A 57671-nucleotide genomic window follows, 5' to 3' on the forward strand; every position below is an offset into this window, starting at 1 on the left:
CGCCGCCGCCTGCGATCGATCCGATCAAGAACACGGTGTATATTTCGCCGCAGGATGGCATTTACTGGAACAATGAGCCGATGACGCTCAGCCAGTTGCGCGCCAATCTCGATTCCACCCAGAATCGCGACCTGTATGAAATGCCGCCGCAGTTGGTGATGCAGCCGGACCCCAACGCCCGCTATGCGCGCGTCGATCAGGTCTTGGCGGAAACCAAAAAGGCCAAGGTCGAAAATCTCGGTTTCCTCGGTAATGAAACATATATGGGCGAAATTTAAAGGCCCGAAATGCATCGGCTCTGGGGTCGCACCGGAGTATGCCGGGGTCATAAATTGGCCCCGGCATTTTATGGCGATTAGATCGCGGCCATCATCCGTGCCGCTTCCGCCGCCTGGTTTTTACGGGTGAGTTCCATATCGTACACGGCAGTCGCGCCGTAACGATGCGGCGCATGGGGATCGACCCGGCGCTTATCAAAGCTCAGGACACGGGTGCCGAGCTTGAACGCTTCTTTCAGGTCGTGCGTCACCATCATGATCGTCAATTGATGCTGCTGCCACAGGCCGGTGACGAGTTCATGCATATCGGCGCGGATGCCCGGATCGAGAGCGCCAAATGGTTCATCCAGCAGCAGCACGCGCGGATTTTTGACCAAGGCTTGCGCGATGGCGAGGCGTTGCTGCATCCCGCCCGAAAGCGCGGTGGCATATTCATTCATCACATGGCCAAGGCCGACCGCGATCAGCATTTCTTCGGCCTGTTCGACCGCGCGTCGCCGCGCTGCGCCAAAGCTGCGCCCCAAAATGGGCGAACTGGCGCAATCAAGGCCGAAGATCACATTTTCACGGACATTCAGATGCGGAAACACGGAATAACGCTGGAACACGATCCCGCGATCCGGGCCGGGTTCGGGGCGCAGGGGCTTGCCATCAAGGAAGACTTGGCCCTGGCTTGGCGCTTCCTGCCCCAAGGCGAGGCGGAGGAACGTGCTTTTCCCCGCGCCCGATGGCCCGATGATCGAGACGAAACTACCCGCGTTGATGTCGATATTGACGCGTTCCAGCACGACCTTGTCGCCATATTCGACCCAGACGTTGCGAAAGGAGAGGAGGCTCATCAGTTGCTGCTCCGATTGGCCCAAGGGAATGCCTTGCGGGAGATGAATTGCAGCGCCATGTCGATCAGGATCGCCAAGAGCGAGATCCACGCGACATAAGGCAGGATGATGTCCATCGAGAGATAACGACGGACGAGAAAGATGCGATAGCCAAGGCCGACATCGGCGGCGATGGCCTCTGCCGAAATCAGGAATACCCATGCCGGTCCCAGCGACAGCCGCAGCGCCACAATCAGACGGGGCATCATCTGGGGCAATGCGACGCGGATCGTCAGCAGCCAACTGCCTGCGCCCAGTGTCTGGGCCTTGATCATCTGTTCCTGTGGCAATGCGGCGACAAAGGCGGCGACATCGCGGACCATCACCGGGGTGATGCCGATCACGATCAGCATGATTTTCGAAGCCTCGCCAAGGCCAAAGACGATGAACAGCACCGGCAGAATGGCGATTGGCGGGATGACGGAAATGGTGGCGACCAGCGCGCCGAATTGCGCGCGGATCAACGGGATGAGGCCCAGCGCCAGCCCGAGCAGGATCGAAGTGACGGTCGCAATCGCGAGCGCAATGCCAAGCCGTTCAAGGCTGGCGAGCGTATCGGCCCATAACAGGATCTGCCCGGTGATCGGGTCTGCATCAAGCGCGAGATTTTTGAACGCTTTGCCCATCGCCATAAAGGTAGGCAGCAATTTATCCGCCGGATTGGCCGCGTGGCGCACGGCGGAGGCGATCATATAGCCGATCACGATCAGGATCAGCGGGATGGCGGCAAGCCCTGCGGCGGCCTTGCGCCCCGGGCGGATGTTCACGAGCCGCGTCATGACAGTTGTTTTCCGTGGATGAATGTCATGACGCGCCCCGTTTATTGTAGTGGTGGTGGGTTGAGGATCAGAGCTTGCCGTCGGCGGCCATCTGCATCCATGTCGGGTCGAAGCGCAGCTTTACATTGGCTGGATCGCCCAAGGTTTTGTTATTGGCAAAGCCGATCCCGATGGCATCGACCGAAGTCGCGCCCGGGCCATAAAGGCCTTTATCAAAGCTGAAGCTACGCACCCGGTCCATCGTGGTGACGAGCGCCGGATCAAGCGTGGCCTTCAGGGCATCCGCCGCCGTGTAATACATGAACGTGGTCTTCAACTGGGCATCGAAGCCGGGGCCATCGGTGCCGGACAATTGGCCCATGGCGGCGCGCGCTTTGGCACCTTCCGGGGTTTGTGCGTTCATCAGGGCCATGGTTTCATACCAGATTCCGGCCAAGGCCTTGCCAAGGTTCGGATTGGCCTTGAGCGTGGCCGTATCTACCGCCAGCAGATCGAGAATTTCCCCCGGAATATTGGCGGAGCTGAACACTTCGGTCGCGCCTTGGACCTTTTTCACTTCGCCCAATTGCGGATTCCATGTGACGACCGATTTTGCATCCGGCGTGGCGAAGGCGCTGACGATATCGGCATCACCGGTATTGACGGTTTTCACGTCCGACAGCTTGAGATTGGCGCTGTCGAGCGCACGGGCGAGGAGGTAATGCGACACCGACAGTTCGACGAGGTTGATCGTTTGGCCCTTCAACTCGGCGACCGACTTGGCAGTTTTGCTGACGACGCCATCATTACCATTGGAATAATCGCCGATGATGACAGCGGTCGTGTCCTTGCCGCCTGCGGCGGGAATGGTGAGCGCGTCCATATTGGTGACGGTCACGCCATCCAATTTGCCCGCCGTATATTGGTTCACCGATTCAACATAATCATTGATCTGCACGATGTTGATCTTGATGCCGTATTTGTCTTCATATTTCTTCACGATCCCGGCCTGTTGGGCATAGGGCCATGGCATCCAGCCGGCATAGATCGACCAGCCGATGTTGAATTCCTTCTTGGCGGCCGCATCCGTCGCGGCTTCCTTATTGGCAGAGCCGCAGGCGGCGAGCGCGAGGCTGGCCACCATCACGCAGGCGGTGTTTCGCAGTTTCGAGAACAGAGACATAATCGGTCGATCCCCCTTGCAATTTGGCGAGGCCCGCCCCCGCATGAGGTGCGGGCTATCGGTCGCGGACTTCCACTGAAGGATGTTGATGCAGGTATCGTGCCAAATGGGGATTCGCCGGAAATTGCGGCAGGGCAGGGGTGGCGCGGGGGTGATGTGGCGAAACATTGCCTAAACTTTGGGCATCAAAAATAGGCATGCCCAATTTTCAGCCATTTTTGACGATAAAAATAATACTATTGCCGATATTAGTAATATCCAATAAATGCGGGGTATGACCGAAAACACCACCCCGCCACTCGCCCGGCTCAGCATGACCTTGCCAGCCGATTTATTCGATCAGCTTGATGCGATGGTCGCCGCGCGCGGCCTTAATTCGCGCTCTGCGGTGATTGCGGAATTGATCCGTAATTCGGTCGCTGAATATGCCGAGGAACAGCGCCCGGATGCGGTGTTGGCGGGGACGATTACCCTGATCTATCGCGCGGATTACGGCACTATTCGCCATCGGATCGCGCAAAAGCAGCGGGACTATCTGAAGGAGGTGATCTCCGCCCAGCATGTGTTCCTAGAAAACGATCAATCCTTGGAGGTGTTGCTGGTGCAAGGCCCGCCCGCGCGGCTGCATGCATTGTGCGACGATCTGCGGCGGGTGCGCGGGGTGCAACAGGTCCGACTCGTCACCACCACGGCGCTGCTGCCGCAGCTGCACGAGCCGCCGTTGGATGAAATTGGCACGCAACATGCAGGGAGTGAAGCATGATGAAAACAACCGCTGATCCATATGGGGCGCAGGCCCATGCACGGGCAATGGCCGGCACGATTGTCGAAACCATGCCTATCTTGCCACCTTCTGATGGTTTGGTCTGGGAAGAGACCGTGGCCGCGGGGGGCTATACGTCCCGCCGCATATCGCGCGGCACCCGCATTACCCTTGATGATATATATGGCGATGCCTGTGTGTCGTTGTTGCTGTTCAATGCCGAATGTCCGGTGGAGCGATTGAACGTCGCGGATACCGTGAAGGTGCAATGGAATGCCTATCTCGGCGCGGGCAAATTGCTCTTGTCCGATATGGGCCGGGTGATGATGAGCCTCCTATCGGATGAGGCTGGGACGCATGATTGCTTTTGCGGCGCATCCAATGCGGCACTGCATGAGCGCAAATACGGACTGGGCGGCAATTATGGTCCCTATCCCAGCGCGCGGGATCGGTTTTTGATCGCGCTCGCCAAATATGGGCTGGGTCGCAAGGATGTGCATCCGTGCATCAACCTGTTCAAGGGGGTGGCCATTGCCGATGATGGCGCAGCCATATTGAACGCGGGGCCGTTTGCGCCGGGACGGACAGTCATGCTGCGGGCGGAGATGGACCTGATCATCGTTCTCGCCAACACGCCGCATGTGCTGGATAAAAGGGCGGATTACAGCGTCACGCCGGTCAAGGTGACGGCAATGGCCGGGCCGGTGACGGCGCAGGATGATCCGATCCGCACGGCGACGCCCGAGGGCGAACGCGCCTATCTCAACACCGAAGATTATTACCGGCGCTAAGGGAATATATATGACCGATCTCGCTATTGCTGGCCTGTCCGGCCACATTATCCATGATGAAATCGTGCCTGCCCGTGCCCCTTGGCTGCATGAGGTCAAGGCCGGGCAGACGCTGCGTATCGTCGATGTCGAGGGCAATCAGGCCGTCGATTTCCTCGCCTATAATGCCAAGGACGATGCCGAGCGCTACAGCGCGCAGGACACCATCGCTGCGCAGGAAAATATCTACCTCAAAACCGGTGCAGTTTTGCTGTCGAATGAAGGCCGTCCGATGATGACCATCACGGCCACCAATGTCGCCTATCATGACACGATTGGCGGGGCATGTAGCTGCGAATCCAACACCTTGCGTTATGGTCATTTCACCAAGCATCAACATAGCTGCGTTGATAATTTCCTCGATGCCAATGCCCGCGAGGGCCGCAACAAGCGTGATATGGTGTCGAACATCAATTTCTTCATGAACGTCCCGGTCGAAGCCGATGGCGCATTGGGGATTGTCGATGGCATTTCCGCGCCCGGCCTGATGGTCGAACTGCGGGCCGAGATGGATGTGACCGTGGTCGTGTCGAACTGCCCGCAAATCAACAACCCGTGCAACGGGTTCAACCCCACCTCTGTCCGTATGATTGTGACCGCTTGATGTTTTCCAAAGTCCTGATTGCCAATCGCGGCGCGATTGCGTGCCGTATCATCCGCACCCTGAAATCCATGGGCGTTGGGTCTGTGGCGGTGTTCAGCGAGGCCGATGCCGGGTCGCTGCATGTGGCCGAGGCAGATGAGGCCGTGTTGATCGGCTCTGCGCCCGCAGCCCAAAGCTATCTCAACATGGATGCGATTATCGCCGCCGCCAAGGCAACGGGCGCACAGGCGATCCATCCGGGCTATGGCTTTTTGTCGGAAAATACGGTGTTCGCCGAACGTTGCGCGGCGGAGAATATCGTCTTTATCGGCCCGACCGCCGATAATATCCGTGCCTTTGGCCTGAAGCACACGGCGCGCGATCTGGCGGCTGGGCAGGGCGTGCCGCTCGCCCCCGGTACGGATTTGCTGCTCGATCCCGCAAGCGCAATCGAGGCGGCAGAGGAAATCGGCTATCCCATCATCTTGAAGGCGACCGCAGGCGGCGGCGGCATCGGCATGAAGATTTGCGCGACCGCCAATGATATTGCCGAGGGCTTTGCTACTGTGGCGCGGCTGGGCGAGGGCAATTTCGGCGATGGCGGGGTGTTCCTCGAACGTTATGTCGAAACGGCGCGTCATATCGAGGTGCAGGTCTTTGGCGACGGCAAAGGCCGGGTCGTAGCCCTTGGCGAACGCGATTGTTCGCTCCAGCGCCGCAATCAAAAAGTGGTCGAGGAAACCCCCGCGCCATTGCTGCCAGCGGCGACGCGGCAGGCGCTGATCGATTGCGCGGTGCGGCTGACTTCGGCGGCGCACTATCGTTCGGCAGGCACGGTCGAATTTCTTTATGATGCCAAAAGGGATGATTTCTTCTTTCTGGAGGTCAATACCAGACTTCAGGTCGAACATGGCGTGACCGAACAGGTGACGGGTGTAGATCTGGTGGAATGGATGATCCGTGGCGCGGCAGGTGATTTCGCGTTTCTCGATCATGGCGCACCCACACCCAAGGGCGCATCTATTCAGGTCCGGCTTTATGCCGAAGACCCGGCGCAGGACTATCGCCCATCGTCCGGCAAGCTGGTCGAGGTGGCCTATCCGGAAGGTCCACGGGTCGATGGCTGGGTGGTCAGCGGTTCGGAAGTGAGCGCCTATTACGATCCGATGCTCGCCAAGCTGATCGTAACCGCGCCCGACCGGGCACAGGCAGTGGAGGCGATGCAGGCGGCGCTGGATGAGACGCGGCTGGCCGGAATCGAGACCAATCTCGATTGGTTGCGGCAGGTCGTCAGGTCCGATGTATTCACCACGGGCGAAGTCTCGACCCGTGCGTTGGCGGGCATTACCTATCAGCCGCGCACGATCCGGGTGCTGGCGGGCGGGGCATCGACGACCGTGCAGGATTATCCGGGGCGGATCGGCTATTGGAGCGTCGGCGTGCCGCCCTCGGGGCCGATGGATGCGCTGTCGTTCCGGCTGGGTAATCGCTTGCTGGGCAATGAGGAAGGCGCAGCGGGGCTGGAAATCACCGCCGCCGGGCCGACGCTCAGCTTTTCGTGCGAGACACGGTTTGTGCTGACGGGCGCGGCCTTTGATGCGAGCCTCGATGGCGTTGCGATTGCGCCCTATCAACCGATGACGGCCAAGACCGGGCAGGTCTTGAAGATCGGGCGCGTGACGGGGGCCGGGATGCGCGGCTATGTCATGATCGCGGGTGGTCTTGATGCGCCGGATTATCTCGGCAGCAAGGCGGCGTTTACCTTGGGCGAATTCGGCGGCCATGCCGGTCGCGCGGTGATGACGGGCGATACGCTGCATCTTGGCGATGTCGCGACCGGCGTTGAGGCCGTGCCGGTGGCGCGTCCGGAGATCAGCCGCAACTGGACCGTGAGTGTATTGTACGGCCCGCATGGCGCGCCCGATTTCTTCACCCCAGATGATGTGGAGATGATCTCCACCACCGAATGGAAGGTCCATTATAATTCGAACCGCACCGGGGTGCGGCTGATCGGGCCAAAGCCGCATTGGGCGCGCCAGGATGGCGGCGAGGCGGGGCTGCATCCATCCAACATCCATGACAATGCCTATGCCATTGGCGCGGTGGATTTTACCGGCGATATGCCGATCATCCTTGGCCCGGATGGGCCGTCCTTGGGGGGCTTTGTCTGCCCGTTTGTGGTGATTCAGGCCGATCTGTGGAAAATCGGCCAGCTTGCCCCCGGCGATACCGTCCGGTTCCAGCCGGTGAGCGATGCCGATGCGGTGCAGGCCGAACAGGCGCAGGATCAATATGTATCGACGCTGGCGCGTCCGGCGTTGATCAACCCGCATCCCGTGGCGGCAGAGACGGACCCGATTTTACGCTTTCTCCCGATTGAGGGGCATAATCCGGCGGTCACCTATCGTCGTCAGGGTGATCGGCATGTGCTGGTGGAATATGGCGAGATCGTTCTCGATATTGAGCTGCGCTTGCGGGTCCATGCGTTGATGATCGAATTGCAGGCGATGGCGCTGCCCGGTATTATCGATGTGACGCCCGGCATCCGTTCCTTGCAGGTCCAGTTTGATAGCCGCATTTTGCGTCAGCGCGATCTGTTGGATGCGCTGGAGGGAATTGAGCGGCGGCTCGATAAATTGGATGATTTCGAAATTCCGTCGCGGATCGTCTATTTGCCATTGAGCTGGGGCGACCCTGCGATTTGGGAAACGATCGAGAAATATATGGCCAGCGTGCGCGATGATGCGCCGTGGTGTCCGGATAATATCGAATTCATCCGCCGCATCAACGGGCTGGATCATCGCGATGATGTGCAGCGCATCGTGTTCGATGCCAGCTATCTCGTGATGGGGCTGGGCGATGTCTATCTCGGTGCGCCGGTCGCGACCCCGGTTGATCCGCGCCACCGGCTCGTCACCACCAAATATAACCCGGCCCGCACTTGGACACCGCCCAATGTCGTCGGCATCGGCGGGGCCTATATGTGCATTTATGGCATGGAAGGGCCGGGCGGTTATCAATTGTTTGGCCGGACTATTCAGGTCTGGAATAGCTGGCGGCAGACCGATGCTTTTGTCGATGGCAAGCCATGGCTGTTGCGCTTCTTCGATCAGATCCGCTTCTTCCCCGTTTCGGCTGTGGAACTGGAGGAATGGCGGCGCGATTTCCCGCTCGGTCGCAAGTCGATCAAGGTCGAAGAGACCGTGTTCCGCCTGTCCGAATATCGCCAGTTCATGGCCGATAATGCCGAAAGTATTGCCGAATTTGAAACCGCCCGCCGTGCCGCCTTTGATGCCGAACGCGCCGATTGGGCATTGAAGGGCGAATTCGACCGGGTGGCGGCATTGACCGAGGATGATAATGCCGCCGATGTGGCGGATGCGATTGTGCTGCCAGAGGGGTGCGAATTGATCGAAGCGCCTTTTGGCGGGAGCATCTGGAAGGTGTTGGTCAATGAAGGCGACCGGATCGAGGCCGGGGCGACGATTGCGGTGATCGAGGCGATGAAGATGGAATCGCCGGTCACCAGCCCGATTGCAGGCGTGGTGCGCCAAGTGTTCACGGCGGAAAAACAGGCCGTCAATCCGGGCGCGCCCCTATTTGCCGTGGAGGCCGCATGATCCAGCATCTGCATGCAAGCGAGATCGCCGCCAAGGTCAATGCGGGCGCGATCAGCGCGTTGGACATCGCCGAACAGGTACTGGCGCGGCTGGCGGATTATGACCAGATCCAGCCACAGGCGTGGATCAGCCGCTTTGCCCCCGATGACATTCGCGCGGCGGCCAAGGCCGTGGATGCGCGGGTGATGGCGGGGGAGGTGCTGCCGCTCGCCGGGGTGCCATTCGCGGTGAAGGACAATATCGATGTGGCGGGGCTGGATACCACGGCGGCTTGTCCCGAATTCGCCTATCGCCCGGTGGCCAATGCCTTTGTGGTCGAACGATTGCTGGCGGCGGGGGCGATCTGCATCGGCAAGACCAATCTCGATCAATTCGCGACGGGCTTGAATGGCTCGCGCAGCCCATATGGCGCGCCGCGCTGTGTTTTTAATCTCGATTATGTGAGTGGCGGATCGAGTTCCGGCTCGTCGGTGGCGACCGCCGCAGGGCTGGTCGCCTTTGCCCTTGGCACCGATACCGCCGGTTCGGGCCGGGTGCCTGCCGCGTTTAATCACCTGATCGGTTATAAACCCAGCAAGGGCCGGTGGAGCACGACCGGGCTGGTGCCGGCGTGCCGTTCGCTTGATTGCATCACGGTGTTCACCGCGCGGGCGGCGGATGCGGCGCTGGTCGATCAGGTGGTGGCGGGGATGGATGCCGCCGATCCTTATAGCCGGACGATCCCGGCGCGGGCGCTCGGCCAAGCCGGAGAAAAGCTGCGTATTGGCGTGCCATTGCCGCATCAACGCAATTGGTGTGGCGATCTTCAATCCGAGCGGCTCTATGATCTCGCGCTCGAACGGCTGGAGGCGTTGGGCTATGAGATCAGCCTTGTCGACATCGCGCCTTTGTCTGAGGCGGCGGCGCTATTGTATAACGGCCCTTGGGTGGCCGAGCGCACCGCCGCGATGGAAATGATGCTGCGCGATCATCCGGATGCGATTGATCCGGCGGTTAAACAGATTGTCGAGGCGGGGCTGCACATGACGGCGGTCGAGGCATTCAACGGCCAATATCGCCTTCAAGCCTTGGCGCGTCAGGCGGAAAATATGTGGCAGGCGATTGATGTGCTGGCGTTGCCGACTTCGCCGACAATCTATCGATTAAAGGAAATGCAGGCCGCGCCGGTCGCGCTCAATGCCCATTTCGGCCTCTATACCAATTTCGTGAACCTGCTGGATATGGCGGCGATTGCGGTGCCTGCGGGGTTCCGCCGCAATGCCACCGGCTTTGGCATCACCTTTATCGCACCCGCTGGCACGGATGCGGCGCTCTTCGATATGGCTGCCCGTTGGGAAGCGGACAGCCCTTATATGGCCCCTGAACTGGATATGGCGAAAATGGAAAGCAATCGACCGATGGATCGTATCAGGCTGGCGGTAGTGGGCGCACATCTCAAGGATATGCCGCTGCATTGGCAATTAACGTCGCGCGATGCGATTTTCATTGCCGAAACGACCACCGCGCCAAGCTATAAGCTTTATGCCATTGCCAATAGCGTGCCACCCAAGCCCGCCTTGGTGCATGATGCGGCAGGGGCAGCTATCAAGGTTGAAGTCTATGAACTGTCGACCGAGTCCTTTGGCAGCTTCACTGCAGAAGTGCCGCCGCCGCTGGCGATTGGAACGGTGACGCTGGCAGACGGCAGTCAGGTCAAGGGCTTCGTCGCCGAACCTCGGGCGCTGATCGGTGCCGAGGACATTACGACCTTGGGCGGATGGCGCGCCTATCTCGCGGGATAGGGGCCATCCGCATTATTGGCCGCTTTATTTGGATCAGGCCGCGATACGCAGCGAGATGATCAGTCGGCGCAGGCGATGGTTTTCCTGCTCCAGCGCCTGAAGATGACGGGCCATCGCCGGATATGCGGTATCGAACGGCGTGTTCGAGGGCTGTGCATCGTCCGCCATCGGGTCCGACATGTCATCGCCAAAATCGTCAATGTTGCAGGCGAGATCAAGATCAAAGTCAAAGTCGTTCATCATCGTCTGGTTCCTCTTACTTGCGTTCGGTGATCGGGGCGGCAGATGCGAGCTGGATTGCTGGCAACACCGGCTGGCGGGCATAGCCATGGGTCCATGCGCCCTGGCCGTTGAAGGAGAAGATCGGGCGATAATCAGACTGGCCGCGATCGCTGGAGATCTGGTCGTTGCGATTATCGAGGATCTTGATTTGACCATCGACACGCACCGCGAGCACTGCATGATCGGCGCGGACCGCGAGATCGCGCAGGATCACGAGATACATGTCGCTTTCCGGCACGCCGAGCGCCTTCAGGGCGGCGCGCTTTAAAATGGCATAGTCCTCGCAGTCGCCAGCGCTGCGTGACAGGCTTTCTGCCGGAGTGGCCCAATAATCGGCAGTGCCGAAAATGCGGCTATCGTCGCGATAGGTCAGGCGATGGTTGACCGCCTTGTTGACGGCTTCGACTTGCGCCAAGCGGCTGCCAGCCTGACGGGCGTTGGCGACCAGATTTTGGCCGGCGGCGCCCAGCGGCGCGGTTGAGATGCGGCTCCAGTCGCGCTGAAAAGGCGTTTTGGAGATCCGCAGTGCGACACTGCCGAACACCGCAGGGCTGATCGAGCGGATGCTTTGGGCGGAAGCGGTCGGGGTCGTCACGGCGAGCATAAGGGTAGCGCACGCAATTGGTGCGAAGATCTTGCCAGCAACAGCTGAGCTACCAGTACGCAGAATATTCGTGAATGTGTTCGACAACATCCGCTTATCCTTACCGTGATTTGATCTAATTGATGATCAAATTGTTTGCGATAAGGATCTTTTATACTAATTAATAAAGATTAAAATTTGTCGGATGGACAGGTCGAAGAACTGATCTATTTAAATATATATTATTTATTTAATACGGGATATTCTATATATAGACCGAAAGGCATAGGCCGCATGGCCCATCCGGCACCGCAGGCGGTGTTGTTGCTGATGGGTAATAGGGGGGGGGCACACCGGCTAAGTCAGGGGATGTGCCTGAGTCCGAGTGATCGAGCGTGGCAGGTGGTGGCGCGCGTTGGTGCGCGCAACATTAGATATATCGCAGCGCGCTTTATGCGCGGGCGGACATCAGCTTGGAAATGGCTTCGCCGCGGGTGCGGACGCCGAGCGCGCGGTAGATCGCGGCGAGATGGATCTTGACCGTGCCTTCCGCCACATCGAGCTTGCGGGCGATTTCCTTGGAGGTCTGGCCATGCATCAGTTCGTCGAGCACCTCAATCTGCCGGGGGGTCAGATGTTCCAGCCCGGGCAAGTCGCGGCGCAGAGGGCTTTGCGCCACCTCCATTGTAGGGCGGCGGGTCAGATGGCGCGGGATATATGATCCACCTTCGATGATCGATTCAATTGCCGCCACGAATTCAGTCGTGGGCAAGCCTTTGGGCAGATAGCCGTCAACGCCAGCCGAGAGGCAGCCCAGCACATCTTCACGCATTTCAGAGCCTGACATCACCGCAATCTGGGCATCGGGAAAAGCTGCGATGAGGTCGGTAAGGCTTTCCGGACCAGCGGAATCAGGGAGGCGGAGATCGACCACGATCAGGTTGATCACGGCATCACTATTGGCGATTTTCATTGCAGCCGCCAGGCTGTCTGCCTCGTACACATGACCAAGTTTGAGCGTGTCGCGCAACAGACGTCCTACGGCATCGCGGACCAACTCATGGTCTTCGACCAGAAGGGCGCTAAGTTGCTTTCGGTCGGTCATGTTCCAAGTATCCCGAAAATGGTGAAGGCGATGACAAAATTTTTGTTCAACGTGAGCGGTATGTACGGCCTCACGCTCTCGAGTCTAGTGTGCAACTGTATTGTTTTAAACCGATTGTCAGTGTGAAAACCTTGATTCATGCCAATGTGACGATAAATGCCAATCTGTTCCCTCCGCATGTGCCTCGTCAAACTGATTTTTAACGGCACTGTGTGTTTGGAATTTATATTGAATATTATCAATATTTTATATGAAAATTACAGTCTGCCATTATGCAAAATATTATTATTTAACAATAAGCTGTTAAGGTTGAATATTGCCAACATAGGCGTAATTTAATGCAGCCAAAATGATTTAATAATGTTACAGTGTATTCAGATTTGGAATTGGTCCTATTGAGAATTGGCCCTAGGAGTGGCCGCATGGAACGGAAACGATTGAATGGCCTGCTCGCGATCCAGCGGGCTTGCATTGCGTCAAAAGGCGACCTTCAAGCGTCGATGGCCGCGATAGTCAGCGAATATAGCGTCGCGCCGCAATCCAATGGCATTGTCGTCGAGCTTCGCGACGGCGATCAACTTTATTATGCCGCGGCGAGCGGCACCTCTGCATCCATGATTGGCATGCGCCTGCCGTTAAATGGCAGCCTGTCGGGCCTGTCCATCCTGACCGGGGAGCCGTTGATGTGTCAGGATTCGAATTGCGATCCGCGGGTCAACGCGCAGGCTGTGGCCAAAGTGGGCCTGCGGTCGATGATCGTCGTGCCGATCCCGCATCAAGGGCAGGTCGTGGGCGTGCTGAAATATCATTCCGATCAGGTGAATGCCTATAATGATGAAGACATTACGATGGCGCATCTGGTGGTTGGCCCCATTGTCGTGGGCCTCAGCCGCGCAGCAGAAGATGATGCGATCAAGGCAAAGGTCGAATTGGCTGAAATCGTCCGGTTGAAGAATGAACTGGTATCCAATGTCAGCCATGAACTGCGCACGCCTTTGACCTCGATTGCCGGGGCATTGCGCCTGATCGAGGCGGGCGCGGCTGGCGATATAACGCCCCCGATAGAAAAGCTGATCGATATTGCCGTGCGCAATACCGCCCGACTGCGGGCCTTGGTCGATGATTTGCTGACCATGGAAAAGCTTGATTCCCGGATGATGGCATTCGACCCGTCTCGGGTCGAACTGGGCGCGCTTGTGCAGGACATTGTCGAGCAAAATGAAATGTTCGCTAGCGATATGGGTGTACGCTTTTCCTTTCAGCGGCCTGCGTCGCCGATCTTCATCGAAACCGACCCGGCCCGGTTCAATCAGGTGATGACGAACCTGCTGTCCAATGCCGCAAAATTCTCGCCAAATGGGTCGGAAGTGCGGGTGATCGTCGATCATGATGAGGTGAATGCGCGGATCAGGGTGGAGGATGATGGGCCGGGCATTCCACAAAACTTCCGTCGCCGCTTGTTTGATCGCTTTGCGCAGTCCGATCAGACGCGTCAACTCACCAACCTGCCGGGAACGGGGCTTGGCCTTTCCATCTCCAAAAATATGATTGAGCAGCTCGGCGGCACGATCACGCATGATGGCGCGTATGAAGCAGGCGCGGCATTCGAAATTTGTCTGCCGCTTGAGGGCCATTCGACTGCAGCGTCAATTGAAGATGCGCCTAGACGGTTGGCCATATAATGCGTGAGAGGGAGCGAGGATAAACGAGATGGGCTATATTGCCAGAATTCTCTATATCGATGACGATCCGGACATCCGCGACATCGTACAGATGGCGCTTGAACTGTCGGGTGATATCGAGGTCGCCGTTGCGGCAACCGGCGAGGAGGGGCTGGCGCTGGTGCATGGCTGGCATCCGGATTTGGTGATGCTCGATGTCTCGCTACCGGGCGTGGATGGCCCTGCGATTTTTCAACAAATTCGTGCGGATGCGGCGACCGCCAGCGTCCCCATCGCGTTTGTGACGGCACGCACCCAACCGGATGATGTGGCCGCTTTGCATGCGCTTGGTGCTTGTTGCGTTATTGCCAAACCCTTTGACCCCCTGACGCTGGCGCGTCAGGCATGTGGATGTATCGTGCGATGAATATCATTGAGGATCGGCTTTCAGCCATTCGTCTGCGGTTCGAACAAAGCGCCCATATGCGGGCTGTGACGCTGGATGCGTTGATCTCCAAGGCGAATGATGAGCCGGAGGTCGCGCGCCGCGAGATTGGCGAATTTTGCCATAATTTGGCGGGCATTGCGGGCATGCTCGGTTATCGCGATATCGGGGAGGCCGCATCAGCGGTCGATGGCTATGCCCGCGACCCGGTGGGCCAACTCGATCTTTTGCTGGCGATGGCAGAGGTGCTGTCCGGCTTGATCCATGCATCCGCGCCCGATGGTGAGCAGACGGCGGATTGATCAGGCTTTTTTCGCCTGATGGGCCTTGGGCAATGCCCAGATCAGGACCGAGGCAAGCGCTGAAATGGCGAGAATCCACGAGAACAGGTTGACGTAGGAAATGGTGCTGGCCTGCACCTCGACCAGCCGTTCGATCACCAGCCTTGCCTGAGTCATATTCAGGCCATGGGCGGCCAGCGTGTCGAGCGCGGGCTGTTTGTCATCCATCATCGCGACCGTTTCAGAACGGGCCACGCGCCCGCCATGTTCCCAAAAGCTGGTCATGCCCGAAACGAATATGGCCATCGTCAACACCCGAAAGAACGCGAGCAGACCGGCGGCGGAGGCGATTTGATGGGGTTTGACCGCGCCTAGCGCCATCACCGTCAGGCTCAGCGCGATAAATGCGCTGGCCATGCCCTGCATCAATTGGGGCAAGGCGAACCATCCAAGCGTCATATCGGTATTCGTCTGGATCCGGACCCATGCCACCAGTGCCATCCAGAGAAATCCACCTGAAACCAGATAGCGGCTATCCACCTTGTGCGCGAGCCGACCGGCCAGCGGGACGGCGATGATGGAAAACACGCTCATCGGCGCAAGCACATATCCCGCGAGCGTGGCCGTGTAACTCATCGTGGTCTGAAGCCAGAGCGGGACCATCACCGATGTCGCGATGATGACGGCATAGCCGACCGACAAGATCGCCACCGGCATTGTAAAACCGCTGTTGCGCAGGATTCTCAGATCGACGACCGGCTGATCGTCGGTCCATTCCCAGATCAGAAAGGCGATCAACCCAATCAAGGTCACCAGCCCCAATGTCACGATGACCGGTGAATGGAACCAGTCTCGATCACGGCCCATGTCGAGCATCATCTGCAGCGCGCCGACCCAAATCGCGAGCAGGAGAATGCCGACATAATCGATGCGACTTTTGATCTGCGCCGTTTCGAACGGCATCAACAATTTCACGACAAGCGGCACCGAGAATAATACGAATGGAACATTGAGGTAAAACACCCAGCGCCATGAATAATTATCGGTGATCCAACCGCCCACGATCGGTCCCAGAATTGGTCCGATCACGGCGGTCATGACCGACAGGGCGACGGCAGTACCCGCTTTTTCCGGCGGAAAGATCCGGAGCAGCATCGTCTGGCACAAGGGCAGCATCGGCGCACCACATAGGCCCTGAAACACCCGAAATACGATGATGGCTTCAAGCGATCTCGCCATGCCGCACAAAGCAGAGGAGATGGCGAAACCTATCAGGCCGAAAATAAATGTCTGGACCGTGCCGAATCTTTTCGCCAGCCAGCCACTCAATGGCAGGCAAATGGCCTCGGCAATGGCGTAAGAGGTGATGATCAACGTGCCTTGCGTCGTCGATACGCCCAGCGACCCGGCAATATGCGGCACCGCGACATTGGCGACGGTCAAATCGAGCATGACGAGGAAATAGGAGAGCGATACGCTAAGGGCGGCCATGAACAGCCGCAGCCCCTTCAAGGGTGCGGGCAGTGGCAATGCCAATGTCGGGGCATCGCTTGCGCTTGCCATTTAGCGGACCTGCACTTCCGCTTCCATCGACAGGCCGATCCGCAACGGATGGTCGCGCAGTTCCTTGGGGTCAATGGCGATGCGCACCGGCAGGCGCTGGGTGATCTTCACCCAATTGCCGGTGGCATTTTGGGCAGGAATCAACGCGAAGGCATTTCCCGTGCCGCCCGCCAATCCCATGACCTTGCCATGATAGACCACATCATCGCCATAGAGCATGGAGACCAGCGTGACCGACTTGCCGACCCCCACATGCGCCAATTGGCTTTCCTTGAAATTGGCATCGACATACAGGCTGTCGGTCGGCACGATCGTCATGATCGGGGTGCCTGCCGCGATGCGCTGGCCGATTTGGGCCTGACGCTGGCTGATGATCCCGTCAATCGGCGCGCGCAGCACGGTGCGGTTCATGTTGAGCCGCGCCTCTTCCAATTTGCTCTTGGCGATGATGACTGCCGGATTTGTATCGGCAATAGAGCCTTGGGTCAGCGCGAGGCTGGCGGCCATTTCCTCTTCGGCTGAGATGCGATTGGCTTCGCTTTGGCGAACACGTGCCTTGGCCAAGGCAAGCTCGCCCTTTGCCGCCGCCAGCGCATTGGTGGCAAAGGTCAGTTCATCCCCTGATACCGCGCCCGATTTGGCCAGCGCATCGCGCCTGTCATAATCGAGCGTCGCTTTTTTCAGCGCCGCCTCGGCGGTGGCGAGTTGCGCGGCTGCGCTCGTCATATCGGCATCGCGGGCGGTGACAGCGGCGGTCAATGCGGCGCCACCAGCCGACTGTTGCGAGAAAATACGGCGGGCGAGGGCATATTCGGCCTCTGCCCGGTTGAGCGCTATCGCCGCATCCGATGACGACAGGCGCGCGAGAATCTGGCCCTTTTTGACAAATTGGGTATCGGTCACCTCGACTGCCACAAGGGTCGAGGTAATCAGCGGGCTGACCACCGCGACATTGCCGCCGACATAGGCATTGTCGGTGGTCACGGTGCGCGACCCGATCAGCCAGTCATACAGCCCATAGAGCAGGCCTAAGCAAACGATCCCGATAGCCAGCAGCCCAAACAGGCGTTTGCGCTGGGCAAGGCGCAGGTCGCGCTCCACTTCTTGTGGATCGGAATTGTCAGTTGTTTCGGGTGCTGAGGTCACGCGGGGAGCCTTCATTGGAGATGGGCGCAGAGAAAGATGTGCGGTGAGTGGCGACATAACCGCCGCCAAGGCTACGGATCATCTGGATGTCGAGGATAAAGCCGCGTGTCTGCAACAAGGCATCGGCGCGGCTTTGTTCAAGCATCGCATCCTCGGCCATGAGTTCTTCCAGATAGGTCGCAAGCCTGCCCTGATAACGAGCCTTGGCGATGTCGAAGGCGCGTCCCGCGGCATCAAACGCGATGCGCGTTTCGCGCTGTCGATCCGCCAGCGATGAAATCGACGTCGTCGCATCCGCCACTTCGCGCAGCGCGGACAACAGCACGCTGTCATAAGAGGCGACGGCGCGGGCATATTCGGCCTGTGCGCCCTGATAGGCACCGCGCAGCCGTCCGCCGGAAAATAAGGGGAGGGTCAAGGCAGGGCCGACGCGGCCATAATCCGAACCATTGCTGGTCAAATTGCCGATGCCCAAGGATTGCACCCCGATGAAGCCCATGATGTTGATGTTCGGGAAGAAATCGGCGCGGGCGGCGCGGGTCTGCTGGGCGGCGGCCTCGGCACGCAATCGGGCGCTGACGATGTCGGGGCGTCGCCCCAGTAAATCGAGCGACAGGTTTTCCGGTAGGCCAAAGGGGCGCAAGGCTAAAGGAGCGGGGCGGGTGATGGCCATACCACGATCCGGACCAGCGCCAATCAACGCGGCCAATTGGTGGCGCACAAGGTCGATGGCTTCTCCGCTTGCGGCCAGTTCGGCCCGGGCAGTGGCGAGCCTTGCGCGCGCCAATTCCGCCGGGACTTGGGTGTCGAGACCATGCGCGACCCGTGCATTGCTGAGATCGAGCAAATCTGCGCGGATGGCGACCGTCCGCGCGACAATGTCCTGTTGCGCATAAAGGCCAGCGAGCGCGGCATAAGTGGCGGCGATGTCGGTTTGCAGGATCAGCCGTGCCTGTGCGGCATCGACTTCGGCAGCGTCGGCTTCGCTGACGGCGGCGGCAAGGGCTGCGCGGTTGCGGCCCCAAAGATCGAGGTCGATATTGACATCAAGCGTGGCCAAACCGGTGCCGTTCCAGCCCTGTGGCAGAAATTCGCGCGGAAAGCCGTTGTTGTAACTTTGTTTTTCGCTGGCGATCTCGCCATGTCCGGTGATGGACGGGGCAAGTGGTGCGCCTGCTTGTACAGCCAATGCTCGTGCCGATTGCATGCGGGCGATGGCGGTCTTCACATCGGGGGAGTCGGCAAGCGCTGCCGTCATCAGCGTATCGAGCTGTGGATCGCCATAGGCCTGCCACCAATGATCATTTGGCCAATCGCGATGTGGCGCGGTGAAGGCCAATGCAGTTTGATCTGAATGGCGTGTTGCCAGATGTTGCAGTTTTACGGGCGGCGGAGTGGAACATGCCGCCGTTGCCAACAATGCGGTCAACAAGATAGACGCTTGAAATTTCATCCGGCCCGGCTCTCGTCTGTTGCTATTATCATTGGTGAAATGCTCTTTTGACAGGCAGGACAATTCAGCCTGATTAAGTGGCGTCCACGCTTCTGTCGACCTGTGGTTTTGAATGATCGCCATATTATGCGCCTGTGATCGCGATGGTCAACATATGTGTTGATATAAATGAATGGCGGTTATTGGTGTCAATATTGACATTTTAGGCCTTGGCATTCACCCATTTCACGGCCATCAGCCACTATATGAAACCGCAACCTCCTCAGGAACGTTTGACGCCTCGACAGCAAGAGCGACGGGCCCGCATTCTTGATAATGCGCGTGAATTGGTCGCGGAGCATGGATATGATGGCGTGTCCATGCGGACAATCGCGCGCGAAAGCGGTGTCACTGAAAAGACGCTGTACAATATTTTTGGCAGCAAGGACGAGTTGATCGCGATTGCGGCGCGGGAACGTACCGTCAAAATATTCGATGAAGCGGCGGACAAGGCACCTGCTGGTAGTTGGGCAGCCTTGGTGTCTTTGGTCCATACTGTGGCTGAAAAGACTCATGAGCAGCCTAATATGGCCCGTGCCTTGATCCCGATTTTGACCCAGCATCCTGAGTTGGTGGGGCTGGAATATGTATATGCCCGGCATGTGCCAAAGGCGCTGGAAGAGATGCAGGCCGAGGGTTTGTTGGACAAGTCGATCACGATCGAGCGCGAGGTCAGGCTGATCCGGCTAGCGATTATTTCGGCTACAACGTTTTGGAATAGCAGAGAATTGGCGGATGACGAGCTGTTGCCCTATCTCAAAATATGTCTGGCGGAATCACTGTATCCGCTGGCATCCGACAGTTTTCGTCCGACATTGCACGCGTTCATTTTAAGCGCGCGGAACGATCTGCACGATTGATCTGTCGGCGGACTAGTACAAAATACAGCACGCTATAAAAAACATTGACTCTCTCACTCGGTGAAGTGCAACTTTGCTGCACTAATTAAGGGCCGTCAAAAAATGGCGATCCAAGGATGAGGTGAGGGGGGCTAAAAATAATGGGGGCAATGCGCCCGACGTCGCAACAGACGTCCTTCAAACATCAATTCCAAAACTGATCTCGCGGCAATTGTACATCCAATTGTCGCGCTGATGCGTCGCATCCTCATAGATGCGGCGAATGATGCAACGTGAAGTCAATATGAAAAAGGGAGGGGTTAGCTGATGAAGAGAGTCATCAATCCAGCATGGGGGCGGGGCTTAATGCTCGCCGGGGCGTCGGTCATGACGCTGAGCCTTGCGCCTGCAATGGCGCAGGAAGCCGAACAGACGGCAAAGGCCACGCATTCGGGTCTTGAAGAAATCACCGTGACGGCGCGTAAGCGCGTCGAAGACGTGCAAAGCGTGCCGATCGCCGTGACCGGGATCAGCGGTGCCGCGTTGGAAAATCGTTTTGTCGCTGACGTGCGTCAGGTGGCGAAATATATTCCGAACGTGCAGCTTGGTCAGGTGCAGTTTTCCGGCGCGACCTTGTCGGCATCTATCCGTGGTTTGACCTTTGCCGATATCGAACGCTCGTTCGAACCGGCGGTGGCGACCTCGATTGACGGTATTTTCCTCGCGTCCAACACCGGCGCTTTGGTCGATACGTTCGATCTGGAATCGATCGAAGTGCTGCGCGGTCCGCAGGGCACGTTGTTCGGTCGTAACACCATCGGCGGTATCATCAACATCCGTCGTTCGCGTCCGACCGGCGAATTCGGCGCCAAGCTCTCGGCCACGGTCGGCGCTTATGGCCGTAATGATTACAAGGCCGTGATCAACGCACCGATCATGCCGGGCGTATTGGCTGCCAAGCTCGGGATCTTCTCGATCAATGGCGACAGCTTCACCCGTTCGGCCTATACCGGCAAGCGCGATCCGGGTCTGGATCGTCTCGACATCACCGGCACCTTGCTGTTCACGCCGACGTCGGATTTCGAAGCGCTGTTCACCTATGAACATATGAAGGACCGCTCGCACTATCCGCAGCTGGTCAACATGTCGCGTGCGGGTTCACTCGCCTGCGATACCTTCAACCTGTGCTATGAAAACCATCAGCAGGCCTATGAATCGAGCGGGTTCAAGGCATCCTTCGCAGGTACGCCTTTCTATGTGCCGATGAATGCGAACAACTTCACGCTCAATTCCAAATATAGCGGTGAAAACTTCAACATCACCTCGGTCACGGGCTATCTGAAGAACAATGACGCGCTCGACATCGACAATATCGGTGATTCGTTGACGCCGACTTTGCCGCTGTTCAATCCGAAGCGTAAGCTTCATGGTAAGCAGTTCAGCCAGGAATTGCGCGTCGATACCGAATTTGACGGTGTGTTCAACATCGTGGCGGGTCTGTATTATTTCGATTCGACCTACCGTCTCGATTATCAGGATGTCTATGTCGCGGGTAATCTCGTCGATAAATTCACCGCTGGCCAGCATGCCAAATCCTATGCAGCTTTTGCCGAAACCTATTGGAAGCTGTCTGACGCCACGCGCGTGACGGTCGGCGGTCGCTACACCAAGGAAAAGAAGCGGTTCCATGTGACGAAGTACACGGACGTGCCGCCCTATAGCTGCCCGGATGTGACGTCGAACTATGCGCCGTGCCGCGATCCGAACCTGACCTTCAAGAAGTTCACCCCGCGCGTTTCTATCGACCACAAATGGGCCGACGACATCATGACCTATGTGTCATGGTCGCGCGGTTTCCGTTCAGGCGGTTGGAACGGTCGTCCGGGCTCGCTGGCTGAGACGATTGGGCCATATGAACCAGAAACCGTCGACAGCTACGAAGCCGGCTTCCGCAGCAAGTTCCTCGACAATACGGCGCTGTTCAACCTGACTGTGTTCCAGACCAACTATAAGAACAAGCAGGAAGATCAGATCCGTGCGAACCCGCTGAACCCGCAGTCGACCATCACCTTTGTGGAAAACGCTTCGGAAGCGCGTTTCCGTGGGGTTGAAGTCGAAGCACAGTATAAGCCGACGGATAATCTGCACATGTTCGCATCTGCTGGTTATCTGAAGGGCAAATATCTGTCCTTCCCGGATGCGGCTGGCAACGACCTCAGCGCGACGAAGAACCTGCGTTATGCACCTGATTGGAACGCCAGCTTTGGTGGCGATTACACCATTCCATTCGGTGCGGATGACAGCCGTTTCGTAATTGGTGCCAATGTCAAATATGTCGGTGACTATGCAACGGAATCCGGCAAGGACAATCTGGGTCTGAACCGCGAAATCATTCCGTCACATACGTCGGTTGATGCGTCCGTCAGCTATTATGGCAAGTTCGCCGGGGTGACGGAATATAAGCTGTCGGCCTTTGTCAACGATGCGTTCCATGGCGGTGGCCGTGTCGTGCGTTCGAGCCAGGCTGGCATCTTCTGGTTTGGCGATCGCACGCCGAACCGCACCTGGGGTGTTGAAATGCAGCTTGAATTCTAAGCCTGTAGTTTAACGTCAATGATGGCGTCCGTTCTTGATGGGCGGACGCCATTATTTTTCCGATTATGTGAACTTCGCTTTCATTCAGGACAATCTCAACATGCACATCGACTTGAATGGTAAGGTGGCGCTCGTCACGGGCGCGGCATCTGCACTTGGCCTTGGCTTTGCGACCGCGCAGATGCTTGGACGTGCCGGCGCAATTGTCGTGCTGACCGATATTGCCGGGGATGAAGTGGCGGCACGGGCCGCCGAATTACAGGCCGAAGGCGTGCAGGCGATTGCCCATCGCCATGATGTCACCAGTGCCGATGATTGGGGCATGGTCGTGGATGACGCCATCAAGCAATTTGGCCGTCTCGATATTCTGGTGAACAACGCTGGCATCGCCATGTTGCACCGCATTGAAGTTTTGGACCTGCCGCAATGGCAGCGTCAGATCGATATTAATCTCACCAGTATTTTCCTTGGTTGCAAGCCTGCCATGGCCCAGATGCGGGCGCAAGGCGGCGGGGCGATCATCAACCTGTCGTCGATCGCAGGGCTGGTCGGCGTGCCGGGGGCTTCGGCTTATGCGGCCAGCAAGGGCGGCGTACGCTTGTTCACCAAGGCGTTGGCACTGGAATGCGCGGGCGAGGGCATTCGCGTCAATTCCGTGCATCCGGGCGTGATCTGGACGGAGATGCAGCAGGTCGCCATTCGCGATAATCCTGCGCAATATGACATTATCAACGCCTCCATCCCGATGCAGAGAATGGGCGAACCGGATGACATCGCCGCGATGATCACCTTTCTCGCATCGGATCAGGCGAAATATATCACCGGCGCGGAATTTGTCGTCGATGGCGGCGTGACGGCGCAATAATCGCGGACTGGCAAGAGGGGGGAGCGATGCGCCGCCCTTATTGTCGAACATGCGCAGATAAAGGCCTTGGCCGCACCTCCCGCGGTCATGGGTCTTGGCCCGGCAGCTTTTGTTGCCGGGCCATCTTTATTTCGGCTGATGTGATGCGGTGATGCGGTGCTGGGGTGCGTACTGCATTTTTGAGCAGTTCAATGCCTTTGTTGATCGGCACATAGTCCTGCCCAAGATTGGAGAGACCATGAAAGCTGCATATTATATCGAAAACGGGGGACCAGAGGTCCTTATTTATGGCGATGTCGCCGATCCGGTGATCCGGCCCGACACGGTGTTGATCCGGGTATCGGTCATCAGCATCGAAGGCGGCGATTTGTTGAACCGTTTGGTCACGCCGCCGCCGCGTATTCCCTTTGTCTGCGGCTATCAGGCGGCGGGCATTGTCGAGGCGGTGGGCGAGGCGGTCACCCGTTTCAAAATCGGCCAGCGCGTTGTCGGCTTCAACTGGAGCGGCAGCCATGCCGAATTGTTCGCGGTGCCGGAGAGCTTCACCTATCCGATTCCCGACGATCTCGACATGGACCTTGCCTCGACGATCCCGGTGCCGTTCGGCACGGCGGCGGATTCTCTGTTTGAATTTGGCCAGCTCCAGCCCGGTGAAACGGTGCTGATTCAAGGGGCGGCAGGCGGCGTTGGCCTCGCGGCGGTGCAATTGGCGGCGCAGGCCGGGGCGATTGTTATCGGCACGGCATCCGGCAAGGATCGGCTGGAACGGGTCGCGACTTTCGGCATGCATCATGGCATCGATCATCGGTCCGAAAATATCGCGGAACGCTGCATGGAGATTACCGGCGGCAAGGGCGTCGATCTGGTCGTCGATATGGCGGGCGGTAAATCGACCGATCTGTTGATCAAGTCGCTGCGGTATCGCGGGCGTTATGCCGTGGTCGGCGCGGCGACGGGTGAATTGCCCAGTTTCGGGTTTTTCGATCTGATCCGTAGCAGCCTCACGGTTTATGGTATTTCGTTTGGGCGTGAAATGCACACCCCGCGCGCGCATGCCTTGCTCGCGGATATTGCCGCGCGCATGGGCAAGGGCGAACTGAAAATGCCGATCGAACGGGTGTTCCCGCTGTCGCAGGCGCGCGAGGCGCATGAATTTGTCGCCAATGGCCATCCTTTTGGCCGGGTGTTGATGCGCCCCTGACGTCCCATTTTTCATTGTTGCGGGCCGGATCGGTCCAAGGAGCGGTTCTAGTGGATAGCGAATTCGATTATATCATCGTGGGGGCAGGTTCATCCGGTTGCGTGCTGGCTAATCGCCTGTCCGCCAATCCCAAGCATCGCGTGGCGCTGCTGGAAGCCGGGGGCAATGACGATAGCATCCTTATCCATATGCCCAAGGGCATCGGGAAATTGGTCATCAACCCCAAATATACATGGCATTTCGGCGTGGATCAGCCGCGCATCGCGGGCGATCCGGCCAGCGAAATCTGGCTGCGCGGCAAGGGGCTGGGTGGATCGTCGTCGATCAACGGCATGATCTATGTGCGCGGCCAGCCAGAAGATTATGACGATTGGCAGGCACGCGGCGCCACCGGCTGGGGCTGGGCCGAGATGAAGCAGGCGTTCCGCGCGATTGAAGATCATGAACTGGGCGATGATGGCGTGCGCGGCAGCGGCGGGCCGGTCCATGTCAATACCGGCACGTTCCGTTACCCCTTGGCCGAAGCGATGATCGAAGCGGGCGTGGAAATGGGACTTGAACGCCGCGAGGATCTCAATCGCGAAGATCAAGAGGGCGTCGGCTATTATAACCACAACATCAAAAACGGTCGACGCGTAAGTTCGGCGGTTGCGTTCCTGCGGCCTGCGGCCAATCGTCCGAACCTCAAAGTGTTCACCAATACATTGGTCGACAAGGTGTTGTTCGAGGGCAAGCGCGTGGTCGGCGTGGCGGCGCGGATCAATGGCGCACCGGTCAATCTGCGCTGCAAGGGCGAAGTCATCCTGTCCGCCGGGGCGATGATGTCGCCGGTGATCCTCCAGCGTTCCGGCATTGGCGATGCGTCGCATTTGCGCGGGCTGGGGATTGATGTCGTCGTCGATAGCCCGGATGTCGGCGCACGGATGCGGGAGCATCTCGGCTTTTCCATGCCCTATCGCTTGAAGGGCGAGAAGGGCATCAATCATCGCTTCCACGGGCTTGGGCTGGTGCGTAGCGTGTTGGAATATTATCTGTTGCATAAAGGTCCGATGGCGACGGGTCCGTTCGAGGTCGGGGGCTTTGTGAAGTCCGAACCACAGGTCGACCGCCCGGATTTGCAGCTCTATCTCAGCGCATTCACCTTTGCGCGGGGCGATGATAATTTCCCGGTGCCGTTGGCGGATGTCGAGCGGGAGCCGGGCATGACAATCTATGGCCAGTTGCTGCGCCTGACCAGCGAGGGCGAGGTCCAGATCAAATCGGCAGATATGGATGCGCTGCCCAAGGTGACGCCGAACTGGCTGTCGACGCCCGAAGATCAGCATGCGGCGGTGGCGATGGTGCGTTATATGCGGCGCTATATGTCGATGCCCGCGATTGCGGGTTTCTGCGGCGAGGAAATCCTGCCGGGGCCAAAGGTGCAAAGCGATGAAGAAATCCTCGACATCGTGCGGCGCTTGTCCTTGTGCGGCACCCATGCGGTCGCAAGCTGCCGGATGGGTGGCGATGACAAGGCGGTCGTCGATGCGCGGGCGCGGGTGAAGGGTGTCACCGGGCTGCGCGTGGTCGATTGCTCGATCATGCCAAGCCCGGTTTCCGGCAATACCAATGCCCCCGCGATGGCCGTGGGTTGGCGCGCGGCGGATCTGATCATCGAAGATCAGCGGGCATAATTTGGATGAACGGCGGCGCAAACTTCACCTTATGAACGAACTGGGCGCCGCCGGTTCGTTCATACTGTCCAATGCGCCAGCTAGGCGGGTGATGAGCGCGCCTGCATGTTGCATCGAAAGCGCCCGTTCAAGGACGCGAAAAACGCGCGTGATATGAGGTGGAGAAGGGTTGCATGATCGATTTTCAGAAGATTTATCATACCGGCATCGTTGTCGATGATGTTGCCACGGCCCAGCGCGAGCTTGGCGAAACGCTCAACCTTGAATGGACGCCGCTCAGGATATTCGATCCCTTGCCGTTCTGGACGCCGGAAACGGGTCTTCAGTCGATCCGGGTCGAGGCCGTTTATTCCCGCCAAGGGCCACACCATCTGGAAATCGTGAAGGGGCCGAAGGGCGGTTTTTACGATCCTGCGAATTTCCCCGATGGCCGTCATATCGGCGTGTGGGTTGATGATTTGCAGGCTGAAATTGAACGGTTGATCGCGGCGGGCTGGAAGGTGCTGGCTGCCGGTGGCGCGCCCGAAGATGGCTATGGCGTATTGGCCTATCTGCGCCCACCCACGGCAGGGCTGGTGGTTGAACTGGTATCGGTGGCACTGCGCCCGGCGATTGACGAATGGCTGGCGGCGACCGAATAATGGTGAACCCAGCAGCACAGCAGGTGATCGAGATCACACCCGAATTGATCGCATCCGCCGGGCATTTTGCCGAGGGGCCGCGCGTCAGCGATGATGGGACCGTCTGGTTCAGCGATCTGCTGAACGCCGCTTATTATCGCCAGCGTCCCGGCCATGCGGTTGAAAAAATCGTGGCCGACCGTCAATGGATCGGCGGCGCGACATTCGATGAGGATGGGTCGCTGATTTGCGGCGGGCGTGGCGGGTTGGTCAAGATCGACCTTGCGACCGGCCAGCAGACGGATTTGCTGACGGAGATCGGCGGAGAACCGATCATCGCGATCAATGATGTCGAAGCGGACCGTCATGGCGGGCTGTTTGGCGGGACGATTGATTTTATCTCCATTCTTGAAAAGGGTGAAGCCCCGCAACCGGGCAAGTTGTTTTACCTTTCCAACGCCGGCGAAGTCCGCGTGTTGCGCGATGATGTGCTGGCCTCCAATGGTATCGCCTTCAGCCCGGATGGATGTTTCCTCTATCATTCGGAAACATCGCGCGGGGTGTGGCGCTATGCGCTTGATGCGGATGGCATGCCGACTATGCCGGGCGAATTGCTGATCGAACTGCCGGACAGCGATGGGCTGGTGGTCGATAGCGCCGGGGCGATTTGGGTGGTGCGTTGGGACGCGTCGTTATTGTGTCGCTATCTCCCCGATGGCACGCTGGATCGGACCTTGACCTTGGGCTTTCCGCATCTTGTCAGCCTTGCCTTTGGCGGGCCTGATCTGCATGATCTGTACATATCCACGGGTGGCAATGCCGCCGATCAGGAACGCGGCGGGGTGGTGAAATTCCGCATCGAGGTGCCGGGCCAGCGCGATTTTAAGACGCGCTTTTCCGGGCTTGGTGGTAAAACATTATGACTAGCGCCGCGACGAGTTTTATCCAGATCGAACCGGCGGGCGATGGCATTCAGATCATCCGGCTGAACCGGCCTGATGCGCGCAATGCGTTGACCCTTGATATGATCCGCGAATTGCGGGCGGCGCTCGCCACATTGGAGGCTGATCCCGATTGCCGGGTGGTGATATTGGCAGGCGAGGGGCGGGCCTTTTGCGCGGGGCTGGATCTCAAACAGGTGATCTTGGGCGATGATGCGCCCAAGGGACCGATTGAAAATATGGCGTTGCAGGAATTGTTCGCCGGGACGATGCAGATCATCAACCGCCTGCGCCAGCCGGTGATCGCCGCCGTGCAGGGCGCAGCGGCAGGCGCGGGCTTTGGCATTGCCTTGGCCGCCGATATTCGCATTGCCGGGCCATCTGCCAATTTCATGATCGGCGCGGTGCGGATCGGATTGAGTGCGGGCGAATGCGGGATCAGTTTTCATTTGCCCCGGTTGATCGGTGCAGGTCGCGCGTTCGAGATCATGCTGACGGGTCGCCCGGTGCTGGCGGAGGAGGCGCTGTCATTCGGGCTGGTGAGCCGCATCGCCGCCAGCGATGACGAGGTGTTGGCGGAAGCCTTGGCCACCGCCCGGATGATCGCGGCCAACAGCCCTTATGCGGTCAAGCATACCAAGCAGGTGATGTGGGCTAATCTCGACGCCCCCAATCTGGAAAGCGCGATTGAGCTGGAAAATCATGTCCAGACGCTCGCGCTGTTGACCGATGATTTTGCGGAGGCGTGCAGCGCCTTTATCGCAAAACGCCCGCCCGTTTTCCGGGGGCGTTGAATTTATCACGAGTTTTCATGTTGTTGAAAATTTTTAAAAAGGAGAGTGCATCATGGCTAATATCGCAATTACTGGCGCCGGACGCGGCATCGGCTTGGAACTCGTGCGGCAATATGCGGCCAATGGCGACCGGGTGTTCGCTTTGTGCCGCGATCCAGCCGGTGCCGCCGCGCTGAATACGCTGGCTGCCGCATCGGGCGGCAAGGTCACGGTCCATCAGATGGATGTGGGCAGCGATGATTCCGTCAAGGCGGGCGCAGCGTCGACCGGCAATGACAAGATCGATGTGTTGTTGAACGTCGCTGGCGTCACCGGCCCGACCGAGGCTGAACTCGAACTCGGCTCCTCCGATTGGGCGGCATGGAATGATGCGATCAACATCATGACCATGGGTCCGCTGCGCGCATTGCAGGCGTTTCTTCCGCGCATGGAAGCCGGTGCCAAGGTCATCAACTTCAGCAGCCAATTGGCGGCATCGACCTGGCCTTATGGCGGCTATTATGCCTATGTCGCGGCAAAAGCGGGCCTGAACCGCGTGATGCGTTCGGTAGCGATTGATCTCAAGGATCGTGGCATCATCATCGGCCTCGTGCATCCGGGCTGGGTGCAGACCGACATGGGCGGCGCTGGCGCCGATATCACCACCGAAGAAAGCGCCACCGGCATTCGCAAGGTGACTGCCGATTGGACGCTGGATCGCAGCGGTGATTTCCTGAAGTGGAATGGCGAAACCCACGCTTGGTAATTGCCAAGGTTGAAAAATGAATAAAAGGCGCGGCAGGATCAACCTGTCGCGCCTTTTTATTTACCAGTTAAAAATATGCCCCGATCAGCGATGAAGGCCGGTCGGGGCTATATTTCTATCAACGCGTGGGCGTTGGTTCCGGCGTGGAATAATCATAGAAGCCGCGCCCGGATTTGCGACCGAACCAGCCTGCTTCGACATATTTGAGCAGGATCGGGGCCGGACGATATTTGGGATCGCCGGTGTCATCCTGAAACACTTTCAGCACGTTCAACAGCGTATCAAGGCCGATCATATCCGCCAGCGTCAGCGGACCCATCGGGTGGCCGAGGCCGAGCTTGATGCCCTTGTCGATGTCCGGGATCGAGGCAAGGCCTTCGCCAACAGCGAAAAAGGCTTCATTGAGCAGTGGCAACAGGATGCGGTTGACGACAAAGCCCGGTGAATCCTGTGCGACGATGGTGTCCTTGCCGATCAGCGCGCCGAATTTCTGGGCGAGAGTCGCGGTCTTGTCGCTGGTGGCGATGCCCCGGATGATTTCTAGCAACGGCATCAGCGGTACCGGGTTGAAGAAGTGCAGGCCGATGAAACGGCTCGGATCGGAGGATGCCTGTGCCAGACGGGTGATCGAGATCGACGAGGTGTTGGACGCGAGGATCGCATCGGGGCCAAGCACCTTGCCGACTTCGGCGAAGATCAGCCGCTTGATATCTTCACGTTCGGTCGCGGCTTCGATCACGAGTTCAGCGTCAGTCATCGCTTCATAGCCTGCGACCGGGATCAAATTGGCCAAGGCCGCATCGGCTGCGTCCTTCGTCATTTTGTCCTTTTCGACCAGACGCGAGAGTTGCTTGGCAATGCCAGCCTTACCCTTTTCCGCCAGTTCGAGCGACAGGTCGGACAGATAGACCTGAAGTCCGGCCAAGGCCGATACCTGCGCAATGCCTGCGCCCATCTGGCCAGCACCGATAACTGCAATCTTCTTCATGAATGAACCCTTGATGTTACGTTTTAGCGTGGAAGTGATCGATGGAGCGTCTTTGGCACTCCATCGATCAGCTTTCAACCTTACTGATGCAGGACGTGATAAATGCGCTTGGTGAACAGCCATTTCCCATCGATCTTGGCCAGTTCATCATCATATTGGCCGCGCACCTTGATTTCCGTGTCGGTGCCGGGAACGGTAAATATCTCCGAGGTATAGACGCGTGCCTTGGCTTTATCGCCATCGACTTCGATCGCCCCGGGCGTGGCGATGTAGATCATCGACGGCTTATTGGGGTCGCCCTTGCCAAAGGCCTCCAACGACGCGAGCCAGCCTTTGACGATGGCATCGCGGCCAGTGAAGGCTTCCAGCCCTACAAATTCTGGCAGCGACCAGAAACTGTCTTCCGCCCAGACGCCGCTCCATGCGGCCTCATCCGAACGCATCACGGCATCTGCATATATTTCAATCAGTTCGCGGATTTCGACGCGATCCTGCAACGGGCCTGTATATGCCATATTCTTATCCTCTTATCGGCGACCTTCGAGATAGTCGTTCAGCACTTCATGGAAAAAGCGCACGCGGGTTTCCTGCGCGGGCAAATAGGCATCGGTATAGCCGCGCGAATGCATGCCCGCCTGCATATCGGCGGCCAGCATCATATCCTGGAAGACGATCTGCCCTTCCAGTTCCGGCACACCCTTGCCACCGTCAAAATCGCGATGTTCGCAGGTTTCGACTTCTGCCAATGGCTTGCGCCCGGCCATGATCGATTCCACCTCGGTCTGCCCTTCGACCGGGAAGGCCATGCACCACAGATCGAAATAGCATTTTTCGGGATCTTCCGCGTCCGGTTCCGACCTAAAGAAGATGAGATTATCCGGCAGGTACGAGATCGTCACATTGGGGAAGAAGACCGTGTGCGGGCTGTCGGTCAGCTCTTCGTCGTTCATATGCTCATAATGCTTGTAGCCGCGCTCTTTCCACAGGCGCTTTTTCGCGGCCTTGAGGTCGAGCCAGCCCTGCATCGCCTTTTCTTCATAGCTCGCATAGCTTTCGGGATCGATATCCCATTGGCGTAGTACGAAATCATAGGGATGGGGGATGTGTGCAGGCAGGCGATCCGACAAGGACGGGCGCATCGGCTGCACCGTGCGGCCATGGCCACCGGGGAACATTTCATGCCGCGCCGTATCGACATCCTGATCGATCCAAGGCGGCACCTGCGGATGGGCGGTGCGGGTGTGGTAGGACTCACTGAAATTATCGGTGACGAATTTCCAATTGGCATCGACCTTGATCCGATACCATGCGACCCGCACCGCTGTATCCATTGGATAGTTCTTGTAAATTTCCGGCATCGGATCGAGATATTCAAGTAATGACGGTGCGTTCTTGTCCATCGTGTACCAGACGAAACCACCCCAGATTTCGCAGCGCAATTCATTGAGCTTGAGCTTGCCGCAGGGGTTGCCCTGCGGGAAATCTTCCGGGTCCTGCGCGTCGTTCAACACGCCATCCTTGCCCCAGCGCCAGCCATGATAAGGGCAATGGAAGCCGTTGCTCGACGATGTTTCATGCACCAGCCGCATGCCGCGATGGCGACAGCTATTATAGAATGCGCGAACCGAACCGTCGTCCTGACGCGCGCAAATGACCGATTCCTTGAGGAAATTATGGACGAGATAATCGCCCGCTTCCGGGATTTCTGCGGTGCGACCGGCGACATGCCAGATCCGCGTCCACATATGATCCCATTCCTTCTGGGCGAATTCCTTCGAGAAATAGCGATCCCCGGTGAGCGGATCGCCACGTAAATTCGATGCATCGCGCCCGTCCATCGTTAACGGGTGTTTCGGAATCTCGGTCATTTGCGCTACTCCTATAATCAATTATTATGTTGTTATTGATCGTATCAGTCGACGAGTTGCAGGATCATCTTGCCTTCGTTCTGGCCGCTGAAAAGCTTCATAAAGGCCGGATAGGCATTCTCGATGCCATGTTCGACATGTTCGTCGATCCGCAATTTACCTTCAGACAGCCATTGGGCGATTTGCAGCCCGGCTTCGTGGAATCTGGCGGCATAATCCATAATGAGAAAGCCATGCATCGTCGCTTCATGGACGATGAGCTGCCAGATGTTGCGCGCGCCGGTGCGGCCTTCCTTGTTATTATATTCGCTGATCAACCCGCACAAGATGATCCGCGCCTTTTTCGCGAGGTTCATCAGTCCGGCATCCAAAATGTTGCCGCCGACATTTTCAAAGATGATGTTGACGCCATTCGGGGCTGCTTTGCCAATTTCTTCGGCCAGTTGATCCATCGTCTTGCCGCGATAATCAATCGCGACATCAAAGCCATAATCCTTGATCAGCCGTTCGCATTTCTTGGCACCGCCCGCGATGCCGATGGTGCGGCAGCCCTTGATCTTGGCAATCTGGCCGACGACCGATCCGACCGCACCCGCCGCGCCCGTGACGAGCACCGTCTGGCCCGGTTGGGGCTGGCCGACTTCCAACAGGCCGAAATAGCCGGTTAGCCCGACTGCGCCCATGCCGGAGAGGAAGTAAGAAGGCGAGGGGACGCCGCTCACATCGATTTTGGCGGTGAAATGACCGGGCTCGACCAGCGAATATTCCTCAATCCCGGTCAGGCACAGCACCCAGTCGCCAATTTTATATTCGTCATTGGCCGAGCTGTGGACGACACCGACCGTCGTCGCGCGGATCGGGTCGCCAAGGGCGATCGGCGGCATATAGCTGGGGGCGTCGTCCATCCACCCACGCTGTGCGGGGTCGAGCGAAGCAAAATGATTTCGCACGACAAAACTGCCGTTCGATGGCGTTGGGATAGCGGCTTCCTGAAGCTGGAAGTCTTGTGGGGCGGGGTCGCCCTGGGGGCGGCGAGCCAGCAGAAAGCGGCGATTCACTGTCATTGATCTAGATCCTCTTTTTGAATTTTCATCCTCGTGGTGTGGCGGCTGAGACGCACCTGTAACAAGTGGCAGTTAAAACAACTTGGGCCGAAACCTAGTTCCGCCACGCTTTCCCGGCAGTTTTGTGAAGTCCGGGGAATCTTTGGAGATCATCTTGAAAAATACTTACATCACGCACGCGCTGTTCATGGCGATGGCCGCATCGGCCTTTGCTGTTCCTTCGTTGGCGCAAGAAACCAATGCTGTCGCTGATCAGGCTGATTCCGGTGGACTGGAAGAAATCGTCGTTTCGGCGCGTCGTCGTAACGAAACCGTGCAGGACACCCCGGTCGCCGTGACCGCGATCTCGCCGTCGCAGCTTGAGGCATCTGCCGCGCTGACCATCGGCGATTTGCAGGGCGCAGCACCGAACGTGTTGATCACCAGCGCTGGCACCGGCGCTGCTGCTGCCAACATCTCGATCCGTGGCATTGCCTTTGCCGACATCGAAAAGTCGTTTGACCCGGCTGTCGGCGTCAACATCGATGGCGTGTACATCGGCACCTCGACCGGCCAGATGCTCGATTTCTTCGACATTGGCTCGATCGAAATCCTGCGCGGCCCGCAGGGTACGCTGTTTGGCCGCAACACGATTGCAGGCGTGGTCAATATCAAGCGTTCGCGTCCGACCGGCGAATTCGGCGGCAAGTTTGAAGCGAGCTATGGCTCCTACGATCAGATGGGCCTGCGCGGCGTATTGAACGTGCCGGTCATCAAGGATGTGCTGGCGGCCAAGTTCTTCGCCTTCCACAATGAAAGCGATGGCTATTACAAGACTGTTGGCACTGGCCAACGTCGCGGTGGTTCCAACAACGAAAATTTCGGTGCGAGCTTCCTGTTCACGCCGGGTGATCGTTTTGAATCGCTCTTGACCTTTGACAAGCAGGTGCAGGATTTCGATCCGATCCTCGGTCCACTGAGCCGCACGGGCGATGCGTTTGCGGGCGCGCTGCCGGCTGAGTTTGTCGATGGCAACAACACCGATAATGTCTATCGCGTTGTGGCGCCGTCGCAGCAGATGGTCGGCACCTATAGCTCGCCGGGCGTGACCAACGAGATGAATCTCGACCTTGATGTCGTGAAGCTGACCTCGGTGACCGCCTATCGCGAAAGCGACGATCAACTGCGTCAGGATTATTCGACGACCGGCCTGTATTTCGCCGATCGCGATCAGCAGTACAAGCAGTTCAGCCAGGAACTGCGCGCCTCAGGCAAGCTGTTCGACGGCTTCGATTATGTGGCAGGCGTCTATTATTTCAACAGCCGCTACCATATCGATCAGTTCACCAGCGTCTTCTTTGGTGCGCCGACCCATCAGGATACGACCGGCTGGTCGAAGTCCTATGCTGGTTTCGTCGACTTCAACTGGGAAGTGATGGACAAGGTCCGCATCTCGGGCGGTGGTCGTTACACCTATGACAAGAAGAAGCTGCAGACGGCATTCACCGATCCGTCCAACGCGGGCGCTTCGTTCACCGGCGACAAGAACAGCGAATGCTGGAAGAAGTTCACGCCGAAGCTTGGTGTCGACTATCGTCCGAACGAAGATCTGATGGTCTATGGTTCATGGTCGCGCGGTTACCGTTCGGGTGGCTTTAACGGTCGTGGCCTGACGCCATTCGCGTCTGCCTTGCCTTATGATCCGGAAACCGTGGATGCGTATGAAATCGGCCTGAAGAGCGAATTCTTCGATCGTCGTTTGACGCTGAACCTCGCGGCTTTCTATTCGGATTATCAGGACATCCAACAGACGACCACCGTTTCGGTGCCGGGTGTTGCCCTGCCGCAGACGATTGTCAGCAATGCCGCGAATGCCAAGATCAAGGGTCTTGAAGCCGATTTCTCCGCCAAGCCGATGGATCGTCTGACGGTCCGTGGTTCGGTCGGATACACCGACTCCAAGTTCAAGGGCTTCATTGTCAACCAGCCGGTGGCAACTGGCCCGACGACCTCGATCTCGCGCAGCTTTGACTTCTCGGCGGTCGACATGATCTACGCCCCGAAGATCACGGCGTCGATCAATGCGGAATATAAGTTGCCGCTCGGCCCGGGCGACCTCAAGTTGAACGCAGGCTATCGCTATCTGTCGCGTTATGACCAGCAGATCTCTGCTGATCCGGCGCTGTATCCGACAGCACTGGCATCTGCGCCGACCGACATCATTACGGTCGCGCAGAATGATCCGCGCTTGCGCTCGGATGCGCAGAACCTGTTGGATGCAAGCGTGTCCTATGTGTTCTCGCTCGACAATGGGTTGAACTATCGCCTCACCGGCTATGTGCGCAACCTGCTGGATGATCGCGGTACCAACACCTCGTTCGTGGCATCGAACTTCCCCGTATATTGGGGCTTCGCCACGGCACGTGAACCGCGCGTATTCGGCGTGCAGCTCGGTGTGGATTTCTAATTCCACTAATAGCTGATTGAACGAAAGGCCGCGATGGGAAGCTCCCGTCGCGGCCTTAGTTTTGTTTGGACATGATGTGCAGGGCTTGCAAGTCGCGCGATGGCGCCCTGTTTTTACTCGGAAACAGAAACCCAGCGGATCGCGTTTTCCACCAAGCGCCGATAGTTCGGGTCGTTATATACCGATGGTCCGTCGCCGGGTTGGAGATAGACGAGGCGGCTTTCGAGCACCTGCCGGGTCCAGCCGATCAGGTTCGATCCCACGGGATGGTCCCAGCCTTCGCGATCATACATCCGGCCCTTGACGGCAAGATCTGCCGACCAGAAATGATCGTGGTCGAAAGTCGCGGACGAACGCAGCAACGGCGTGACATCATCCGCAAATATTTCCGCGAGATAGAGTTCATCGCATAAGGGAAATGTCGCAGGCACGCCGTCCAGCACCGGATGGGTGCCGATGGTTTCCGCGATATAATCGACATCATGGGCAAAGCCGCTGTCGAGCCGGGCCTCGCCGCGCACCTCGCCCGGATGATAGAGGAACCGCCCGCCGAGCCATTCGCCATATTCATCCCATGTCGGCCATCCGGCCAGTGCATGATGGAGCGCGACAACGCCCTTGCCCTGTTCCAGCAAGGCACGAAAGCCTGCCTTCAACGCCGGATCTGGCTCGATATAAGCGGGTGCGCCTTCGCCGGAGGTGAAATCCAGCCCCGGCATATCATATAGCACCAACGCATCGAACTGCTGCATGGCGTCCGGATTCATCAACAAGGCCGCCGCCGGTTGATCGACCATCGTCGCGGATATGCCGTCCATCGACTGGAACAGCGCATCAAAGGCCGTGCGATCGAACGGATGGCCGCGCACGGCGACGAGACACTGGATCGGTGCATTATGCAGGATGATCGGCATTTGCTTTACGTCCTGACGTCGACAACGACCTTGCCGATATTCCGCCCGGTCAGCATGCGGCTATAGGCATCGAGCGTATGTTCCAGCCCCTTGGTTTCGTCAAAATGCATGACGAGCTTGCCTTCATCCAGCCACTTGCGCAGCTGCGGGAGGAAGTCGGTGCCGCGTTCGAGAAAGTCCGGGATGAAGAAGCCGCTGATCGTCAGGCGGCGCATCAGGATCTGATCGAACCGGGCAGGGCCAGCCGTTGCATTATCCTTGTCATAGGTGGCGACCAGCCCGCACAAGGCGATGCGGCCATAATGTGCCATGTTCGGCAATACGGCATCAAGGATCGGCCCGCCGACATTATCGAAATAGGCGTTGATGCCGCCTTCGACCTTGGCGAGTTCGGCCTCTACGTCATCAGATTTATAGTCGATAGCGAGGTCGACGCCGAGCTCTTCGACAAGGAATCGGCATTTATCCGGGCCACCAGCGATGCCAATGACCTTGCAGCCAAGATTGCGCGCGATCTGGCAGGCGAGTGAGCCGGTGGCACCAGCAGCCGCCGAAATGAGGACGGTCTCGCCCGGCTGGATCTTGGCAACTTCGACTAATCCTGCCCATGCGGTCCAGGCGTTCATGCCCAATGCGCCAAAATGCTGGCGTACATCGGCGACATCTTCATCAAGCTTCATCAAGCCGGATTCCGCCGGACTGACCACCGCATAATCGGCCCATTGACCAAAGCAGCGCACCAGATCGCCGACTGCAAAGCCTTCTGCCTGTGATTGAGTGATGCGCCCAAGACACAGTCCGACCATTTTCGACCCGAGCGGCAGCGGCGGCTGATAGCCATCGGTACGCGGCGTAATCCACATCCGCGTGCCTGCATCCATCGACAAATAATCGTTTTTAATGACGACCTGACCGGGGCCTGCGGTTGGAACGTCTTCATTTTGCAAGGAAAATGCAGATGCAAAATCATTGCCATGGGGGTGGGCGTCAAGGCGCCAAAATCTGTTTGTCATGATGTTTTCGTCTCCTCCTGTTGGACTGCCGGATATGGCCGGATCAAAAACCTGTCCAAAGTCGTAGTGAACCTTCCCCTCAAGTGAGAGGTAATCGCCCGTGCAACCGTTCCGGGAGGGGGCGGCAAGGGAGTAACACAACATGAAAACTCAACCTCGCATTTTGTCGGTCAGCTTGATCGCACTTGCACTTTCGTCGATTTCGACGGCTGCATTGGCGCAGAACACTGCTGATTCACAGGCCCAAGAAGGCGGCTTGCAGGATATCGTTGTCACCGCTCGTAAGCGCGCAGAAAGCGTGCAGGACGTGCCGGTTGCCGTGACTGCCATTTCGGCTGAAGCTATTCGCCAGCAGGATTTGACCAGCCTTGAAAAGGTTGCCGCTCGTACCCCGAACTTCTCGGTCGGTCGCGCATCCAACGGTTCGGGCGCCCAGTTGACGCTGCGCGGCATCGGCTCGTCCTCGACCTCGATCGGGATCGAACAGTCGGTCGCCGTGGTTGTCGATGGCGCTTATTATGGCCAGGGCCGCGTCATTCAGGAAGGTTTCTTCGACCTTGCCCGCATGGAATTGCTGAAGGGGCCGCAGGCACTGTTCTTCGGTAAGAACGCGACTGCAGGCGTTGTTTCGCTGACGACCGCTGATCCGACGAACGAAGTCGAAATCATTGGCCGTGCCGGTTATGAATTCAAGGCGCAGCAGGTTCAGCTCGAAGCCATCGCTTCCGGCCCTCTGACCGAAACCGTCGGCCTGCGCGTCGCGGTGCGCGGTTCGAAGATGTACGGCGGCTATTACAAGAACCAGTCGGTTGATCGCACGTATACGAACCTCGATATTCAGGATCTCATTGCTGAAGGTACAGGCAATCCGATCGGCCATGTGGCCACCCCTGCCGCCACGGATGCACCGGGCGAAAAGGAACTGCTGGGTCGCGTGACTTTGAAGTTCACCCCGACCGAAGAACTGACCGCCACGTTGAAGGCGTCTTACGACATCAACAAGGTCAACAACTCGTCGTGGAACTACAGCGCCTATCATTGCCCGACCGGCGTCAGCCAGCTCACCGGCTATGCGTGCGATGGCGGTTTTGTTACCCATCAGAACAACATCCCGACCGACATTGCCGCCAACTTCCCTTATTCGAAGAAGGACGGCCAGCTGTACAACCGCTATCGTTCCTATGCGATCACGGGCAATGTGAACTATGAAATGGATGATGTGACCCTGACGTCCGTCACCAATTACAACAACAACAACAATCGCTGGGCTTGCGCCTGCGATTTCCAGTCGAGCGATGCTGGTACATGGGCTACCGAAAATTCGACCTTCTGGGCATTGTCACAGGAAGTTCGTGCGCTCACGACCTTTGATGGTCCGATCAACCTGATGCTGGGCGGTCTGTATCAGAAGACCAAGCGTGATTTCGATCAGTTCATCATGTTTGCGGGTCTGCGCGACGACAGCGTGTCGGCGGCAAATCAGAATCTCGCCACGACCAAGACCAGCTACACCAAGGGTGAAACTGCGGCGCTGTTCGGTCAGGTGACCTGGAAAATCGTGCCGACGGTCGAAGTCGCCGGTGGTGTGCGTTATACGCATGAAACCAAGAAGAGCTTCTTCACCCAGCCATATAACAATGTTGGCGTGCAGTTTATTTTCCGTGACATTTCGGACCCGTTGCTCGGCCAGATCTATGCGGACCAGACCTTCAACAACTGGTCACCGGAAGCCACGATCACGTGGAAGCCGATGAACGATGTGCTGGTCTATGGTGCGTTTAAGACCGCTTATAAGTCGGGCGGCTTCTCGAACGGCGGGATCAACTCGATGTTCTCGAGCACGCCGCTGGACGATCTGACCTTCAACCCGGAAAAGGCGCGTGGCTTTGAAGCGGGCGTAAAGACGACCCTGCTGGATCGTCAGCTGCGTCTTAACCTCGGCCTTTATACCTATGGCTATAATGACCTGCAGGTCGACTTCTTCAACTCGCCGATCTTCGCGTTCCAGACGCTGACGGCGGATGCGCGCACCAAGGGCGTGGAAGTCGAGTTCGAATATGCACCACGTGCTGTTGATGGCCTGAACGTGCATGGCACGATCAACTACAACCGTGCGCGTTACACGAACTTCCCATCGGCGCCTTGCTATGCCGGTGAGTCGATTGCAGAAGGTTGCAGCGTTGACGGCAACACCCGTCAGAACCTCAGCGGCAAGCCGCTTTCGGTTGCGCCGAAATGGACCGGCAGCTTCGGCGTTGGCTATGACACTGCGGTGTCTGATGGCCTGAAGGCTGGCATCAATGTCGATGCGCGTTACAGCGCCTCTTATCTTGCATCGGCGTTCAACAATGCTGACTCCAAGCAGAAGAGCTATGTCTCGCTTGATGCCGGTGTCCGTATCGGTGCTGAGGACGATAACTGGCAGCTTGCTCTCATCGGTAAGAACCTGACCAACAAATTCTACGTCTCGGGCGTGGTTGATGGTCCGTCGACCGGTGGCGTTGGCCTCCATGCTGACCAGCTCGGCTTCGGCAATGTGCCGCGGACCGTGCAGGTGCAGGTAACCAAGCGTTTCTGATCTCCATCAGATGCTAAAAGAAAAGGGGGTGGCCCAATGGGCTGCCCCTTTTTTTGTCTTTTGTAGAAAGGCGTGAGGGACAAAAAAACGGGCCGCCGAAGCGACCCGTCTGGTTTTTGCTATTCTCTACAGGGTTTAGCCCTGACGATGAATGTTCCGGAAGATACGGGCCTTGAATACCCATTTGCCGTCGATCTTGACGCAAGTGTCTTCATAGACGCCACGGTCGCGCTTGGTGACGCCTTCCTGATCGTACACTTCGCTGGTGTAGCTGCGGACCTTGGCTTCATTGCCGTTGATGTCGATCGAGCCGGGCCATGCTTCGAACATGATGCCGGGATAATGCTTCATCGCCTCGACCCACATGTTGACGATGGCGGTTTTGCCTTTGGTGGTGCCGAATTCCGGATAATCGGGCATCGACCATTCGGCATCTTCTGCCCAGCATGCGCCCCAATCTGCGGCATCGCAGCGGGTGACGGCATCTCCATAAGTGTCGAGCAGTTCGCGAATGGCAAGCCGATCTTCGGCGGGGCCGTTAAAAGCCATAATCTTTCTCTCCTTGTGTTGTCGGGTCAGAGGCTAGACCGGGGCAAAGGAGAGTGCCACCTATGGCAAAGGGCAGGGGGCCAAAAACAGGAGCCAAAAAAACAGGGGGCGACCAGTTGAACTGCATCGCCCCCGGCCAATATCAAATTTCAATCGGCAATTCTTCCATCGCCGGGGCCGCATCTGGCACCGCGACTTCGATCTGGCCATCGGTGATCCGCAGCGGGAACACACGAATGTCGCGATAAGTGCCGCCAAGGCAGCGCCCGCTTGTCAGTTCGAACCGCGCGCCATGCAATGGGCACATCACTGCGCCACGACGGATGCGTCCGGTCGATAGATGCGAGGCCGCATGGGTGCAACGATCATTGATGGCGTGATAGCCGTCTTCGATCTTGCCGACCAGCACATGCCAGCCGTTCAGGATCGCGGTGGTCTTGCCGTCTTCCGGGAAGTCGGCTTCTGCGATCACGGGATACCAGGTCTCACTCATCTCTTTTTCCCATTTTTGGCATCTCTATGCCTTAACACTTGTCATTACTTTTGGCGTTATAGCCTTCATGCGTTTGCCGACCAAGGTCCGGGCGAATCGCATATATTGCATGCCGGTTATCGCGATGTGCGTCCAATGGCAAAAGCTATCGGAATAAAGAGGCTGTATGGCCTGTTTTTTCACGCCCTCTCAGTGCAAAAAAAGACCCTCGCCCGCCGATTGGCGCGCGAGGGAGTTGGAGGAGAGGGTTAAAAGCTAAGCCGAGACAATCAGGCTTTCAGCACCGGCGCGGGCGTCTTGCCGGTTTCATCGAGATAATAATCGATCCATTTGTGGAAATATTGGTTGCCCGGTTCATTGCGACCGAACACGAGGCTCGTCATCGCGCCGGATTCCAGTCCGTTCTGGACCTTGAGGCCGAGCGCGTAATCCTCTTCTTCCACTACATCGAAGAAGAAGTCGCACATCTCGTCGAGACGCTTCATCTCTTCTTCGGATTCCGGCTTCTGCGGGTAGATGTAGTTCATCACCGTCAGATTGCGGTCCGCCGTGGGTCCGGGGAAAAGCTGTGCATATTGGCACATTTCCGGAGCGAGGAAGAAGCTGAAGTTCGGGAACAGCACGCGGATGAAGTCATATCCGCTATTTTCCTGCTTGCCCCATTCTTCGCGCGGCAGGTTCTTCAGATTGACGATCGAGTTCTGGGGATAGCCCACCCGCAAATGCGGACCAAAGGCTTCATAATCGCCACGGTTGGATGGGGTGCGGGTCGCGACCGTGTCGGTATGGGCGGCTTGGAAGTGATAGCCTTCCAGATAGCCGTCATAGGAGACCTTCCAATTCGCGCCGTCCATCGTCCGCGACTTGTGATAATACCAATTTTCGAGCTTGAGCGCGGCCAGATCATCCAGCATCCCGCCAAGGAAGGTCGGCACATCAATGGCAAGGCCGGGGGTCAGGATCACGAAGATCATGCCCGCGACTTCCTGCGTCGGCAGTGGGGTCATGGCGAGCGTCTTTTTATCGACTTCGCCAAAGGTGCTGGCTTCCGCAACGCCGATCAATTCGCCGTCATTGGCATAGGTCCAGCCATGATAAGGGCAGGAGAAACGCGCGCAATTACCGGAGCTTTCCTTAACCATGTGCATTGCGCGATGCTTGCAGACGTTGAGGAAGGCGCGGGCAACGCCGTCCTTGCCGCGGGTGATCAGGACCGGCAGGCCCATCACATCCATCGTCTTGAAGTTATTGCGTTCCGGCAATTCAATCGTCAGCGCCAGCATCAATGGCAGGCGCTTGAAAATCAGGTCGATTTCCTTCTGCCAGCGCACCGGGTCGAGATAATTCTCGACCGGGACTTCCAGCGTGCTCGATGCCTGATCGGTGGTGCGGGTTTCGACGAAGTGCAGCATGCGTTCCGCTGCATCGCCATAAGCCTTGTAAATATCGGTCATTTTACAGTCTTTCCCGATCAAGCGTTGATATATTTATCGAGCGTCTGGTGGAAATGCCGGATGCGGATTTCCTGATAGTCGCCGAGTTCGACATTGCCATTTTTCGAGCATTTCAGCCCTTCATGGGTCAGTTCCATATTGGTCATGTCTTGATCGACCACCGCGCCCAGCACGCCGAGTTCCGGCGCATCGGCCCAAGTTTCGCTATCAGACAACAGGTGCATCGGGACGCTGCGCGGATGCGGCTTGCCCTCTGGCACGCGGGCAATGACGCGGACTTCCATCAGGCAATGGTCCGCATCCGGCCACGGACGCCAGCGATAGACGATGTTCGGCATGAACCCGCCCCAAGGCGCGGTGTTCGGGAAGATGTTGTACACCAGCGCATCCAGCAATTCGGATTCCGAGACCTTGCTGTAATCGCCGCCAAAGGCGCGGGTCGAGGCTTCGCGCATCGCTTCGCCAAGGGCGAGACGGGCGCTTTTGCCCTCCGGCACATGGACATTGTACTGATCCTTGTCCGGATCGTAATTATCGGACGAACGGCCATTATATTTGACGAATTCGTCGACGATCCATTGTTCCGATTTGCCATTCGCATTGACGTGCGGCGAGATGGTGCCGAACGGCGTGTAATTGACGTTCACATGATCGCCGAGGATATTATAGGCGGCGTTGGCATCGCCCGTGAACGGCATCAATTGCGGGTGGGTGACATAGGCGTGGTATGATTCCATGAAGGCTTCCATGGTAATCTTCCAGTTCGCCTTCACGACCTTGCCGACCCATGCCACGGTCACGCAATCTTCATGACGCCATTGCTTGAAATGTTCGGGCAGGGGGGCGAGATATTCCTCAAGGCTCGGCCCTTCGGCGGCATCGCGGACGAAGATATAACCGCCCCATGTGCCGACCGAGGCTTCCGGCAATTGCATCTTCTTGTCGCTCAGATGACCGAAGTCCCAGCGGCACGGAATATTCTTGAGCGTGCCATCGGTATTCCATGCAAAGCCATGGAACGGGCAGGCGAATTGATCGGCAAAGCCGCTGTCCGTGGTCAATTTGCGACCGCGATGGAGGCAGACATTATGGAACGCCTTAACGCTGCCATCTTCCTGCCGCACGAGCAGATAGGAACGGCCCGCGTTTTCATAGGTCACATAATCGCCCGCATCGGGCATTTCTTCGTTGCGCGCGGCGAACTGCCAGACGTTGGGCCACATCTTTTCCACTTCGAGCTGGAAAAAGGCGGGGTCATAAAAACGCTTGGCATCAATCGGGTCGGAACCAAGATATTGATACTGGTCTTCCGACATGAATGCGGGTGGTTGAATGGAATCCTGTTGCAGGATGTCGTCCCAGCCCGGCCCGGGGCAACGGGGGGTATTTTCGGATAAGTTCGGGTCGCGGTCGGCCATGATAGATCCTTCTCCTGCTTGTCGCTTAAGCAGCAAATCTCACGACACGGCCTTGAGGGTCTTGACCTGAATCAATTAACACCCCTCAGAAGTCCTGACATTTTGGATAGGGTCTGGTTAAAGTAACAGGATAAGCTGCCTGTTTTTGTCGAGGCGGCAGGTGCCGGACATTAAAAAAACCCACCCCCGAACATTGCCGGGAGTGGGTTTTTTGTCTTGCGAGGCGAATTGAGCTTAGAAGCGCACGCCCTTGGTATAGCCGCCGTCGATCACGACATTGGCGCCCGTGGTGTAGGACGATGCCGGGCTGGCGAGGAAGACGACGGTCCGCGCCACTTCTTCCGGACCACCCCAACGACCCATCGCAAACGCGGCTTCGGTCGCGTTGTAGAGATCGGGGGCGAGTTCCTTCAGGGCTTCCCAATTGCCGCCCGGGAATTTGATCGGACCCGGCGAGACAACGTTGATGCGGATGCCCTTGGGGGCGAGTGCCTGACCAAGCTGCTTCGAATAGGTCAGCAGCGCCGCCTTGATCGAATTATAACCCTGCGGGACGATGAAGGTTTCGAGCGCCGCCGTGCTGGAGATGAAAACGACCGCGCCTTCACCCGACTTTTCGAGATAGGGTTCAAGCGTTTCGACGCCGTTCACGGCACCCATCACGTCATAATCGAACGACTTCTGCCAGTCGCCGGTCGCGCCTGCGCCCGAGGTCGATACCATCGGCACGAAAATGTCGCAGCCACCGAGCTTTTCAGCCGCGCTCTTCAGCCATGCCTTGTACGCGTCTGCGCCGGATTCATAATCAAAGGCTTCGCCGATGATCTTGGTGCCGAACTTGGAGGCGGCGGCGACGGTTTCGGCGACCTGTTCCGGGTTGCGCGAGAAAAAGGCGACGTCCGCGCCTTCCTTGGCGAAAATTTCGACCGTGGCACGGCCAATGCCGCGGCTGCCGCCGGTGAGGATAACTTTTTTGCCCTTGAGTCCGAGATCCATTGCAATATCCTTATGATGATAAACTGATGCCACTCCTTGCGGGCGCAGCCCTATCAAGGGCCACTCCCACTTATATCAGGATTGATGCATCGTCCGGCATGTTAGTCAGCGTGCAACTGAGATTAGCATGGAGAGTGACATGGGCAAGTTAGCAGGCAAAAAGGCCGTTATTCTGGGCGCGAGCAGCAAAGATAATATGGGCCAATATATTGCGCGCCGCTTTATGGCGGAAGGGGCGCAAGTCCTCGTCTCCGGGCGTAAGGCCGATATATTGCAGGCATTTGCCGAAGAAACCGGCTGTGAATGGACAACGTGCGATCTCACGAGCGAGGCGGACGTCAATAAGCTGGCCGATACGGCGGTGGAAAAATTGGGCGGCATCGACATTGCCATCAACGCCACCGGCTGGGGCTTGTTGAAACCGTTTCTTGAAACCACCCGCGCGGAAATCGATCAGATCACCGCGTTGCAATTTATTGGCCCAATGCAGTTTTTCCAGGCCATGATCCGCAAGATGACGCATGGCGGCTCGATCATTCAGATCAGTTCGGCCACGGCGACGATCATGCTCGACAATCACGCTGCCTATATGGGCACCAAGGCCGGGACCGATCATATCATCCGCTGCATCGCCAATGAATTTGGCAAGCAGGGCATCCGCGCCAATTCGATTTCGCCGGGCCTGACCGATACGCCGATGAATGCCGATGCCAAGGAAGTGCCGGGCCTGTTCGAAGCGTTCCTGCCGAGCTATCCGCTTGGCCGCATCGGCACGTCGGATGACATCGCCGCCGCCGCCGTATGGCTGTGCAGCGATGAGTGCTTCATGACCGGTGAAAATCTGCAGGTGAACGGCGGGCTGACCCTGCGTCGCAACCCGTCGCAGGATGAAATCAATGCTTCCGTCGCCAAGGCGATGGGACAGGCGTAAGAGAGGTTATTGACATGGTAACTGTGCCTTCAGCATTGAATGTGTCGGAAGTCGCGCAATGGAATCGCGAGGCGGATGTCGTCGTGATCGGCCAGGGCGTGGCGGGAACATGCGCGGCGCTGGAGGCGCATCGTAATGGGGCGGAGGTGCTGATCATCGAACGCGCGAGCGGCGGTGGCGGGGCGAGCGCCGTATCATCCGGCATTTTCTACCTTGGCGGCGGCACTGCCGTGCAACAGGCCTGTGGCTATGAAGATAGCCCGGAGGAAATGGCGAACTTCCTGATGGCCAGCACCGATCCGCTCGATCCGGTCGCGACCCGCCATTTCTGCGATGACAGCGTATCGCATTTCGATTGGCTGGAAGCACAGGGCGTGCCGTTTGAACGCACCAGCTTCAAGGGCAAGGCGGTGTTCCTCAACACCACCGAATGCCTGTTCTTCACCGGCAATGAAAAATCCTGGCCGTATAGCGCAGTGGCCAAGCCCGCGCCGCGCGGCCATAAGGTCGCCGGCACCGGCGAAAATGCGGGGGCAGTGTCGATGGCGCCGCTGCTGCAACGCTGCGTCGATGAAGGCATTCCCGCCATATATGACAGCAATGTCACGGCATTGGTGCAGGATGACAGCGGGCGCGTTGTGGGCGTGCAAGTCAAGCAGCCGGAAGGCGTGCTCCATATCCGCGCGCGGCGTGGCGTGATCATCGCGGCGGGCAGTTTCAACCTCAATCGCGAGATGATTTTCGAAAATATCCCGTTGATGAGCGAAACCGCAGAACCGCTCGGTATTCCGAGCAATGACGGTGCAGGGGTGTTGCTCGGCCTGTCGGTCGGCGCGGCAACCAGTGCGATGGACGGGGTCATCCCGACCGCCTCCATCTATCCGCCGGGCCAGTTGATCAAGGGCATCATCGTCAACAATCGCGGCGAGCGCTTTGTCTCCGAAGACAGCTATCATGGGCGGACCGCGTGTTTCGTCATGGAGCAGCCGAACCAGACGGCGTATCTGATCGTGGATTCCGAGATTTTCGCGTATCCCGAAATAACCTCGGCGCGGCATGAACTGGTCGATGGCTGGGAAACGATCGCGGAAATGGAGGCGGGGTTGAACCTGCCTGTCGGTTCCTTGGTGCAGACCATGGCCGATTATAACGCGGATGCGGCGGCGGGTAAGGACAGGCTGCTGCACAAGCAGGCGGAATGGCTGAAGCCATTGGACAAAGGGCCATATGCGGCCTTTGACATTTCGTTCAACAAGTCGATCTATTTGTTCATCACCTTGGGCGGGCTGAAAACCGGCGGCAATGGCGAAGTCCATGACCGGCTGGGTTCGCCCATTCCCGGCCTTTATGCAGTGGGGGCTAGCGCCGCCCATATCCCGCGCACGGGCAAGGCCTATGCCAGCGGGTTAAGCCTCGGGCCGGGGTCCTATTTCGGACGGCGTGCCGGTCGTCATGCTGCCGGTGCGAATTGGTCATGAGCGAAGAGTTTAAGGGCAAGGTTGCCTTCATCACCGGCGGTGGATCGGGCATCGGCAAGGCCGTGGCCCTGTCGCTGGGCGCGCAAGGGGCGCGGGTCGCGGTCTGTGATCGCGCCATCGCTCAGGCCGAGGCCGTTGCCGCCGATATTCGCGCCGCCGGGGGCGAGGCACTGGCCATCGCCTGTGATGTGAGCGTGGAGGCCGAGGTCGAGGCCGCGCTGGCATTGGTGGTGGAACGCTTTGGCGGGCTTGATCTTGCGGTCAATAATGCCGGGATTGCCAGTTGTGATCTGCCGTTGGTCGAACAGTCGCTTGAACAGTTCGAACGGGTGATCGGCGTCAATCTTCGGGGCGTGTGGCTGTGCCTGCGTCGTGAAATGGCGTTGATGGTCACGGGTGGCGGCGGTTCCATCGTCAACACCGCATCGGCGCTGGGGCTGACGGCCTTGCCCAATGGATCGGAATATATTGCGGCCAAACATGGCGTTGTCGGCCTGACCAAGGCGGCGGCGACCGAGGTTTCGGCCAAGGGCGTGCGCGTCAATGCGGTTTGCCCCGGTGTGATCGAAACGCCGCTCACCCATCATGCGACCACTGATCCTGAATATGGGGTGGCGCTCAAGGCATTGCACCCGATTGGCCGGATCGGTCAGGCGCAAGAAATTGCCGATGCAATTTTGTGGCTGTTGTCGCCGCGTTCTTCATTCGTGACAGGCACGGCCGTGCCAGTCGATGGTGGTTGGACGATCTGATCAAACATAAACCCGGCGGGGATGAACCCGCCGGGTATTACGCTTAACCTTCAATCTTTTTGGTGACATCCGCCCGCAGCATGTCCTTGCGGATCTTGCCGGAGGCAGTGCGCGGGAAGTCCGTCACGAATTCAAAGCGCTCGGGAATCTTCTGCTTGGCAAGACCCGAAGCTTCGACATGCGCGGCAAGGCCCGCGGCATCGACCGACTGGCCATCGCGCAGGATCACATACGCGCAAATGCCTTCGCCCAGACGCGGGTGTGGCATGGCGACGACCGCCGTTTCCAGCACGGCTGGGTGGGTGTGCAGCACGTCCTCGATTTCCTTGGCGCTGATATTTTCGCCGCCACGGATGATCAAATCCTTCTTGCGCCCGGTGATGGTGAGCGCGCCTTGTGCCGACACGGTGCCAAGGTCGCCGGTGCGGAAATAGCCATCCGAGGTGATCGCATCCGCCGTTTGCTGCTGATCGGCATAGCCGAGGAACATTGCCGGGCCACGCGCGAGAATTTCGCCCTCTTGCCCGGTCGGCACATCCTGATCGCGATCGTCGACGATCCGCACGTCATAATCAATGATCGCGCCATCGGTGGTCGCGGCCAGCGCCATATCGGCGCGGGCGGGATAGCCGAGAGTGACGAGTGGCACTTCGGAACTGCCGAACACTCGGAAGGCGGCGCAGTTCGCAAAGGCCTTGATTGCGGACGGGATGACATCTGGCGGCACGGCTGCGCCGCCACAGGCGAAGAATTTGAGCGAGGGCAGGCGGGTGCCGGCGGCGCTCGCGGCATTGGCCAATTCCGTGAGGAACGGTGTCGCGCCGACGGTGCCGGTGATCTGGTGCTGTTCGATCAGCGCCAGCGCATCCTTGGTATTCCACACTTCCATCAGCACCGTGCGCGTCTGGGCGATCAGCGGCAGTTCAAGGCCATTGGCATAGCCGCTGACATGGGTGACGGGCGATGGCATGATGATCGCATCGCCGGGGGCAATGCCCCAATGCTGCTGGGTCATCCGCAAGACGCGATTGAGGGTGTTGTGGCTGTGCAGCACGCCCTTGGGGCGGCCAGTGGTGCCGGATGTGTACAACAGCATCTTGATCGCCCCGGCATCGACCTTGGGCCGATTGAACGGGCGACCGCGCCCCTTGGCGATCAGGGCTTCATAGTCGTTGTCACCAGTGCCGCGCACTGTCACGATATGCTGCAAGGCAGGCAGTTCCGGGCGCAGGCGTTCGGCCATGGCCGCAAAATCATAATTGCGAAAAGAACTGGCGACGAAAAACACCTTGGAACCGCAATCGCCGAGCATCATTCCGACTTCATGGTCGCGATAGATCGGGACGATCGGGTTGATAATCAAACCGGACATCGAACATGCGAGGTTGATGACGGCGGCTTCGATCCAGTTCGGGGTCTGGAAGCTGACGACATCGCCGGGGACAAGGCCCATATCCGCAAGCGAGACGGACAATGCCTCGGCATCGCGCAGCAATTCTGCCCGGGTCATCCGGGTATCGCCCGCGATAAATGCGACGAATTCGGGATCGGCTGCCGTAAGCGCATAGGCCAGATCGGCGATGGTTTTGTCCGCCCAAGCGCCATTTTGCGCGTAAGCCTGGTGATGCGGGGCGGGGAGATTGAGCCATGCCCAAGGTGCGTTCATTTGCCTTGTCATCCTGTCCTTGCGTGCTGCAAATCTTGGTAGGTCCTCATTATATGAGGATCAACCCGGTCGTTACTGCCCGAACATACACCGCAGCACTAGTTGTGACAAAAGCGAGGATGCACCTGTTACCTCTCGCAGCTTGTCCGTTGCTGCTGCCAATGCTCCAAGGATGCGCATAACAATTTATAAGGAGTGGCGCGATGGATCGCCCTGAAATCGGCTTGGCGGCTGAAAAGTTGCTCGATTATGTCGAGAACGACACGACCTTCATGGCGGATAAGGTGATGTCGGTGCCGACCTGGTCCTATGTCGATGCCGATCAATGGGGCGCGGAGATGGAACTCATCTTCAAGCGCGTGCCGTTGATGCTCGCACTCACCTGCGAAATGCCGAACCCCGGCGACTACAAGGCGATGGAAGCCGCAGGTTCGCCGGTGCTGATCAACAGGGACAAAACAGGGGTTGTTCGCGCATTTCTCAATGTTTGTTCGCACCGCGCGGCGCCGCTGGCAGCGGATGGCCATGGCAATTGCGCGCGCTTCACCTGTATTTATCATGGCTGGACCTATGCGCAGGATGGCAAGCTGCTGGCCATCGCCGATCGCGCCAAATTCGGTGATGTCGATAAGCACGGCCTCGGCTTGTGCGAACTGCCATGCGAAGAAAAGAACGGCATGATATTCGTGTGCCTGACGCCGAATGCGCCGCTGGATGTGGACGCTTATTATGGCGGTCTGCTGAAAGATTACGCGGATGTCGGGTTCAAGGATTGGACGTTCATGGGCAGCCGGGTGATCGAGGGCGCGAATTGGAAGATCGCGTTTGACGGCTATCTCGAAGGCTATCATTTCGCATCGCTGCACCCGGAAACGATCTTCCCGCGCACCCCGTCGAACGTCATGCATTATGAAGGTTTCGGTCCGAATATGCGGATCGGCTTTCCGCAGCGCTCGATTGTCAAATTGCGGGATATTCCGCGCGAGGAATGGGGGCAGCATGAAAATGACGGGTTCGATTTTGTCCGCATTTTCTTCCCGAATGTGTCCATTTTTCTGGCGCCGGAAATCGCGCAGATCGCCCAGCTTTTCCCCGGACCGACGCCGGACAAGAACCGGACCGTGCTGATGTATGCGCGTAAAGAACCAATCCGCGATGAAGAGGACCGCGCCGCGGTGGAAACGATGATGAACTTCCTACGCGATGTGACCTATAATGAGGATTATGTTGTCGGCCTGTCCATTCAAAAGGGGCTGGAATCAGGCGCGCATGATGATCTGGTCTTTGGCCGGAATGAACGCGGCAACCAGTATTTCCACGAATGGTTGAACTGGTATCTGCAAGATGATCCCACCATGCCAAGGCCAGTGATGTGAACAAAATCTCTTTTGCATCCGGCATTGTGCCGGAATTCGGCCCGATTGATACGGTGCGCGCTGCCGCCGCAGGGCAATTCGATGCGGTTGGCCTTTGGGTCGAGCCGCCGGAATGGACCGGCCAGACGATCCGCGACGTGCGTTCGGCGCTTGCGGATACGGGGCTGGAATTGCTCGATGCCGAAGTGTTCTGGCTGAAACCCGGCTATGACATGGACCAGCATTTGCGCGGTATCGACATTGCGGCAGAGCTTGGGGCCAAGAATATCCTGTGCGTGTCGTCCGAACCCGATATGGCGGTGACGGCGGATTGGCTGGCGGCGCTGTGCCGCCATGCGGAGGGGCCAGGCATTCGGGTGGCGCTGGAGTTCGGTGTGTTTACCGAGGTGCGCAATCTCAAGATGGCGATGGGCGTACTGAATACTGTGGCGCATCCATTGGCGGCGTTGCTGATCGATCCGATCCATGTCGATCGTTCCGGCACGACGGTGGCCGAAATCGCCGCCGTGCCGCGCGAATTGCTGCCTTATGCGCAATTCTGCGATGCATCGGCGGACCGGCCAGACCCGAATGATTTTGCTGCGGTGATCGAGGATGCGATTGATCTGCGGCTGCAATGCGGGGAGGGCGTGTTGCCGCTGGCCGAGATGTTGCAGGCGCTGCCGCGCGACATCACGCTGAGTATTGAATTGCGGTCAAAGGCGCTGCGGGACAATTATCCCGACCCGTGCGAACGGGCGAAAGCCGTCGCGCAAGTGACCCGCCGCTGGTTGGAGGCGCATGCCAAATGATTAAGCTCGTTACCTTGCTCAAGCGCCGCGACGGCATGTCGAAGGCGGATTTCATCGCTTATTATGAAGCGTATCACCGCCGGATCGGGGAACAGGTGCTTTCGGGCTATGCGACGCGTTATGTCCGGCGCTATCTTCAGCCCGCAGATGGGGTGGATCAGGCGCAGGATTTCGATGTGTCGATGGAAATCTGGTTTCCCGATCAGGCCACCCATGATGCGTGTTTTGCCAAGATCGCAGAGCCGGCCACCATGGACATGATCGTCGCGGACGAGGAAAAGCTGTTCGACCGCGCCCGCGTCCGTTCATTTATCATGACCGAAGAATGCGAATCGGAGATGCCGCCGCTCGTTTGAAGCGGCGGCGACGGCCTGTTTTATGTGCGCCTATTCCAGATTGTGCAGGTCGATACAGGTCTTTGAAATCAGGTCGCGCACCGCTCTTGTGCGACTTGCGCTGAACATCGGCTTGTACAGCAGCAGCCCGACATGGGCCGCCATGGCAAAGTCGCTGGCGACCTGTAGGTCTCGCCATTGCCTCGCCCATTCCGGGAAGTTGCGCATCATTTCGTCTGCCCAGACCTTGTCATATTTCCGAAGAGCCGGAATATAGAAGTCGGCAAGATCGGTGTCTGTGCGGGATGCGACCATCAGTTCGAGCAGGGCGCCGAACTCCCGGCTCTGCACATTACGCCAGTGCAATTCGGTCGCGACCTCAATGAAATTTGAGCGTTTTGAACGCTTGAATGCCGTTTGATAGCTGTCGAGGAACATGTGCATGCGCTGATAGAGCGCATATTCCACCACCGCTTCGACCAATCCCGCCCGTTGCGGAAAATGATGGTGCATCGCCCCGCGCGAGACGCCGGTGCGTTGCACGATTTCATTGGTGGTGAGACCGGCATAGCCCTTTTCGACCAGACAATCGATCGTAGCTTCAAGGATGCGGACCTGCATTTGGCTGCTTTTGCGTTGCTGCCAGGGGGCATCATCATCGGCGATCGATTCTGGTCGCATTTCTACGACTGCAGGGTTTTGCAAGTTTTTCAAGCTTCTCTCTCTCATGGCCGTCACGGCTGCACAATGATTCTCGGCGTTGCACTACTATCTAAAGTTTCAGTTGGGCAATCAATCCTTCTCCTGCATAAAAACCGGCAGATTGACCTGTAATTGAAAAAATCAATCCGGGTCGGCCGCCATGATGTGGAGAGAGTGATGTCTGTAGTGCGCCCGCACGGCTTGCCGAATGCGAACGATACCGCTTATGGCGAAGCGCGCTGCCCTGCGCCCTCGGTGCAGGAGATCATCACCGGCGATAAATTCCCGGCGCCTGCGGTTCTCACCCAAACCAATTATCAATATCTCGGCAGCGAAGAGATCGGCTTTGAGCGTTATTACGATCAGTCGATTTTCGAAGCGGAGATCGACAAGATCTGGGGCAAGACCTGGCAATGGGTGTGCCGTGAAGATCATATCCCGGAACCGGGCGATCATTATGTTTATGAGGTTGCCCATCTGTCGTTCATCGTCGTCCGGCAGGAAGACGGGAGCGTCAAAGGCTTTGTCAACAGCTGCCTCCACCGCGCGACCAAGTTCCGTAAGAGCGAAGGTTGCGGCAGTGCGGCTGCATTGCGCTGCCCCTATCACGGTTGGACATGGTCCAATGACGGCGCGTTAAAGGCTGTCCCGAATGCGTGGGATTTCCCGCATGTGGACCCTGATAAATTCAATCTGCCGGAAGTGCGGATCGGTCATTGGGGTGGTTTCGTCTTCCTCAATCCAAGCTCGGACGGCCCGGATCTGCTCGAATATCTTGCCCCATTGCCGGATCATTTCGCCACTTGGGACATGGACAAGCGCTATGTCGATTTGCACATGGAGAAAGAACTTCCGTGCAATTGGAAGACGGCGCAGGAAGCGTTTCTTGAATCCTATCATGTGCTTGAAACCCATCCCCAGTTGATGACCGGCGTGGGTGATGCCAATGTGCAATATGATCTGTACGGCGACCATGTGTCGCGTTTCTATGCCGCAGGCGGCGTCAACAGCCCGCATCTGGCCAAGCCATTATCTGAGCAGGAACTGATTGATCAGATGCTGGTCGGCGATCGTTCGGTGCTGGATGACAGCCTGACGGTCGGCGAGGGTGAGACGGCACGCATCGTGATGGCGCGTTTCCTGCGCAAGGTTATGGGCGACAAGTTCAAGGTCGATCTGTCGCGTTTCTCGGACTCCGAGATGATCGACACGATCGAATATCATGTGTTCCCGAATATGGTGCTGTTCCCCGGCGTGTCATTGCCGATGGTCTATCGCTTCCGTCCGATTGGGATGGATCCGAACCGCACGTTGTTTGAGATTCTGTTCCTGCGTCCAAAACCGGACGTGGGGATCGCGCCGGAACCGGCAGAACCGGTCCGGGTGCGGGAAGAAGAGAGCTATGCCACGGTGCCGGGCATGGATGCCGCCATGGGGGCGGTATACGATCAAGACACCGACAATCTGCGTGCCCAGCAGCAGGGTTTTCGCGCTAGTCGTAAGGGGCGGCAAACGCTGGGCAATTACCAGGAAGTGCGTATTCGGCATCTTAATCAGATTGTCGATAAATACCTCAAAAACTGAGGTTATCTTTGGGAGGAAGAAAATGAAAACAATGAATTGGAAATTGATGGCCGGATTGTCGGTCATCGGCCTGAGCGCAAGCTCTTTTGCCGCGATGGCGCAGGATGCCGCCGCGACCGGCGGGATCGAAGATATCGTCGTGACCGCGCAGAAAAAGTCTGAAAATCTGCAGTCGGTGCCGATTTCGGTCTCCGCCATTGGTGGCGACAAGATCGCTAATATGAACCTGACCTCGTTGCAGGGGTTGCAGGGCAGCGTGCCGAACGTGCAGATCGATAACTTCGCCAACACGCCGCAGTCGGCTGTGTTCAACATCCGCGGCATCGGCGTGATCGAACCGGATCCTTATGCCGGTAACACCGTGGGTATCGTCGTTGATGGCGTGCCGCAGTTCTTCTCGATGGGCGCGCTCCTCGATACCTATGACGTTGATCGGGTGGAAATTCTGCGCGGTCCGCAGGGCACGTTGTTCGGCGCGAACACGACCGGTGGTGTGGTGAACGTTGTCACCAAGCGTCCTTCCGGCGAATTTGGCGGCTATGTCAAAGGCACCTATGGCAATTGGAACCGCTTCGACCTGAGCGCAGCCTTTGATGCGCCGATCGTACAGGACAAGCTGGCCTTGCGCGTGGCGGGCATTCACTCGCAGCGCGATGGCTGGGTCACGAACACCTTCAATGGCAAGTCGATGGGTGACAAGAATCTCGACGCAGTGCGCGCGACTCTTGTATATACACCTGATAGCGATCTGAAGATCACCTTGCAGGGCGAACATGTTGCCACCCGCAATGGTGCGCCGGTTGTCGTCAATGGCGGTCGTCCTTATGGCGGCTACCTCAATGGCCCAGAAGCCAATTATGTCCCGGCTGGTACATATTGGAATGGTTCAGTGTTGCCGATGTATGAAAGCCCTTGCGCAGGCACTGGCACTTGCAAAGCGCCGAAGAAATATTTTTCCGGCAATAATGAAGTGCCGGATACGTCGGACATGAATACGTATTTCGGAATTGGTACCATCGAGTACAGCAACTCGCCAATTGGTGACATTACGTCGATCACGGGCTATAAGAACTTTACCTTGTTCGAATATACCGATCAGGATGGCACGGCAAAGACCAACAATGCCACTCGTCGTCAGACCAAGGCTTGGTCGCTCAGCCAAGAACTGCGGACCGCTTTTGATGTTAACGACAGCATCAATGCCGTGGTCGGTGGTTTTTACATGAAGAACCATTATGAGCATTACCAGATGTACCATCTGGACTTTGCATTGCCGGGTCTCGCGCAGCTCAACCTTCAGGATCAGGACAATGAGTCGCTCTCGGCTTTTGCCCAGACCTATGTAGATCTGACTGATCGCCTGAAATTGCAGGCGGGTGTCCGTTACACGCATGAAAAGACCGATGCGGTTGCCACGCTGGACAGCGCTTTGAGCGTGCCGGCACTGACGTCGCCGAATTGGGCCGTTGACTCTGTCCTTGGCGATCTCCGCAAGGGGCCGCATCAGGTGAATGCTGGCGGTTCCAAGAGCTGGGATCAGGTCGGTTGGAAAATTGGTCTGGACTATGAACTGGGCCAGAACCAGCTTGTCTATGCCAGCTGGGCACGCGGTTTCAAATCGGGTGGTTTCACTGGTCGTATCTCGAATGCCACTGATGGTAGCACGCCTTTTGATCCGGAAACGGTCGACACCTTCGAAGTCGGTTTGAAGGCTGACTTCCTTGATCGTCGTTTGCGGACCAACTTTGCGGCGTTCATGACGAATTATCGCGATATGCAGGTGGCCCAGATCGGTTATGACTCAGTCAGGCGTGAGCAGTACAACCGTATTCTGAACGCAGGTAAAGCCGAAATTAAGGGCTTCGAAGCTGAAATTACGGCAGTGCCGACCGAAGGTCTGACGCTACGTGGTTCGCTTGCTTATCTCGACGCCAAGTACAAGACGTTCGATTATGTCGAAAACGGTACTTCGTATAACCTGAAGGGCTATGACCTGCAGGATGCGCCGAAATGGTCGTCGACCCTTGGCATTAACTACAGCTATGCCCTGCCGAACGATGCGCGCATCGTGGCCGACGCCAGCTGGAGCTACACGGCCAAGAAGTTCTATACTGCGATCCGCGATACGCCGCGTTCGACGGTGCAGGCAACCTATCTGATCGATGCGTTGCTGACCTATCATGCACCGGATGACAAATACACGGTCGGCCTGTGGGGCAAGAATTTGCTCGACAAACGCTATATCGCGACTGTTTATGACTCACCGGGTTATATGGGCCTGACGGGTTATGCGCCGCCGCGTCAATATGGCGTGTCGGTTGGCGTAAACTTCTGACCTAAAAACAATCTCTCCCGGTACTGGCGACAGTATCGGGAGAGGCGTTGCCACCACATGAACGGCGGACTGACATGACATTGACTGCCCATGACCTTGTTGCCCGCCACGGCATATTGAACGCGCTTGCGAACCATAGCCGCGGTGTTGATCGTGCGGATTTCAACCTGTTGTCTTCAGCCTATCATGCAGATGCGACGGTCGATTACGGCTTTTACGCCGGACCTGCTGCGACATTGGTGGATATTCTGGCGGGCGCGCAAAAAGGCACGCCGCCGACATTGCACCGGACGTGCAATATGTGGATCCAAGTCGATGGCGACCGTGCGATTTCGGAATCCTATGTGATTGCCTATGTCGAAGAGGCCGAACTCCAGCGCTTCGTCTTCGGGCGCTATCTCGACCGGCATGAATGCCGGAACAGTGAATGGCGGT

Annotated in this window: 51 protein-coding genes (1 of these 51 running past the window's edge); 29 read left to right on the forward strand and 22 right to left on the reverse strand. The window is 57.8% G+C overall.

Going from position 1 to position 57671, the window contains the following annotated elements; all coding sequences use genetic code 11:
- Positions 1 to 278, forward strand: a 278-nt coding sequence (locus tag K6117_RS13890; RefSeq protein ID WP_221796560.1) for an ExbD/TolR family protein, incomplete at its 5' end; no start/stop codon positions are given.
- Positions 279 to 355: 77 nt separating this feature from the next.
- Here the strand turns inward: K6117_RS13890 and K6117_RS13895 are convergent.
- The 3 genes from K6117_RS13895 to K6117_RS13905 form a co-directional block, all read right to left on the reverse strand.
- Positions 356 to 1120, reverse strand: coding sequence for an ATP-binding cassette domain-containing protein (locus K6117_RS13895; RefSeq protein WP_221796764.1), 765 nt, complete (start codon positions 1118 to 1120; stop codon positions 356 to 358).
- Complete coding sequence (locus K6117_RS13900; RefSeq protein ID WP_221796563.1) at positions 1117 to 1935, reverse strand: ABC transporter permease; 819 nt, start codon at positions 1933 to 1935, stop codon at positions 1117 to 1119. The genes K6117_RS13895 and K6117_RS13900 overlap by 4 nt, the downstream gene beginning before the upstream one ends.
- Before the next feature lie 67 nt (positions 1936 to 2002).
- On the reverse strand, positions 2003 to 3058 hold the full coding sequence (locus K6117_RS13905) for a putative urea ABC transporter substrate-binding protein (protein ID WP_221796567.1): 1056 nt from the start codon (positions 3056 to 3058) through the stop codon (positions 2003 to 2005).
- A 313-nt stretch (positions 3059 to 3371) separates the two neighbouring features.
- Between K6117_RS13905 and K6117_RS13910 the strand changes: the two genes are divergently transcribed.
- Genes K6117_RS13910 through atzF form a run of 5 tightly spaced genes read left to right on the forward strand, consistent with a single transcriptional unit; the run spans position 3372 to position 10674 of the window.
- Positions 3372 to 3860 (forward strand): CopG family ribbon-helix-helix protein, encoded by a 489-nt coding sequence (locus tag K6117_RS13910; protein ID WP_425514721.1) that lies wholly within the window; start codon positions 3372 to 3374, stop codon positions 3858 to 3860.
- The gene (locus tag K6117_RS13915) at positions 3857 to 4651 is read left to right on the forward strand and encodes an urea amidolyase associated protein UAAP1 (RefSeq protein WP_221796572.1); all 795 of its coding nucleotides are present in this window, start codon (positions 3857 to 3859) and stop codon (positions 4649 to 4651) included. The genes K6117_RS13910 and K6117_RS13915 overlap by 4 nt, the downstream gene beginning before the upstream one ends.
- 10 nt (positions 4652 to 4661) lie before the next feature.
- Positions 4662 to 5294 carry an urea amidolyase associated protein UAAP2 gene (locus K6117_RS13920; protein WP_221796575.1) on the forward strand — a complete coding sequence of 211 codons (633 nt, stop codon included), beginning with the start codon at positions 4662 to 4664 and terminating at the stop codon, positions 5292 to 5294.
- On the forward strand, positions 5294 to 8893 hold the full coding sequence (gene uca / locus K6117_RS13925; protein WP_221796767.1) for an urea carboxylase: 3600 nt from the start codon (positions 5294 to 5296) through the stop codon (positions 8891 to 8893). The genes K6117_RS13920 and uca overlap by 1 nt, the downstream gene beginning before the upstream one ends.
- Entirely contained in the window at positions 8890 to 10674 is a 1785-nt protein-coding gene (gene atzF, locus K6117_RS13930) for an allophanate hydrolase (RefSeq protein WP_221796577.1), read from the forward strand. The genes uca and atzF overlap by 4 nt, the downstream gene beginning before the upstream one ends.
- A gap of 33 nt (positions 10675 to 10707) precedes the next feature.
- On the opposite strand, the gene K6117_RS13935 is transcribed toward atzF, so the two are convergent.
- From K6117_RS13935 to K6117_RS13945, 3 genes are all read right to left on the reverse strand, one after another.
- Positions 10708 to 10917, reverse strand: a complete 210-nt coding sequence (locus tag K6117_RS13935) for a hypothetical protein (protein ID WP_221796580.1) — start codon at positions 10915 to 10917, stop codon at positions 10708 to 10710.
- Positions 10918 to 10930: 13 nt separating this feature from the next.
- Positions 10931 to 11650: a transglutaminase-like cysteine peptidase gene (locus K6117_RS13940; protein WP_221796584.1), complete on the reverse strand. Its 720-nt coding sequence runs from the start codon at positions 11648 to 11650 to the stop codon at positions 10931 to 10933.
- 340 nt (positions 11651 to 11990) lie between these two features.
- Entirely contained in the window at positions 11991 to 12644 is a 654-nt protein-coding gene (locus K6117_RS13945) for a response regulator (protein ID WP_221796587.1), read from the reverse strand.
- Between the two features lie 422 nt (positions 12645 to 13066).
- Here K6117_RS13945 and K6117_RS13950 point away from each other — a divergent pair, with 422 nt between their 5' ends.
- From K6117_RS13950 to K6117_RS13960, 3 genes are read left to right on the forward strand one after another with little or no spacing between them, the layout of a single operon-like run.
- Positions 13067 to 14326 carry a GAF domain-containing sensor histidine kinase gene (locus K6117_RS13950; protein WP_221796590.1) on the forward strand — a complete coding sequence of 420 codons (1260 nt, stop codon included), beginning with the start codon at positions 13067 to 13069 and terminating at the stop codon, positions 14324 to 14326.
- A gap of 28 nt (positions 14327 to 14354) precedes the next feature.
- Positions 14355 to 14732 carry a response regulator gene (locus tag K6117_RS13955; RefSeq protein ID WP_221796592.1) on the forward strand — a complete coding sequence of 126 codons (378 nt, stop codon included), beginning with the start codon at positions 14355 to 14357 and terminating at the stop codon, positions 14730 to 14732.
- Positions 14729 to 15052, forward strand: a complete 324-nt coding sequence (locus K6117_RS13960; RefSeq protein ID WP_221796595.1) for an Hpt domain-containing protein — start codon at positions 14729 to 14731, stop codon at positions 15050 to 15052. Before K6117_RS13955 ends, K6117_RS13960 begins: the two co-directional genes overlap by 4 nt.
- Here K6117_RS13960 and K6117_RS13965 read toward each other — a convergent pair whose 3' ends face one another.
- The 3 genes from K6117_RS13965 to K6117_RS13975 are packed head-to-tail and all read right to left on the reverse strand — an operon-like array spanning position 15053 to position 19193.
- Positions 15053 to 16594 (reverse strand): DHA2 family efflux MFS transporter permease subunit, encoded by a 1542-nt coding sequence (locus K6117_RS13965; RefSeq protein WP_221796598.1) that lies wholly within the window; start codon positions 16592 to 16594, stop codon positions 15053 to 15055. It lies immediately after the preceding gene.
- Positions 16595 to 17755 carry an HlyD family secretion protein gene (locus K6117_RS13970; RefSeq protein WP_221796600.1) on the reverse strand — a complete coding sequence of 387 codons (1161 nt, stop codon included), beginning with the start codon at positions 17753 to 17755 and terminating at the stop codon, positions 16595 to 16597.
- Positions 17715 to 19193, reverse strand: a complete 1479-nt coding sequence (locus K6117_RS13975) for an efflux transporter outer membrane subunit (protein ID WP_221796603.1) — start codon at positions 19191 to 19193, stop codon at positions 17715 to 17717. The genes K6117_RS13970 and K6117_RS13975 overlap by 41 nt, the downstream gene beginning before the upstream one ends.
- 245 nt (positions 19194 to 19438) lie before the next feature.
- Here K6117_RS13975 and K6117_RS13980 point away from each other — a divergent pair, with 245 nt between their 5' ends.
- The 9 genes from K6117_RS13980 to K6117_RS14020 all read left to right on the forward strand — a co-directional run bounded on the left by K6117_RS13980 (position 19439) and on the right by K6117_RS14020 (position 29505).
- Complete coding sequence (locus tag K6117_RS13980) at positions 19439 to 20092, forward strand: TetR/AcrR family transcriptional regulator (protein ID WP_221796606.1); 654 nt, start codon at positions 19439 to 19441, stop codon at positions 20090 to 20092.
- A 306-nt stretch (positions 20093 to 20398) separates the two neighbouring features.
- Entirely contained in the window at positions 20399 to 22666 is a 2268-nt protein-coding gene (locus K6117_RS13985) for a TonB-dependent receptor (RefSeq protein ID WP_221796609.1), read from the forward strand.
- A 37-nt stretch (positions 22667 to 22703) separates the two neighbouring features.
- The gene (locus K6117_RS13990; RefSeq protein ID WP_484771507.1) at positions 22704 to 23531 is read left to right on the forward strand and encodes an SDR family NAD(P)-dependent oxidoreductase; all 828 of its coding nucleotides are present in this window, start codon (positions 22704 to 22706) and stop codon (positions 23529 to 23531) included.
- Positions 23532 to 23769: 238 nt separating this feature from the next.
- Positions 23770 to 24732 (forward strand): quinone oxidoreductase family protein, encoded by a 963-nt coding sequence (locus K6117_RS13995; RefSeq protein ID WP_221796612.1) that lies wholly within the window; start codon positions 23770 to 23772, stop codon positions 24730 to 24732.
- A 50-nt stretch (positions 24733 to 24782) separates the two neighbouring features.
- Complete coding sequence (locus K6117_RS14000; RefSeq protein ID WP_221796614.1) at positions 24783 to 26405, forward strand: GMC family oxidoreductase; 1623 nt, start codon at positions 24783 to 24785, stop codon at positions 26403 to 26405.
- Positions 26406 to 26578: 173 nt separating this feature from the next.
- On the forward strand, positions 26579 to 27046 hold the full coding sequence (locus tag K6117_RS14005; protein WP_221796617.1) for a VOC family protein: 468 nt from the start codon (positions 26579 to 26581) through the stop codon (positions 27044 to 27046).
- Positions 27046 to 27948 (forward strand): SMP-30/gluconolactonase/LRE family protein, encoded by a 903-nt coding sequence (locus tag K6117_RS14010; protein WP_246605119.1) that lies wholly within the window; start codon positions 27046 to 27048, stop codon positions 27946 to 27948. The genes K6117_RS14005 and K6117_RS14010 overlap by 1 nt, the downstream gene beginning before the upstream one ends.
- On the forward strand, positions 27945 to 28760 hold the full coding sequence (locus K6117_RS14015) for an enoyl-CoA hydratase/isomerase family protein (protein ID WP_221796620.1): 816 nt from the start codon (positions 27945 to 27947) through the stop codon (positions 28758 to 28760). The genes K6117_RS14010 and K6117_RS14015 overlap by 4 nt, the downstream gene beginning before the upstream one ends.
- A gap of 52 nt (positions 28761 to 28812) precedes the next feature.
- A complete protein-coding gene (locus K6117_RS14020; protein ID WP_221796622.1) occupies positions 28813 to 29505 on the forward strand; it encodes an SDR family oxidoreductase in 693 nt (230 codons plus the stop codon).
- 118 nt (positions 29506 to 29623) lie between these two features.
- Here K6117_RS14020 and K6117_RS14025 read toward each other — a convergent pair whose 3' ends face one another.
- From K6117_RS14025 to K6117_RS14040, 4 genes are all read right to left on the reverse strand, one after another.
- Positions 29624 to 30493 carry a 3-hydroxyacyl-CoA dehydrogenase family protein gene (locus tag K6117_RS14025; protein ID WP_221796624.1) on the reverse strand — a complete coding sequence of 290 codons (870 nt, stop codon included), beginning with the start codon at positions 30491 to 30493 and terminating at the stop codon, positions 29624 to 29626.
- Between the two features lie 80 nt (positions 30494 to 30573).
- A complete protein-coding gene (locus K6117_RS14030) occupies positions 30574 to 31008 on the reverse strand; it encodes a nuclear transport factor 2 family protein (protein WP_221796627.1) in 435 nt (144 codons plus the stop codon).
- A gap of 12 nt (positions 31009 to 31020) precedes the next feature.
- On the reverse strand, positions 31021 to 32361 hold the full coding sequence (locus K6117_RS14035; RefSeq protein ID WP_221796630.1) for an aromatic ring-hydroxylating oxygenase subunit alpha: 1341 nt from the start codon (positions 32359 to 32361) through the stop codon (positions 31021 to 31023).
- Between the two features lie 44 nt (positions 32362 to 32405).
- Positions 32406 to 33425, reverse strand: coding sequence for an NADP-dependent oxidoreductase (locus K6117_RS14040; RefSeq protein ID WP_221796633.1), 1020 nt, complete (start codon positions 33423 to 33425; stop codon positions 32406 to 32408).
- Between the two features lie 154 nt (positions 33426 to 33579).
- Here K6117_RS14040 and K6117_RS14045 point away from each other — a divergent pair, with 154 nt between their 5' ends.
- Positions 33580 to 35871, forward strand: coding sequence for a TonB-dependent receptor (locus K6117_RS14045; protein ID WP_246605120.1), 2292 nt, complete (start codon positions 33580 to 33582; stop codon positions 35869 to 35871).
- A 113-nt stretch (positions 35872 to 35984) separates the two neighbouring features.
- Here the strand turns inward: K6117_RS14045 and K6117_RS14050 are convergent, their stop codons facing one another.
- Both K6117_RS14050 and K6117_RS14055 read right to left on the reverse strand, forming a co-directional pair.
- On the reverse strand, positions 35985 to 36785 hold the full coding sequence (locus K6117_RS14050; RefSeq protein WP_221796635.1) for a ThuA domain-containing protein: 801 nt from the start codon (positions 36783 to 36785) through the stop codon (positions 35985 to 35987).
- Between the two features lie 5 nt (positions 36786 to 36790).
- A complete protein-coding gene (locus K6117_RS14055; protein WP_221796638.1) occupies positions 36791 to 37798 on the reverse strand; it encodes an NADP-dependent oxidoreductase in 1008 nt (335 codons plus the stop codon).
- Positions 37799 to 37940: 142 nt separating this feature from the next.
- On the opposite strand from K6117_RS14055, the gene K6117_RS14060 reads away from it, so the two are divergent.
- Positions 37941 to 40376 (forward strand): TonB-dependent receptor, encoded by a 2436-nt coding sequence (locus K6117_RS14060; protein WP_221796641.1) that lies wholly within the window; start codon positions 37941 to 37943, stop codon positions 40374 to 40376.
- Positions 40377 to 40511: 135 nt separating this feature from the next.
- On the opposite strand, the gene K6117_RS14065 is transcribed toward K6117_RS14060, so the two are convergent.
- The 5 genes from K6117_RS14065 to K6117_RS14085 form a co-directional block, all read right to left on the reverse strand.
- On the reverse strand, positions 40512 to 40925 hold the full coding sequence (locus K6117_RS14065; RefSeq protein WP_221796644.1) for a nuclear transport factor 2 family protein: 414 nt from the start codon (positions 40923 to 40925) through the stop codon (positions 40512 to 40514).
- A gap of 142 nt (positions 40926 to 41067) precedes the next feature.
- Entirely contained in the window at positions 41068 to 41418 is a 351-nt protein-coding gene (locus K6117_RS14070) for a Rieske (2Fe-2S) protein (protein WP_221796647.1), read from the reverse strand.
- A 269-nt stretch (positions 41419 to 41687) separates the two neighbouring features.
- Positions 41688 to 42872 (reverse strand): aromatic ring-hydroxylating oxygenase subunit alpha, encoded by a 1185-nt coding sequence (locus K6117_RS14075; protein ID WP_221796650.1) that lies wholly within the window; start codon positions 42870 to 42872, stop codon positions 41688 to 41690.
- Between the two features lie 17 nt (positions 42873 to 42889).
- Positions 42890 to 44290 carry an aromatic ring-hydroxylating oxygenase subunit alpha gene (locus K6117_RS14080; RefSeq protein ID WP_221796653.1) on the reverse strand — a complete coding sequence of 467 codons (1401 nt, stop codon included), beginning with the start codon at positions 44288 to 44290 and terminating at the stop codon, positions 42890 to 42892.
- A 234-nt stretch (positions 44291 to 44524) separates the two neighbouring features.
- A complete protein-coding gene (locus K6117_RS14085) occupies positions 44525 to 45286 on the reverse strand; it encodes an SDR family NAD(P)-dependent oxidoreductase (RefSeq protein ID WP_221796656.1) in 762 nt (253 codons plus the stop codon).
- Between the two features lie 139 nt (positions 45287 to 45425).
- On the opposite strand from K6117_RS14085, the gene K6117_RS14090 reads away from it, so the two are divergent.
- Genes K6117_RS14090 through K6117_RS14100 form a run of 3 tightly spaced genes read left to right on the forward strand, consistent with a single transcriptional unit; the run spans position 45426 to position 48447 of the window.
- The gene (locus K6117_RS14090; protein WP_221796659.1) at positions 45426 to 46217 is read left to right on the forward strand and encodes an SDR family oxidoreductase; all 792 of its coding nucleotides are present in this window, start codon (positions 45426 to 45428) and stop codon (positions 46215 to 46217) included.
- A 23-nt stretch (positions 46218 to 46240) separates the two neighbouring features.
- On the forward strand, positions 46241 to 47695 hold the full coding sequence (locus K6117_RS14095; RefSeq protein ID WP_343211801.1) for an FAD-dependent oxidoreductase: 1455 nt from the start codon (positions 46241 to 46243) through the stop codon (positions 47693 to 47695).
- Positions 47692 to 48447: an SDR family NAD(P)-dependent oxidoreductase gene (locus K6117_RS14100; RefSeq protein WP_221796666.1), complete on the forward strand. Its 756-nt coding sequence runs from the start codon at positions 47692 to 47694 to the stop codon at positions 48445 to 48447. Before K6117_RS14095 ends, K6117_RS14100 begins: the two co-directional genes overlap by 4 nt.
- 43 nt (positions 48448 to 48490) lie before the next feature.
- Here the strand turns inward: K6117_RS14100 and K6117_RS14105 are convergent, their stop codons facing one another.
- Complete coding sequence (locus K6117_RS14105) at positions 48491 to 50113, reverse strand: AMP-binding protein (protein ID WP_246605121.1); 1623 nt, start codon at positions 50111 to 50113, stop codon at positions 48491 to 48493.
- Between the two features lie 203 nt (positions 50114 to 50316).
- Between K6117_RS14105 and K6117_RS14110 the strand changes: the two genes are divergently transcribed.
- The 3 genes from K6117_RS14110 to K6117_RS14120 are packed head-to-tail and all read left to right on the forward strand — an operon-like array spanning position 50317 to position 52636.
- Positions 50317 to 51489, forward strand: coding sequence for an aromatic ring-hydroxylating oxygenase subunit alpha (locus tag K6117_RS14110; RefSeq protein ID WP_221796674.1), 1173 nt, complete (start codon positions 50317 to 50319; stop codon positions 51487 to 51489).
- Entirely contained in the window at positions 51486 to 52280 is a 795-nt protein-coding gene (locus tag K6117_RS14115; protein WP_221796677.1) for a sugar phosphate isomerase/epimerase family protein, read from the forward strand. The genes K6117_RS14110 and K6117_RS14115 overlap by 4 nt, the downstream gene beginning before the upstream one ends.
- Positions 52277 to 52636 (forward strand): EthD domain-containing protein, encoded by a 360-nt coding sequence (locus K6117_RS14120; protein WP_221796680.1) that lies wholly within the window; start codon positions 52277 to 52279, stop codon positions 52634 to 52636. Before K6117_RS14115 ends, K6117_RS14120 begins: the two co-directional genes overlap by 4 nt.
- A 30-nt stretch (positions 52637 to 52666) precedes the next feature.
- Here K6117_RS14120 and K6117_RS14125 read toward each other — a convergent pair whose 3' ends face one another.
- Positions 52667 to 53296, reverse strand: a complete 630-nt coding sequence (locus K6117_RS14125) for a TetR/AcrR family transcriptional regulator (protein ID WP_221796683.1) — start codon at positions 53294 to 53296, stop codon at positions 52667 to 52669.
- A gap of 198 nt (positions 53297 to 53494) precedes the next feature.
- Here K6117_RS14125 and K6117_RS14130 point away from each other — a divergent pair, with 198 nt between their 5' ends.
- The 3 genes from K6117_RS14130 to K6117_RS14140 form a co-directional block, all read left to right on the forward strand.
- Entirely contained in the window at positions 53495 to 54901 is a 1407-nt protein-coding gene (locus K6117_RS14130; protein WP_221796687.1) for an aromatic ring-hydroxylating oxygenase subunit alpha, read from the forward strand.
- 22 nt (positions 54902 to 54923) lie between these two features.
- Positions 54924 to 57236 carry a TonB-dependent receptor gene (locus tag K6117_RS14135; RefSeq protein ID WP_246605122.1) on the forward strand — a complete coding sequence of 771 codons (2313 nt, stop codon included), beginning with the start codon at positions 54924 to 54926 and terminating at the stop codon, positions 57234 to 57236.
- 74 nt (positions 57237 to 57310) lie between these two features.
- A protein-coding gene (locus K6117_RS14140) for a nuclear transport factor 2 family protein (RefSeq protein WP_221796690.1) crosses the window boundary here: on the forward strand, positions 57311 to 57671 show its start. It continues 704 nt past the right edge of the window; the window shows 361 of its 1065 coding nt (coding positions 1-361); its start codon is at positions 57311 to 57313; its stop codon lies off the right edge, out of view.

The organism is Alteraquisediminimonas sediminicola, from assembly GCF_019740335.1.
GTDB lineage: Bacteria > Pseudomonadota > Alphaproteobacteria > Sphingomonadales > Sphingomonadaceae > Alteraquisediminimonas > Alteraquisediminimonas sediminicola.

What these genes read in the sequence shown, in the direction of transcription:
- K6117_RS13965 (WP_221796598.1), bottom strand. Translation starts at nt 16,594, where the DNA reads ATGGCAAGCGCAAGCGATGCCCCGACATTGGCATTGCCACTGCCCGCA.
- K6117_RS14025 (WP_221796624.1), bottom strand. Translation starts at nt 30,493, where the DNA reads ATGAAGAAGATTGCAGTTATCGGTGCTGGCCAGATGGGCGCAGGCATT.
- K6117_RS13920 (WP_221796575.1), top strand. Translation starts at nt 4,662, where the DNA reads ATGACCGATCTCGCTATTGCTGGCCTGTCCGGCCACATTATCCATGAT.
- K6117_RS14110 (WP_221796674.1), top strand. Translation starts at nt 50,317, where the DNA reads ATGGATCGCCCTGAAATCGGCTTGGCGGCTGAAAAGTTGCTCGATTAT.
- K6117_RS14035 (WP_221796630.1), bottom strand. Translation starts at nt 32,361, where the DNA reads ATGACCGAGATTCCGAAACACCCGTTAACGATGGACGGGCGCGATGCA.
- K6117_RS14125 (WP_221796683.1), bottom strand. Translation starts at nt 53,296, where the DNA reads ATGCGACCAGAATCGATCGCCGATGATGATGCCCCCTGGCAGCAACGC.
- K6117_RS13915 (WP_221796572.1), top strand. Translation starts at nt 3,857, where the DNA reads ATGATGAAAACAACCGCTGATCCATATGGGGCGCAGGCCCATGCACGG.
- K6117_RS14055 (WP_221796638.1), bottom strand. Translation starts at nt 37,798, where the DNA reads ATGACAAACAGATTTTGGCGCCTTGACGCCCACCCCCATGGCAATGAT.
- K6117_RS14020 (WP_221796622.1), top strand. Translation starts at nt 28,813, where the DNA reads ATGGCTAATATCGCAATTACTGGCGCCGGACGCGGCATCGGCTTGGAA.
- K6117_RS14100 (WP_221796666.1), top strand. Translation starts at nt 47,692, where the DNA reads ATGAGCGAAGAGTTTAAGGGCAAGGTTGCCTTCATCACCGGCGGTGGA.
- K6117_RS13910 (WP_425514721.1), top strand. Translation starts at nt 3,372, where the DNA reads ATGACCGAAAACACCACCCCGCCACTCGCCCGGCTCAGCATGACCTTG.
- K6117_RS14090 (WP_221796659.1), top strand. Translation starts at nt 45,426, where the DNA reads ATGGGCAAGTTAGCAGGCAAAAAGGCCGTTATTCTGGGCGCGAGCAGC.
- K6117_RS14130 (WP_221796687.1), top strand. Translation starts at nt 53,495, where the DNA reads ATGTCTGTAGTGCGCCCGCACGGCTTGCCGAATGCGAACGATACCGCT.
- K6117_RS13970 (WP_221796600.1), bottom strand. Translation starts at nt 17,755, where the DNA reads ATGAAGGCTCCCCGCGTGACCTCAGCACCCGAAACAACTGACAATTCC.
- K6117_RS13980 (WP_221796606.1), top strand. Translation starts at nt 19,439, where the DNA reads ATGAAACCGCAACCTCCTCAGGAACGTTTGACGCCTCGACAGCAAGAG.
- atzF (WP_221796577.1), top strand. Translation starts at nt 8,890, where the DNA reads ATGATCCAGCATCTGCATGCAAGCGAGATCGCCGCCAAGGTCAATGCG.
- K6117_RS14005 (WP_221796617.1), top strand. Translation starts at nt 26,579, where the DNA reads ATGATCGATTTTCAGAAGATTTATCATACCGGCATCGTTGTCGATGAT.
- K6117_RS14040 (WP_221796633.1), bottom strand. Translation starts at nt 33,425, where the DNA reads ATGACAGTGAATCGCCGCTTTCTGCTGGCTCGCCGCCCCCAGGGCGAC.
- K6117_RS13945 (WP_221796587.1), bottom strand. Translation starts at nt 12,644, where the DNA reads ATGACCGACCGAAAGCAACTTAGCGCCCTTCTGGTCGAAGACCATGAG.
- K6117_RS13950 (WP_221796590.1), top strand. Translation starts at nt 13,067, where the DNA reads ATGGAACGGAAACGATTGAATGGCCTGCTCGCGATCCAGCGGGCTTGC.
- K6117_RS14135 (WP_246605122.1), top strand. Translation starts at nt 54,924, where the DNA reads ATGAAAACAATGAATTGGAAATTGATGGCCGGATTGTCGGTCATCGGC.
- K6117_RS13985 (WP_221796609.1), top strand. Translation starts at nt 20,399, where the DNA reads ATGAAGAGAGTCATCAATCCAGCATGGGGGCGGGGCTTAATGCTCGCC.
- K6117_RS14120 (WP_221796680.1), top strand. Translation starts at nt 52,277, where the DNA reads ATGATTAAGCTCGTTACCTTGCTCAAGCGCCGCGACGGCATGTCGAAG.
- K6117_RS13905 (WP_221796567.1), bottom strand. Translation starts at nt 3,058, where the DNA reads ATGGTGGCCAGCCTCGCGCTCGCCGCCTGCGGCTCTGCCAATAAGGAA.
- K6117_RS14085 (WP_221796656.1), bottom strand. Translation starts at nt 45,286, where the DNA reads ATGGATCTCGGACTCAAGGGCAAAAAAGTTATCCTCACCGGCGGCAGC.
- K6117_RS13940 (WP_221796584.1), bottom strand. Translation starts at nt 11,650, where the DNA reads ATGTTGTCGAACACATTCACGAATATTCTGCGTACTGGTAGCTCAGCT.
- K6117_RS13955 (WP_221796592.1), top strand. Translation starts at nt 14,355, where the DNA reads ATGGGCTATATTGCCAGAATTCTCTATATCGATGACGATCCGGACATC.
- K6117_RS14080 (WP_221796653.1), bottom strand. Translation starts at nt 44,290, where the DNA reads ATGGCCGACCGCGACCCGAACTTATCCGAAAATACCCCCCGTTGCCCC.
- K6117_RS14030 (WP_221796627.1), bottom strand. Translation starts at nt 31,008, where the DNA reads ATGGCATATACAGGCCCGTTGCAGGATCGCGTCGAAATCCGCGAACTG.
- K6117_RS13935 (WP_221796580.1), bottom strand. Translation starts at nt 10,917, where the DNA reads ATGATGAACGACTTTGACTTTGATCTTGATCTCGCCTGCAACATTGAC.
- K6117_RS14010 (WP_246605119.1), top strand. Translation starts at nt 27,046, where the DNA reads ATGGTGAACCCAGCAGCACAGCAGGTGATCGAGATCACACCCGAATTG.
- K6117_RS14075 (WP_221796650.1), bottom strand. Translation starts at nt 42,872, where the DNA reads ATGACCGATATTTACAAGGCTTATGGCGATGCAGCGGAACGCATGCTG.
- K6117_RS14015 (WP_221796620.1), top strand. Translation starts at nt 27,945, where the DNA reads ATGACTAGCGCCGCGACGAGTTTTATCCAGATCGAACCGGCGGGCGAT.
- K6117_RS13960 (WP_221796595.1), top strand. Translation starts at nt 14,729, where the DNA reads ATGAATATCATTGAGGATCGGCTTTCAGCCATTCGTCTGCGGTTCGAA.
- K6117_RS14060 (WP_221796641.1), top strand. Translation starts at nt 37,941, where the DNA reads ATGAAAACTCAACCTCGCATTTTGTCGGTCAGCTTGATCGCACTTGCA.
- uca (WP_221796767.1), top strand. Translation starts at nt 5,294, where the DNA reads ATGTTTTCCAAAGTCCTGATTGCCAATCGCGGCGCGATTGCGTGCCGT.
- K6117_RS14070 (WP_221796647.1), bottom strand. Translation starts at nt 41,418, where the DNA reads ATGAGTGAGACCTGGTATCCCGTGATCGCAGAAGCCGACTTCCCGGAA.
- K6117_RS14050 (WP_221796635.1), bottom strand. Translation starts at nt 36,785, where the DNA reads ATGCCGATCATCCTGCATAATGCACCGATCCAGTGTCTCGTCGCCGTG.
- K6117_RS14065 (WP_221796644.1), bottom strand. Translation starts at nt 40,925, where the DNA reads ATGGCTTTTAACGGCCCCGCCGAAGATCGGCTTGCCATTCGCGAACTG.
- K6117_RS14105 (WP_246605121.1), bottom strand. Translation starts at nt 50,113, where the DNA reads ATGAACGCACCTTGGGCATGGCTCAATCTCCCCGCCCCGCATCACCAG.
- K6117_RS13995 (WP_221796612.1), top strand. Translation starts at nt 23,770, where the DNA reads ATGAAAGCTGCATATTATATCGAAAACGGGGGACCAGAGGTCCTTATT.
- K6117_RS13990 (WP_484771507.1), top strand. Translation starts at nt 22,704, where the DNA reads ATGGGCGGACGCCATTATTTTTCCGATTATGTGAACTTCGCTTTCATT.
- K6117_RS13975 (WP_221796603.1), bottom strand. Translation starts at nt 19,193, where the DNA reads ATGAAATTTCAAGCGTCTATCTTGTTGACCGCATTGTTGGCAACGGCG.
- K6117_RS13900 (WP_221796563.1), bottom strand. Translation starts at nt 1,935, where the DNA reads ATGACGCGGCTCGTGAACATCCGCCCGGGGCGCAAGGCCGCCGCAGGG.